This is a genomic window from Vandammella animalimorsus, from assembly GCF_002285265.1.
Lineage (GTDB): Bacteria > Pseudomonadota > Gammaproteobacteria > Burkholderiales > Burkholderiaceae_C > Lampropedia.
This window is the reverse complement of record NZ_NSJB01000006.1, coordinates 57,074-113,665: the sequence shown is the minus strand read 5'-3', so window position 1 is coordinate 113,665 and position 56,592 is coordinate 57,074. Positions and strand designations below refer to the sequence as shown.

43 protein-coding genes and 1 tRNA gene (2 of these 44 only partly in view) are annotated in these 56,592 nt (G+C 67.3%); 20 read left to right on the top strand and 24 right to left on the bottom strand.

What is annotated here, in order from left to right; all coding sequences use genetic code 11:
• Positions 1-690, bottom strand: partial view of a type II secretion system protein GspL gene (gene gspL / locus CK625_RS09345; protein WP_172425131.1) — the 5' portion only. 621 nt of this gene lie to the left of the window's left edge; 690 of the gene's 1,311 nt are visible here — the first part of the coding sequence; the start codon lies at positions 688-690; its stop codon lies off the left edge, out of view.
• 368 nt (positions 691-1,058) lie between these two features.
• On the opposite strand from gspL, the gene secA reads away from it, so the two are divergent.
• Both secA and pyrF read left to right on the top strand, forming a co-directional pair.
• Positions 1,059-3,785, top strand: a complete 2,727-nt coding sequence (gene secA, locus CK625_RS09340) for a preprotein translocase subunit SecA (protein WP_095540043.1) — start codon at positions 1,059-1,061, stop codon at positions 3,783-3,785.
• A gap of 222 nt (positions 3,786-4,007) precedes the next feature.
• Positions 4,008-4,835, top strand: a complete 828-nt coding sequence (gene pyrF, locus CK625_RS09335; RefSeq protein ID WP_095540042.1) for an orotidine-5'-phosphate decarboxylase — start codon at positions 4,008-4,010, stop codon at positions 4,833-4,835.
• A gap of 339 nt (positions 4,836-5,174) precedes the next feature.
• On the opposite strand, the gene ssb is transcribed toward pyrF, so the two are convergent.
• The 5 genes from ssb to CK625_RS09310 all read right to left on the bottom strand — a co-directional run bounded on the left by ssb (position 5,175) and on the right by CK625_RS09310 (position 10,663).
• Positions 5,175-5,708 carry a single-stranded DNA-binding protein gene (gene ssb / locus CK625_RS09330; RefSeq protein ID WP_095540041.1) on the bottom strand — a complete coding sequence of 178 codons (534 nt, stop codon included), beginning with the start codon at positions 5,706-5,708 and terminating at the stop codon, positions 5,175-5,177.
• 142 nt (positions 5,709-5,850) lie between these two features.
• The gene (locus tag CK625_RS09325; protein ID WP_095540040.1) at positions 5,851-6,717 is read right to left on the bottom strand and encodes a tetratricopeptide repeat protein; all 867 of its coding nucleotides are present in this window, start codon (positions 6,715-6,717) and stop codon (positions 5,851-5,853) included.
• A gap of 146 nt (positions 6,718-6,863) precedes the next feature.
• Positions 6,864-7,559, bottom strand: a complete 696-nt coding sequence (locus tag CK625_RS09320) for a DUF599 domain-containing protein (protein ID WP_095540039.1) — start codon at positions 7,557-7,559, stop codon at positions 6,864-6,866.
• 114 nt (positions 7,560-7,673) lie between these two features.
• The gene (locus tag CK625_RS09315; protein ID WP_095540059.1) at positions 7,674-8,090 is read right to left on the bottom strand and encodes a ribonuclease domain-containing protein; all 417 of its coding nucleotides are present in this window, start codon (positions 8,088-8,090) and stop codon (positions 7,674-7,676) included.
• 233 nt (positions 8,091-8,323) lie between these two features.
• Positions 8,324-10,663, bottom strand: coding sequence for an NADP-dependent malic enzyme (locus tag CK625_RS09310; RefSeq protein WP_095540038.1), 2,340 nt, complete (start codon positions 10,661-10,663; stop codon positions 8,324-8,326).
• Between the two features lie 257 nt (positions 10,664-10,920).
• Between CK625_RS09310 and ykgO the strand changes: the two genes are divergently transcribed.
• Complete coding sequence (gene ykgO, locus CK625_RS09305) at positions 10,921-11,070, top strand: type B 50S ribosomal protein L36 (RefSeq protein ID WP_095540037.1); 150 nt, start codon at positions 10,921-10,923, stop codon at positions 11,068-11,070.
• 158 nt (positions 11,071-11,228) lie between these two features.
• On the opposite strand, the gene CK625_RS09300 is transcribed toward ykgO, so the two are convergent.
• The 5 genes from CK625_RS09300 to CK625_RS14130 form a co-directional block, all read right to left on the bottom strand.
• Positions 11,229-14,015, bottom strand: a complete 2,787-nt coding sequence (locus tag CK625_RS09300) for a DEAD/DEAH box helicase family protein (protein WP_238945605.1) — start codon at positions 14,013-14,015, stop codon at positions 11,229-11,231.
• Between the two features lie 11 nt (positions 14,016-14,026).
• The gene (locus CK625_RS09295) at positions 14,027-15,973 is read right to left on the bottom strand and encodes a site-specific DNA-methyltransferase (protein ID WP_095540036.1); all 1,947 of its coding nucleotides are present in this window, start codon (positions 15,971-15,973) and stop codon (positions 14,027-14,029) included.
• A gap of 165 nt (positions 15,974-16,138) precedes the next feature.
• The gene (gene alaS / locus CK625_RS13925) at positions 16,139-19,159 is read right to left on the bottom strand and encodes an alanine--tRNA ligase (RefSeq protein ID WP_172425130.1); all 3,021 of its coding nucleotides are present in this window, start codon (positions 19,157-19,159) and stop codon (positions 16,139-16,141) included.
• Positions 19,160-19,216: 57 nt separating this feature from the next.
• On the bottom strand, positions 19,217-19,642 hold the full coding sequence (locus CK625_RS09285; protein ID WP_095540035.1) for a TA system VapC family ribonuclease toxin: 426 nt from the start codon (positions 19,640-19,642) through the stop codon (positions 19,217-19,219).
• Positions 19,629-19,940: a type II toxin-antitoxin system Phd/YefM family antitoxin gene (locus CK625_RS14130; RefSeq protein ID WP_095540034.1), complete on the bottom strand. Its 312-nt coding sequence runs from the start codon at positions 19,938-19,940 to the stop codon at positions 19,629-19,631. Before CK625_RS14130 ends, CK625_RS09285 begins: the two co-directional genes overlap by 14 nt.
• A 310-nt stretch (positions 19,941-20,250) precedes the next feature.
• On the opposite strand from CK625_RS14130, the gene CK625_RS09275 reads away from it, so the two are divergent.
• A tRNA-Gly gene (locus CK625_RS09275) sits at positions 20,251-20,324 on the top strand.
• A gap of 128 nt (positions 20,325-20,452) precedes the next feature.
• On the opposite strand, the gene CK625_RS13735 is transcribed toward CK625_RS09275, so the two are convergent.
• Together CK625_RS13735 and CK625_RS09270 are read right to left on the bottom strand one after the other, a co-directional pair.
• Entirely contained in the window at positions 20,453-20,773 is a 321-nt protein-coding gene (locus CK625_RS13735) for a hypothetical protein (RefSeq protein ID WP_143326246.1), read from the bottom strand.
• Between the two features lie 33 nt (positions 20,774-20,806).
• Positions 20,807-23,788, bottom strand: a complete 2,982-nt coding sequence (locus CK625_RS09270; protein ID WP_095540033.1) for a DNA topoisomerase III — start codon at positions 23,786-23,788, stop codon at positions 20,807-20,809.
• Positions 23,789-24,053: 265 nt separating this feature from the next.
• Between CK625_RS09270 and CK625_RS09265 the strand changes: the two genes are divergently transcribed.
• Genes CK625_RS09265 through CK625_RS09255 form a run of 3 tightly spaced genes read left to right on the top strand, consistent with a single transcriptional unit; the run spans position 24,054 to position 26,462 of the window.
• The gene (locus CK625_RS09265) at positions 24,054-24,683 is read left to right on the top strand and encodes an SET domain-containing protein (protein WP_095540032.1); all 630 of its coding nucleotides are present in this window, start codon (positions 24,054-24,056) and stop codon (positions 24,681-24,683) included.
• Positions 24,680-25,645, top strand: coding sequence for a biotin--[acetyl-CoA-carboxylase] ligase (locus CK625_RS09260; RefSeq protein WP_095540031.1), 966 nt, complete (start codon positions 24,680-24,682; stop codon positions 25,643-25,645). The genes CK625_RS09265 and CK625_RS09260 overlap by 4 nt, the downstream gene beginning before the upstream one ends.
• 4 nt (positions 25,646-25,649) lie before the next feature.
• On the top strand, positions 25,650-26,462 hold the full coding sequence (locus CK625_RS09255) for a hypothetical protein (RefSeq protein WP_143326245.1): 813 nt from the start codon (positions 25,650-25,652) through the stop codon (positions 26,460-26,462).
• A gap of 156 nt (positions 26,463-26,618) precedes the next feature.
• Here the strand turns inward: CK625_RS09255 and fur are convergent, their stop codons facing one another.
• Entirely contained in the window at positions 26,619-27,044 is a 426-nt protein-coding gene (gene fur, locus CK625_RS09250; protein WP_095540029.1) for a ferric iron uptake transcriptional regulator, read from the bottom strand.
• 329 nt (positions 27,045-27,373) lie between these two features.
• On the opposite strand from fur, the gene CK625_RS09245 reads away from it, so the two are divergent.
• Entirely contained in the window at positions 27,374-27,976 is a 603-nt protein-coding gene (locus tag CK625_RS09245) for an outer membrane protein assembly factor BamE (RefSeq protein WP_095540028.1), read from the top strand.
• 101 nt (positions 27,977-28,077) lie between these two features.
• Positions 28,078-28,893 (top strand): 4-hydroxy-tetrahydrodipicolinate reductase, encoded by an 816-nt coding sequence (dapB, locus tag CK625_RS09240; protein ID WP_095540027.1) that lies wholly within the window; start codon positions 28,078-28,080, stop codon positions 28,891-28,893.
• A 21-nt stretch (positions 28,894-28,914) separates the two neighbouring features.
• Here the strand turns inward: dapB and CK625_RS09235 are convergent, their stop codons facing one another.
• Positions 28,915-29,727, bottom strand: coding sequence for an HAD family hydrolase (locus tag CK625_RS09235; protein WP_095540056.1), 813 nt, complete (start codon positions 29,725-29,727; stop codon positions 28,915-28,917).
• 35 nt (positions 29,728-29,762) lie between these two features.
• Entirely contained in the window at positions 29,763-31,187 is a 1,425-nt protein-coding gene (locus CK625_RS09230; protein WP_095540026.1) for an FAD-binding oxidoreductase, read from the bottom strand.
• 311 nt (positions 31,188-31,498) lie between these two features.
• On the opposite strand from CK625_RS09230, the gene CK625_RS09225 reads away from it, so the two are divergent.
• A complete protein-coding gene (locus tag CK625_RS09225) occupies positions 31,499-32,167 on the top strand; it encodes a thiol:disulfide interchange protein DsbA/DsbL (protein ID WP_095540025.1) in 669 nt (222 codons plus the stop codon).
• Complete coding sequence (locus CK625_RS14125) at positions 32,167-32,316, top strand: hypothetical protein (protein WP_238945604.1); 150 nt, start codon at positions 32,167-32,169, stop codon at positions 32,314-32,316. Before CK625_RS09225 ends, CK625_RS14125 begins: the two co-directional genes overlap by 1 nt.
• A gap of 32 nt (positions 32,317-32,348) precedes the next feature.
• On the opposite strand, the gene CK625_RS09220 is transcribed toward CK625_RS14125, so the two are convergent.
• Complete coding sequence (locus tag CK625_RS09220) at positions 32,349-33,773, bottom strand: DEAD/DEAH box helicase (protein ID WP_095540024.1); 1,425 nt, start codon at positions 33,771-33,773, stop codon at positions 32,349-32,351.
• A 205-nt stretch (positions 33,774-33,978) separates the two neighbouring features.
• Positions 33,979-35,100 carry a sel1 repeat family protein gene (locus CK625_RS09215; RefSeq protein ID WP_143326244.1) on the bottom strand — a complete coding sequence of 374 codons (1,122 nt, stop codon included), beginning with the start codon at positions 35,098-35,100 and terminating at the stop codon, positions 33,979-33,981.
• A 219-nt stretch (positions 35,101-35,319) separates the two neighbouring features.
• On the opposite strand from CK625_RS09215, the gene CK625_RS09210 reads away from it, so the two are divergent.
• The gene (locus CK625_RS09210; RefSeq protein ID WP_095540022.1) at positions 35,320-36,249 is read left to right on the top strand and encodes a Tim44 domain-containing protein; all 930 of its coding nucleotides are present in this window, start codon (positions 35,320-35,322) and stop codon (positions 36,247-36,249) included.
• A 361-nt stretch (positions 36,250-36,610) separates the two neighbouring features.
• Here CK625_RS09210 and glnE read toward each other — a convergent pair whose 3' ends face one another.
• A complete protein-coding gene (gene glnE / locus CK625_RS09205; protein WP_095540021.1) occupies positions 36,611-39,454 on the bottom strand; it encodes a bifunctional [glutamate--ammonia ligase]-adenylyl-L-tyrosine phosphorylase/[glutamate--ammonia-ligase] adenylyltransferase in 2,844 nt (947 codons plus the stop codon).
• A gap of 112 nt (positions 39,455-39,566) precedes the next feature.
• On the opposite strand from glnE, the gene CK625_RS09200 reads away from it, so the two are divergent.
• Positions 39,567-44,255 (top strand): YhdP family protein, encoded by a 4,689-nt coding sequence (locus CK625_RS09200; RefSeq protein WP_095540020.1) that lies wholly within the window; start codon positions 39,567-39,569, stop codon positions 44,253-44,255.
• 100 nt (positions 44,256-44,355) lie between these two features.
• Here the strand turns inward: CK625_RS09200 and CK625_RS09195 are convergent, their stop codons facing one another.
• The gene (locus tag CK625_RS09195) at positions 44,356-45,147 is read right to left on the bottom strand and encodes an OmpA family protein (RefSeq protein ID WP_095540019.1); all 792 of its coding nucleotides are present in this window, start codon (positions 45,145-45,147) and stop codon (positions 44,356-44,358) included.
• A 337-nt stretch (positions 45,148-45,484) separates the two neighbouring features.
• Between CK625_RS09195 and mltA the strand changes: the two genes are divergently transcribed.
• Positions 45,485-46,660 (top strand): murein transglycosylase A, encoded by a 1,176-nt coding sequence (gene mltA, locus CK625_RS09190; protein WP_095540018.1) that lies wholly within the window; start codon positions 45,485-45,487, stop codon positions 46,658-46,660.
• Positions 46,661-46,702: 42 nt separating this feature from the next.
• Here the strand turns inward: mltA and CK625_RS09185 are convergent, their stop codons facing one another.
• Positions 46,703-47,749 (bottom strand): LysR family transcriptional regulator, encoded by a 1,047-nt coding sequence (locus CK625_RS09185; protein ID WP_095540017.1) that lies wholly within the window; start codon positions 47,747-47,749, stop codon positions 46,703-46,705.
• Positions 47,750-47,968: 219 nt separating this feature from the next.
• Here CK625_RS09185 and CK625_RS09180 point away from each other — a divergent pair, with 219 nt between their 5' ends.
• Positions 47,969-48,628 (top strand): LysE family translocator, encoded by a 660-nt coding sequence (locus CK625_RS09180; RefSeq protein WP_095540055.1) that lies wholly within the window; start codon positions 47,969-47,971, stop codon positions 48,626-48,628.
• A 16-nt stretch (positions 48,629-48,644) separates the two neighbouring features.
• On the opposite strand, the gene ccsB is transcribed toward CK625_RS09180, so the two are convergent.
• Both ccsB and CK625_RS09170 read right to left on the bottom strand, forming a co-directional pair.
• Positions 48,645-49,970, bottom strand: a complete 1,326-nt coding sequence (gene ccsB / locus CK625_RS09175; RefSeq protein ID WP_143326243.1) for a c-type cytochrome biogenesis protein CcsB — start codon at positions 49,968-49,970, stop codon at positions 48,645-48,647.
• Positions 49,967-52,216, bottom strand: coding sequence for a cytochrome c biogenesis protein ResB (locus CK625_RS09170; protein ID WP_172425129.1), 2,250 nt, complete (start codon positions 52,214-52,216; stop codon positions 49,967-49,969). Before CK625_RS09170 ends, ccsB begins: the two co-directional genes overlap by 4 nt.
• Before the next feature lie 124 nt (positions 52,217-52,340).
• On the opposite strand from CK625_RS09170, the gene yihA reads away from it, so the two are divergent.
• Entirely contained in the window at positions 52,341-53,045 is a 705-nt protein-coding gene (yihA, locus tag CK625_RS09165; protein ID WP_095540015.1) for a ribosome biogenesis GTP-binding protein YihA/YsxC, read from the top strand.
• Positions 53,046-53,201: 156 nt separating this feature from the next.
• A complete protein-coding gene (locus tag CK625_RS09160) occupies positions 53,202-54,146 on the top strand; it encodes a hypothetical protein (protein ID WP_095540014.1) in 945 nt (314 codons plus the stop codon).
• 112 nt (positions 54,147-54,258) lie between these two features.
• Here the strand turns inward: CK625_RS09160 and CK625_RS09155 are convergent, their stop codons facing one another.
• Complete coding sequence (locus CK625_RS09155; protein WP_095540013.1) at positions 54,259-54,816, bottom strand: bactofilin family protein; 558 nt, start codon at positions 54,814-54,816, stop codon at positions 54,259-54,261.
• A gap of 528 nt (positions 54,817-55,344) precedes the next feature.
• Here CK625_RS09155 and CK625_RS09150 point away from each other — a divergent pair.
• The 3 genes in view from CK625_RS09150 to CK625_RS09140 are tightly spaced (at most 36 nt apart) and all read left to right on the top strand, a layout consistent with a single transcriptional unit that may run on beyond the window.
• Entirely contained in the window at positions 55,345-55,731 is a 387-nt protein-coding gene (locus CK625_RS09150) for a response regulator (RefSeq protein WP_095540012.1), read from the top strand.
• A 36-nt stretch (positions 55,732-55,767) separates the two neighbouring features.
• A complete protein-coding gene (locus CK625_RS09145; protein WP_095540053.1) occupies positions 55,768-56,145 on the top strand; it encodes a response regulator in 378 nt (125 codons plus the stop codon).
• Positions 56,142-56,592 carry the 5' portion of a chemotaxis protein CheW gene (locus CK625_RS09140; RefSeq protein WP_095540011.1) on the top strand. Its footprint extends 122 nt past the window's final position, so 451 of the gene's 573 nt are visible here — the first part of the coding sequence; it begins with the start codon at positions 56,142-56,144; the stop codon falls past the right edge of the window. The genes CK625_RS09145 and CK625_RS09140 overlap by 4 nt, the downstream gene beginning before the upstream one ends.

The window sequence follows — 56,592 nt, the reverse complement described above, 5'->3', positions numbered from 1 at the left end:
CTGGGCCAGCTGGTACAGGGCCGGCTCGGCCTGCACGCTGGCGCCGGGCTGGGCCACGCAGTCCAGCGCAGCGGCGCTGGCTGTCAGCGGCAGGGCCAGCACGCCGCCGGCCTGTGGCGCGGGCGCGCTGCCGCCCTGGCTGGCGCCCACGGCCACCAGCCAGGGGTCGTCCTCGGTGCCGATGGCGTACAAGGCGGCCGCCGCCGGCGCGGCGTCGCTGGCATCGGCTGTGTCTGCGGCACCGGCGGCATCGTGCGGCGGCGGGGCGAAGGCCGGCACGATGCGCTGCACCTGCAGGCCTTGCTGGGCCAGGGCCGTCACATGGGCTTGCAGGCGCTCGGCCTGGCACACCGCCACCCAGCAGGGCGCACCGGCGCGCGCCTGTGGCTCCAGCGCAAAGTGCAGCTGTTCGGGCTCGTCGAGCAGTTGGTCTTCCAGCAGGCCTTGCAGCACGGCGCGCAGCCGCGCGCGATCCCTGAGGGCGATCTGCGGCAGCCGCACCCAGTGCCAGGAGACGTCCTGCACCGGCAGCACCAGCACCACCTCCGTGCCCTTGCCTGGCACGGGCAGCAGGCCCACGGGGCTGTGCCCGCTGTCGCTGACGGTCTGGCCATCGGCGCTGCGCACGAAGGCCCACGGGCTTGGCGCGGGCAGCAGGTGCGAGGGGGCTTCGAGAATCAGGGCGGGCATGTCACTTCCAATCGGCGGGCTATTGTAGTGAGAGCCTGCACAGCCCAATCCCAAGGGCAGGGCGGCACGAATCGAGCGGCCCAGCGCGCGTGGCGGCGGCGCAACCGCGCTTTGGCTGCCCCGGCTTGGGGCGCGGCGCGAGTGGGCTTGAAATGACCGCCGCCGGCCCCAGATGCCAGCATTGCCAGCGGGCATGGCGCCGGCTGGCCGCGCGGTAGAATGCGCGGCGGTTTTCACCGCGAGCCCGTGCAAGCGCTGGCTTGGCTTTTTGGCCTCAGGCGCGTGGCGGGCTTTTGATTTGCAATTTGATATTTAGAAGGCCCCTCGGCCTGGGCTGCGCCCCAGGTGTTGCGAGGCGGTGATTTTTCATGGCCACCAATTTCCTCACCAAGCTGTTTGGCAGCCGCAACGACCGCCTGCTCAAGCAATACCGCAAGACGGTCAACCGCATCAACGCGATGGAGCCCGAGCTGGAAAAGCTCAGCGATGAGGAGTTGGCGGGCAAGACCGCACAGTTCAAGCAGCGCCTGGCGCAAGGCGAAAGCCTCGATCAACTGCTGCCCGAGGCCTTTGCCGTGGTGCGCGAGGCCTCCAAGCGCGTGATGAAAATGCGCCACTTCGACGTGCAGCTCATCGGCGGCATGGCCTTGCACTACGGCAAGATCGCCGAGATGCGCACCGGCGAGGGCAAGACGCTGACCTCGACGCTGCCGGTGTACCTCAATGCGCTGCAGGGCAAGGGCGTGCACGTGGTCACGGTCAACGACTACCTGGCGCGCCGCGATGCCGAATGGATGGGGCGGCTGTACCGCTTCCTGGGCCTGACGGTGGGCATCAACCTGGCCATGCTGCCCAAGGAGGCCAAGCAGGCCGCCTACAACGCCGACATCACCTACGGCACGAACAACGAATACGGCTTCGACTACTTGCGCGACAACATGGTCTACGAGGCCGGCGAGCGCGTGCAGCGCAGCCTGCACTTTGCCATCGTCGATGAGGTGGACTCCATCCTGATTGACGAGGCGCGCACGCCGCTGATCATCAGCGGCCCGGCCGAGGACAACACCAAGGTCTACCAGGTGATGAACACCATCGCGCCGCAACTGGTGCGCCAGGAGGGCGAGGCCGACCCGCGCACCGGCGAGGGCGTGATCACCCCGGGCGACTACACGGTGGACGAGAAATCGCGCCAGGTGCACCTGACCGACCAGGGCTATGAGAGCGCCGAGCGCATTCTGGCCGAGCAAGGCCTGCTGGCCGAGGGCGGCTCGCTCTACGACCCCAGCAACATCATGCTGGTGCACCACCTGTACGCGGCGCTGCGCGCGCACACGCTCTTCAACCGCGACGAGCATTACGTGGTGCAGAACGACGAGGTCATCATCGTCGATGAGTTCACCGGCCGCCTGATGGCCGGGCGCCGCTGGAGCGATGGCCTGCACCAGGCCGTCGAGGCCAAGGAAGGCGTGCGCGTGCAGGCCGAGAACACCACCATGGCCTCGATCACCTTCCAGAACTACTTCCGCATGTACGGCAAGCTCGCTGGCATGACGGGCACGGCCGACACCGAGGCCTATGAGTTCCAGGAAATCTACGGGCTGGAGACCGTCATCATCCCGCCCAACCGCAAGAGCCAGCGCGAGGACCAGCTCGACCGCGTCTACAAGACCACCAAGGAAAAATACCAGGCGGCCATCGCCGACATCCGCGAGTGCCACGAGCGCGGCCAGCCGGTGCTGGTGGGCACCAGCTCGATCGAGAACTCCGAGATCATCTCCGGCCTGCTGGAGCAGGCCGGCCTGCCGCACCAGGTGCTCAACGCCAAGCAGCACGAGCGGGAGGCCGACATCATTGCCCAGGCCGGGCGCGAGGGCATGATCACCATCGCCACCAACATGGCCGGGCGCGGCACCGACATCGTGCTGGGCGGCAACATCGAAAAACAAGTGGCCGCGCTGGAGGCCGACGAGGCGCTGGACGAGGCCGCGCGCCAGCAGCAAATCGAGGCCCTGCGCGAGCAGTGGAAGGCCGACAACGCCAAGATCAAGGAGCTGGGCGGGCTGCGCATCATCGCCACCGAGCGCCACGAATCGCGCCGCATCGACAACCAGCTGCGCGGCCGCTCGGGCCGCCAGGGCGATCCGGGCTCCTCGCGCTTTTACCTGGGGCTGGACGACCCGCTGATGCGCATCTTCGCCGGCGACCGCGTGCGCGCCATCATGGAGCGCCTGAAGATGCCCGAGGGCGAGGCCATCGAGGCCGGCTTGGTCACGCGCAGCATCGAATCGGCCCAGCGCAAGGTCGAGGCGCGCAACTTCGACATCCGCAAGCAACTGCTGGACTACGACGACGTCTCCAACGAGCAGCGCAAGGTCATCTACGCGCAGCGCAACGAAATCCTCGACGCCGAGCACGTGGGCGAGCTCATCGCCAACATGCGCCAGGACACCTTCACCGAGCTGGTGCAGCGCCATGTACCGCCCGATTCGATGGAGGAGCAGTGGGATCTGCCCGCGCTGCAGGCCGAGCTGGCCCAGGAGTGGGATCTGCACCTGAACCTGGTCGAAAAGGCCCAGGCGGCCGACACCATCGCCGCCGAGGACATCCTGGAGCAGGTGCTGCAGGCGGCCAATGCAGCCTACGCCGAGAAGGTCGAGCGCGTGGGCGCGGACCAGTTCGGGCACTTCGAGCGCGTGGTGCTGCTGCAGACCTTCGACACCGCCTGGCGCGACCACCTCAGCGCGCTGGACTATCTGCGCCAGGGCATCCACCTGCGCGGCTTTGCGCAAAAGCAGCCCAAGCAGGAATACAAGCGCGAGGCCTTCGAGCTGTTTCGCCTGATGCTGAGCAACTCCAGCGCCGAAGTCACGCGCATCATCATGCGCGTGCGCATCCAGGATCCGCAGCAGGTCGAGCAGGCCGCCGAGCACATGGAGCAGGCCGCCGAGGACATCGCCCAGCGCGCCATCGACCAGACCAATGCCCAGGCCGCCTTTGCGGGCGACGGCCAGCCCCTGCCGCGCGTGGGCCGCAACGACCCCTGCCCCTGCGGCAGCGGCAAGAAGTACAAGCACTGCCACGGCCAGCTCAGTTGACTTGAATGGTGCGCTGCAGCGGCGTGAATGAGCGCCGCCGCAGCGCCCGGTGCTCAACGCTCAACGCTCAACGCTCAACGCTCAACGCTCAACGCTCAACGCTCAACGCTCAACGCTCAACGCTCAACGCTCAACGCTCAACGCTCAACGCTCAACGCCAGCGGCCCCCGGGCCGCTGGCTCTGCATTGGGCCCGGCAGGCGCTGTGCCACAATCTCGCGCCATGCGTTTTACCGACCAACTGACGGCTGCAGCGCGCAGCCAGCACACCATGCTGTGCGTCGGGCTGGACCCCGAGCCGGCCCGCTTGCCCTCCCACCTGCCCCAGGGCGCGGCAGGCATTTACGATTTTTGCGCGGCCATCGTCGATGCCACGGCCGATCTGGCCTGCGCCTTCAAGCCGCAGATTGCCTACTTTGCCGCGCAGGGCGCCGAGGCGCAGCTCGAGCGCCTGATCGCCCACATCCGCCAGGCCGCGCCCGGCGTGCCGGTCATCCTCGACGCCAAGCGCGGCGACATTGGCGCCACCGCCGTGCAGTACGCGCGCGAAGCCTTCGAGCGCTATGGGGCCGATGCCGTCACGGTCTCGCCCTTCATGGGGCAAGACACGGTGCAGCCCTATCTGCAATATCCGGACAAGGGCGTGTTCCTGCTGTGCCGCACCTCCAACCCTGGCGGCAATGACTTTCAGGCCCAGCGCCTGGCCGACGTGCCGGGCCAGCCGCGCCTGTTCGAGCACCTGGCCACCCAGGCCCAGGGGGCATGGAACAGCAATGGCCAGCTGGGCCTGGTGGTGGGCGCGACCTACCCCGAGGACGTAGCGGCCGTGCGCCGCTGCGCCCCCAGCCTGCCGCTGCTGATCCCGGGCGTGGGCGCGCAGGGCGGCGATGCCGTGGCCACGGTGCGCGCCGCCTATACCGGCCCGGGCAGCGTGGCCATCAACTCCTCACGCGCCATCCTCTACGCCAGCCAGGGGGCCGATTTTGCCCAGGCCGCGCGCGCCCAGGCATTGCGCACGCGCGACGAGCTCAACGCGGCAGTGCCGGCGTAAGAGCGTTCAAAGTCTTGGAGAGATTGGCCCGGCTGTTGCCGCCCATGTGGGAGGCAAGGGCCGGGGCCGGGATGTGCGTCCGGGTCCGGCGGCGCAGTCACTTTCTTCTTTTCGCAAAAAGAAAGTGACCAGAGGTTGTTGAGATTGGGTTGGCGAAGCGTTTTTTGACCGAAAACACCGCCGCAACACGCCATCTCAACAGCCCCTCAGAAAAGCGACCCTGCTGCTTGCGCCCCTTCGCTGCGCATCGGGGCGGCTTGTGCCGCTGCTGGCCCAGGGCGGGCCGCAAGGGGCATTGCCTGGGCCAGCGCTTTGCTCGGCCCGGGTTGGCGGCTGTTCTCAGAACGGAATGTCGTCGTCCTCGAACTGGTCGAAGTTCTGTGCCGGTGGCGGCGGTGGGGCTGCGGGGCGCTGGGCTGCGGGGGCGGCCTGGGGCGCTCGCTCGGGTTGCTGGCGGGCCGGGGCGCCGCCGCCATAGCCGCCGCTGCTGTAGCCGCCACCGTCGTAGCCGCCGTCCCTGCCGTCCGCGCCGCCGCTGCCGCGGCCGCCGAGCATTTGCATGACGTCGGCGCGGATTTCAGTGGTGTAGCGGTCCTGACCGGATTGGTCCTGCCATTTGCGGGTGCGGATGCGCCCTTCGATGTAGACGGACGAGCCCTTGCGCAGGTACTGCGCGGCGATTTCGGCCAGGCGGTCATTGAAGACCACGTTGTGCCATTCGGTCAGCTCGCGCCGCTCGCCGGTTTGCTTGTCGCGCCATTGTTCGGTCGTGGCCACGCTGACGTTGGCCACCTGGCCGCCGCTGGGGAACATGCGCAACTCGGGGTCGCGTCCGAGGTTGCCGACGAGGATGACTTTGTTGACTGAGGCCATGGTGCGTTTTCTTTCAGTACGGGACAAATGGCTGGCAGCGCTTGTCGGCGCTGGCCCTGTCCGTCGTTCGTGGCGGCCCGCGCAAAGCGCGCCTGGGGGTACGGATCAGGCCCGGGCAGCCGTTGGTGCCAGCAAGGGCAGGCTATTGTGCCGCAGCTTGTGCGCTGCCTGGGGCCTTGGCCATGCCGTGATCGGGCGTGCCGGCAGCGGTGGCTGCGGCAGCGGCCGCGGCCGCATCGGTGGGCCCGGCCTCTGGCTGGGGGCGCTGCAGGGCCTGCTGGCGCAGCAGTTGCAGCGCGGCATGCCGCGGGTCGCCAGGGGGCAGGCGCGCCAGCATGCGGTCGAAATGCCCCAGGGCCTCTTGCTGGCGGCCCAGGCGCAGCAGGATGTGCGCGGCGCGGATGTCGGCTTTTTCATGGTGGCGGCGGTCGGCCACGTATTGCAGATCGGCCAGCGCCGCCTCCAGCTTGCTGCGGTCCAGGCCCACGCCCAGGGCGTCGGTGTGCAGCTGGGCGTCTTGGGGCAGCTGCTCGGGGTCTTCGCTTTGCGCGATCAGCAAGTCGGCGCGGCGCAGCCGCGCCTTGAACAGATCCGGGGACAGGGCGATGCTTTGGTCGAGCAGTTGCAGGGCTTCGCGCTGGTGCTCGGGGCCGCGCTGCAGCAGCGTATCGGCCAGCCAGTACATGGCGCGGGCGCGCTCGGGTTCGAGCAGCAAAATGCGCTGCAGCAGCGGCTCGACGTCGAAGTCCTCGGCATCATCGCGCGCGAGCTTGACACGGATCATCAGCGCCGGCACGAAGTTGGGCCGCGCGCGCAGCACCGCCGTCAGCGCAATGCGGGCCTTGTCGCGCTGGCCCAGGCGCACCAGGCAGCGGCTGCGGTACCAGTGCAAGGCCACGACGTTGGGGTGCCTGGGCAGCAGGAACTCCAGGATGGCCAGCGCCCCCTGGTAATCGCCCGCGCGCATCAGCTGCTCCGCCCGCGCCAGCACTTGCCGGTACTCTTGCATGGTTGTGGTGGTTGTATTGGTTGAGCCAGCCCCTGCCGCGGCCTTGCCGGGGGGGCGTCTTCAGTCGCCAGGCGCCTGACCGGGCGGCAGCGTGTCATTCTGCAACACATTGCAGGCCAATGTGTCGGCTTTTGCGCGGGGGCTGGCTACTCGGCCAGGATCTTGAGCACGTCGGAGTGGAACTCGCGCGAGTACAGGATGAACACCACCAGCGCCGTGGCGGCCATCAGCGCCAGGGGCGAGAAGAACCAGGCCAGCGCGGCAAAGGAGAAGTAGTAGGCGCGCAGCCCGTCGTTGAATGCCTCGGCGGCGCGGCCCACCAGCTTGCCGGCGCGCTCGGCGTAGTAATTGGGGTCAAAGCGCCCGGCCTTGAACTCATCGACGGGCGGCATGCCGCCAATGGCCAGCGCCACGAAGGTGTACTGCCGCATGGACCACGAAAAGCGGAAGAACGCGTACACGAAGATGGAGATCAGCAGCAGGATCTTCAGCTCGAACACCTCCGGCGGCGCGGGCTGGGCGAAGGGGAAGGCGCGCATCAGCTCGGCGGCCTTGTCGGTCGTGCCCAGCAGCGCGAACAGGCCGCCGATGACGATGATGGTGGTCGAGCTGAAGAAGGTCGGCGTGCTGGAGAGGTTTTGCGTGATCAGGCCATCGAGCATGCGCGGGTCGCGCATCGTGGCCTGCTTCATCCAGTAGCGGCGGTAGCGGTTGGTGGTGGCCAGCAGCGAGCGGTGGCGCATCCGGCTGTACTTGGTCATGCCCATGTAGCCCCACCACACGCCCAGAAAGCAGGCCAGGGCCAGCCAGTCGTAGCCCGAGAGCATCGAGAGAGTCTTCATGGCGCGCAATGGTAGCGGCACGCTGGCGGCCTGGCGCACGGCGGCGCTTCAGCGCCTGCGGATGCGGGGCGGCGACGCGCCAAGGGCCGCCGAGGGTTTGCGGCCAGCGCTGCCCTACGGCAACAGCATGCGGCGGAAGCTGGCGTAGTGGTCGGCCGTGTAATAGCAGTGCTCGGGCGCGGTGGCCTGCCGGCCGCCGCAGACGATGCGCCGCGCGCCGCGGTGGCGCACGCCGGGCGTGGGCACGGTGTATTCGCGGTAGTAGCCGCGCGCCTGCACGGGCAGCAGGCGCTCGCGGTTGCCGAAGACGCTGCCGTCCTTGTCGTAGGGGAAGGGGCCGCCCTGCAGGATCAGCGCATAGGTGTCGCGCGCCTTTTGCGGCAGCTGGCGCCAGCCGATGGTGGCCATGTGCGGCGCATCGGTGGCCCCGGCCTGGCGGCTGGCGCGGGCGGGCGGCGCAGGCGATGGAGCCGCTTGGGTTTGCCGGGTGGGCGCGTCGTGCGCCGGGGCCGTGTCGGCGGGCGAGAGCATCACGCCCATGGCCATGGCGCCGGCGGCCCAGGCCGTCAGCAGTGCGGCGCTGGCGGCCTGCGCTGCGCGCCGGGCCTGGCGGCGCAGCCGCTGCGTTGCGGCCGTGCCTTCTGCCGGGGCGGCCTGCCCGGCAGGGGCGCGCAGGCCCTGCCGGGCTTGCCAGGCTTGGTGGGCTTGCTGGGCTTGCTGGGCTTGCTGAGCTTGGCTGTTGTGGCCTGTGCCGGGCGCTGGCCTCATGGTTGCGCGGCCTCGCCGTGGCGGGAGTTGGCATCGACCACGGCCAGCGCCGTCATGTTGACGATGCGGCGCACCGTGGTGCTGGGTGTGAGCACGTGCACCGCCTTGGCCGCGCCCAGCAGCATGGGGCCGATGGCGATGTTGTGGCCGGCGGCGGTCTTGAGCAGGTTGTAGGCGATGTTGGCCGCGTCGATGCCCGGCAGCACCAGCAGGTTGGCGTCGCCTTGCAGCGTGGTGTTGGGCATCAGCGCGCGGCGCGCCTGCTCATCGAGCGCCACGTCGCCGTGCATTTCGCCGTCTACGTCCAGCCAGGGCGCCTGCTCGCGCAGCAGCGCCAGCGTCTGGCGCATCTTCACGGCGCTGGGCGTGTCGCTGCTGCCAAAGCTCGAATGCGACAGCAGCGCCACCCTGGGCTGGATGCCAAAGCGCTGCATCTCGGCGGCGGCGGCGATGGTGATTTCGGCCAGCTGCTCGGCGCTGGGGTCGTAGTTCACGTGCGTGTCCACCAGAAAGACCTGCCGCCCAGGCAGGATCAGCGCGTTCATGGCCGCATAGGTGCGCGCCTGGGGCTGCTTGCCGATGACCTGGTCGATGTAGTGCAGGTGGTTGTGGTAGCCGCCCCAGGTGCCGCAGATCAGCCCCTCGACGTGGCCTTTGTGCAGCAGCATGCTGCCGATCAGCGACAGGCGCCGGCGCATCTCGATCTTGGCCACGGGGGCGGTGACGCCCTTGCGCTCGGTCATGCGGTGGTAGCTGGTCCAGAAATCCTGGTAGCGCTCATCCTGCTCGACGTTGACCACGTCGTAGTCGCGCCCCTGCTGCAGGCGCAGGCCGAATTTCTCGATGCGCTGGGCGATCACTGCCGGGCGGCCGATCAGCGTGGGGCGGGCGATGCGCTCGTCCACCACGATTTGCGCCGCGCGCAGCACGCGCTCTTCCTCGCCCTCGCTGTAGGCAATGCGCTTTTTCTGCGCTGCCTTGGCCGCCAGGATGATGGGCTTCATCATCGTGCCCGAGGTGTAGACGAAGTTCTGCAGCCGCTGCACGTAGGCGTCCATGTCCTCGATCGGGCGCGAGGCCACGCCGCTGGCCTGGGCCGCGCGCGCCACGGCCGGCGCGATCTTGATCATCAGGCGCGGATCGAACGGCTTGGGGATGACGTATTCCGGCCCGAACATCAGCTTCTCGCCCACATAGGCGCGCGCCACCTCCTCGCTTTGTTCGGCCTGAGCCAGCTCGACAATGGCGTGCACGGCCGCCACCTCCATCTCATCGGTGATGGCCGTGGCGCCGCAGTCCAGCGCGCCACGAAACAGGTACGGAAAGCACAGCACGTTGTTGACCTGGTTGGGGTAGTCGCTGCGCCCCGTGGCAATGACCGCATCGCTGCGCACGGCCTTGACCTCATCGGGCAGGATCTCCGGCGTCGGGTTGGCCAGCGCCAGCACCAGCGGCTTGTCGGCCATGCGCGCCACCATCTCGGGCTTGAGCACGCCGCCGGCGGACAGGCCCAGGAACACGTCCGCGCCCTCGATGGCCTCGGCCAGCGTGCGCTGCTCGGTCTGCTGCGCGTACTGGGCCTTGATCTCGTCCATCAGCGCCGTGCGGCCTGCATAGACCAGGCCCTCAATATCGGTGACCCAGACGTTTTCTTTCTTCAGACCCAGCTTGAGCAGCAGGCCCAGGCAGGCCAGCGCCGCCGCGCCCGCGCCCGAAGTCACCAGCTTGACCTCCTCGATGCGCTTGCCCAGCACCTTCAGCCCGCCGATCACGGCCGCGCCCACCACAATGGCCGTGCCGTGCTGGTCGTCATGAAACACCGGGATCTTCATGCGCTTGCGCAGCTCGCGCTCGACGAAAAAGCACTCCGGCGCCTTGATGTCCTCCAGATTGATGCCGCCAAAGGTCGGCTCCAGCGCGGCGATGATGTCCACCAGCTTTTGCGGGTCCTTCTCGTCGATCTCGATGTCGAACACGTCGATGCCCGAGAACTTCTTGAACAGCACCCCCTTGCCTTCCATCACCGGCTTGGAGGCCAGCGCGCCAATGTCGCCCAGGCCCAGCACCGCCGTGCCATTGCTGATGACGCCCACCAAATTGGCGCGGCTGGTGTAGCGCGCAGCGGCGGCCGGGTCTTTCTGGATCTCCTCACAGGGCGCGGCCACGCCGGGCGAATAGGCCAGCGACAGCTCGTACTGGTTCATCAGCTGCTTGGTCGGCGTGACGGAAATCTTGCCCGGCACGGGCTTCTCGTGGTATTCGAGCGCCGCCTCGCGCAGCAGCGCGCGCTTGTCGGCAGGGGCCCCAGCGGGCGGGGCAACAGGGTGGTCAGGCATCAAAGCTCCAGGAATCCAGCAATCCAACAATCGCGCCGCAGGCCGCCGCATGGCAGCGCGCGCCTGCGGCGCAGAAACAACGGCCAAGCATTGTAGGTGCAGCCCTGGCGCCTCGCGGCTGGCCCCAGCGCCGCAGGCCGCAGTCTTTTCAATAAGCAAATATCATCTAGAATGATTCTCGTCTCGGTTTCGAGCGCAGCGGGCCGAAAGCCCTGGCCGCTGCTTCGGGCCGCTTTTTCACACTACCAGGAAACACCATGCAAGTACTGTCATCGCTCAAGGAAGCCAAAAAGCGCAGCCGCGACTGCCAGGTCGTGCGCCGCCGTGGCCGCATCTACGTCATCTGCAAGAGCAACCCGCGCTTCAAGGCCCGCCAAGGCGGCGCCAAGAACCGCCGCAAGGGTTGAGCCCAAGCCCCGCGCGGGCGGCTTGAAAACCCAACAGCCCATGGCCTGCATTCGCTGCAGGCCATGGGCTGTTTGCTGTGATCTGCGCAGATGCGGCCTGTGCTGGCAAGGCGGTTGTTGATCTTGCGCAGCGCCATGCCAAGCTGTGCGCTGGCTTTTCAACCAAGCAATTTGCTCAAACCATCCACCGCCTTGAACATCACCTGCCCGTCATCGCCACGCGCAGCAAAGTGCTTCTTGCCGCATTCGATTTTCAAGGTTTCATTGCGGCGCAATGCGCCATCCACCAGGCTGGACTTGGTTTCCGCCACGAAATACACCCGCCGGTCATCTTCAAACACCACGGCCCAATCGGGGTTGTAGCGGCCCAGCGGCGTGTCGATCTTGAACGCGCCGGGCAGTTTGAAGAAAAAGCGCACGCGCGCATCCAGCGCGCAATCGCGGGCAAAGCGGCTTTCCACCTCGCTGTCGCTGGGCACGCAGTCAAACGCCGGAGCCTTGCCGGGCGCTTGCAGCGGCTGGGCCTGCATCAGCGTTTTGTGCAAAGGCGGCGTGCGCGCATCCGGCCCGGGCGGATACACGCTGCTCAAATAGGTTTCCACCGGCTCAAACAGCGTCATTTCATAACGGCGGCCATTGATTTCGCGGTATTCAATGCCCTCCACCTGCAAAGCCTGCAAGGTGTTGCGCATGGCCTGCACGGCCATATCGAGAAAGGCCTGCGGGTTCACTGTCAATTCAGCCATGCGCCCGCAGCCATCCAGAATGGCAAACACGCTGGCGCGGCTGATGTGCACGCGGCTTTGGATATAGGCATACACATCCGGCACCACAGCGGGCAGGCGCACTTCATGCTGCCCCGTGCCGCTCAATACGCCGCTGATGCCTTGGGCATCCATCACAATTTTTGCCTTGCTGGCCTGTACCTGCGGGCGCTGTACGGGCGGGTATTGCTGGCTATCGCCCAGGGCTTTGATGCAATCGGCAATCAGCCGCTTGCTATCGAGCTTGACGCTGTAGCGCGTCTGGTAATTGATTTTTTGCCAAATCGCCTCAAACAGCGCCTGCTCCTCGGGATTCAACTCCTTGCGCGCCACCCGCACCTTGGCGCGGGCATTTTTGGTGCGGCCTGCAAACGATGCGCCCGTGTCTTCCTCAATTTCAGCCTGCAATTGGCGGGCAAAACTCTCGTAGCTTTCATTGGCCACCACCGTGAGCACATTGATGGCTTTATCGTGCACGCGCTCGCCCTGCGCGTTCACGCACAGGCGCAGGCCGCGGCCGATTTCCTGGCGCTTTTTCAGCGTGCTTTGCGTGTCGTTGAGCGTGCAAATCTGGAACACGTTCGGGTTGTCCCAGCCTTCGCGCAGCGCCGAGTGGCTGAAGATGAATTGCAGCGGCTCATCCAAGCTCAGCAGCCGCTCCTTGTCGCGCATGATGAGGGCGTAGGTGTCGTCGTCCTTGGCGGTATGGCCGCCGGTGTCTTTCCAGATGGTTTGCGCCTTGCTGCCTTTGCCCTTGCGGTCGCCAGAGAAATAGCCGTTATGCACCTGGCTGGCCGGGTGCGCAATCAAATCCGGATATTTGCGGGCATATTGCGTGAATATGTCTTCAAACCACTGGGCGAACTTGCCAGGCTGCGGTTGGCCGTCGGCATCGTATTGGCGGTAATGGGCCACTTTGTCGATGAAAAACAGGCTCAAGACCTTGATACCCAGCGGCTGCAATTGTTTCAGCTTGGCGAAATGCGCCGCTATGGTGCGCTCCATCTGGTAGCGCTGCACCGCGTCTTGCATGGCATCTTGCCGCTGGCCCACGCGCAGCACGCGCCCGCCAGAAAATTCAATCTCATCGCCGCGAATATCGTTGAGCACATAGCCCTGCTGGTAAACATCACGCCCTTTGCTTTTTTCGTGCAAATCATCGCCAGGCTTGATGGAAACTTCCTTGCGCAGCACGCCGTTTGCGCCATTGACATCCATGCGCACCCGCGCCGTCATGCTTTTGGCTTTGGGCTCAATTCTCACCAATTCCACAAAGGCTTGATTGTGGCCATCCTGCCCCTCAATGCCATCCACCTCGATTTGCTTGACCAGCCCCAGGTCATAGGCCTGCACCGGGTTGAGTGAATACAGCCGGTTATAGGCATTCTTGTGCGTGGCCGAATAGCGCAGCGTGCACAGCGGGTTCAAGTCGCGCAGGGCTTTTTGGCGGATTTCCGTTTCAAATTTCTGCGGCTCATCCACAATCACAATCGGATTGATGGCGCGGATGTACTCAATGGGTGCAAACGCTCGCTCGCCCTGCTGGTTGATTTTGTTGCCATCCTTGGCAAAGCTGTCGATGTTGATGACCAGCACACTCAAGGCATCGCTTTGCGCAAAATGGCGTAAATCATTCAGGCGGGCGCTGTCGTACAAAATGGGCACGCAAGGCACATTGTCATAATCCTGCGCAAAATGCTGGCGGGTAATGGCCAGGTTTTTCATCGTGCCTTCGCGTATCGCCACGCTGGGCACGACGATGACGAATTTCTTGAAACCATACACCTTGTTCAGCTCATACATGGTTTTGATGAAGGTGTAGGTCTTGCCCGTGCCGGTTTCCATCTCCAGCGTGAAATGCGGGCAAAAAACCCCGGGGCTTTCTCCGTTTTCCGCGTGGTCTGCGACCAACTCGGCCGCGGGTTCAATGCCATTGGCCGCTTGCACCTTGCGCACGTTTTGCAGCATCTGCGCCTCGGCAATCCAGAGGCGGTTGGCAATGCTGCCATCGGTTGCGTACTCAACGCTGCCGGGGCTTTGTTGCAGGCTGAAAGCCGTGCTGGCCATGGGCTGGCCGTCAAACGCCTGCACCACGGCCTGCACGGCGCGGGTCTGATAGTCTTGGTGCGTGAATTGCAGGCGCACGCCGGGCGCGCTGGGGCGGGTTTGCTCGCTGCTCATGCCGGCCTCCCTCAAATCACCGTCAGGCCAATGTCCAACCCCTGCAATTCCAGTTGCAGGTTGGCCAATTGCTCGTCGGCCTTGTCGCCCGCAAAGCAGGAATTGAGCATCACCACTTGCGCCGGGTGCGCCTGGGCAATTTCGTCTTTCAGCGCCTCGTGATAAGGCTCGAAGCACAGCCAAAGTTGGCGGCCGTTTTCCAGTAAAACGCGGTGCACGGTCACGCCCGCCACGGTTTTGGCTTTGCTGATGGCCTGCACGCCCAAAGCGCCCAGGCCCATTTTCAATAGCAGCTCGGCCAGCATGGCGGTTTGTGCATCGGGCGCTTGTGGCGTGGTTTTTTCGGCCTGCTGGAACATCTCCAACTGTTCGCGCAAGGCTTGGGCATCCACATCGCTGCGCCATTGCTTGAAATGGCTGGGCGCCAATGTGAACTGCGCACAGGCTAGGTCTTGCGTTTTCTCTGGCTGCTCGGCTTTCAGCTTTTCAATCACCTTGTCGATGCGCGCGCGGGTGATGTCGGCAATGGTGCGGTAGCCCGCCTTCCAGGCTTCGGTGTTTTCTTCCAGCTTTTCCGGGATTTGCACGCAAATGCACTGGCGGTTGCCACCGTCTTCCAGATTCAGCTCCATCACCGCCTGCATGGTGGTACCGGAACCGGCGAAGAAGTCGAGGATTAAGCCATTGTCGCCACAGCCAATTGAAGCAATTCTTTTTATTAGCCTTATTGGTTTTGGCGTTGAGAATATTTTTTGCGAAATCAATTTCGCCGTTTCTTTTTGAGCTTCATCATTGTGCCCGCAGTCACTAAATGCCCACCAAGTAGAAGGAACGACTCCATTTTGGACTTCGCTTAAATACCTCTTAAGTCGGGGTTTTTTGTAATCAAAATTTGGCCCCCAATAAAGCCTTCCATCCTTCTCAATTTGATCGTGTTTATCTTTTGAATACCTCCAGACAGCATGAGGGTCTGGCCAGACAGCCTCCCCACTAATTGGATGCTTTATTGAGTACCACAGTGTAGGGCGCTCTTCTTTTGATTTATTGCTTACATAATTATCCGACGCCCAGTCGCCCCTAGGGTCGTTATCAGGATTGGAGTAACGAGAGTTTTGCTGCTCTGTTCTTGGAAGTAAATTTCTTTGAAAGGAATGGCTTTTTTGATACACAAGTATGTGGTCGTGCATTGATCCTATGCCGGGATCATCATTTGATACCGCATACTTTTTCTGCCAAACCACATTGGCAACAAAATTTTCTTCTCCAAAAATCTCATCACACACCAGCTTGAGATTCGCCGCCTCGTTGTCGTCGATGCTGATAAAGATCACCCCGTCATCGCGCAACAAATTGCGCGCCAGATAAAGGCGCGGATACATCATGGACAGCCAGGCGCTGTGGTAATGGCCGTTTTCCTTGCTGTTTTTCTTCCACAGGCTTTGCTTGTTCAAAAACCCGGATGCATCACGCTCGCCGGTGCGGCGCTGGTAGCCCTCCAGCGTTTCGGTGTAGTCGTCGGGGTAGACAAAGCTGTCGTTACCGGTGTTGTACGGCGGGTCGATGTAAATCATCTTGACCTTGCCGTAATAGCTTTTCTGCAAGACGCGCAGCACCTCCAGGTTTTCGCCCTCGATCAGCATGTGCGGGGCGTGCGCGGGGTTGCCGGGGGCGGGGAGCAGGGTGGTGCTGGTGGTTTTCTGAATCTCGCGCCGGGCGGCGGCTTTGCCGGCCCAGCTGAGTTCGTAGTGCTCTTGTTCCGGGGCAATGCGCTCTTGCCCGAGAAGGGTTTTCAGCCGGTCGAAATCGATTTGCTGGTCGCTGGCGACTTCGGGCGCGATTTGGCGAATGGCGGCCAGCAATGCTTGCTGGCGCTGGGTGTGTGTGTCGGGGCTATGGCTTAGCTCAGCCCCGGCGCAAGGCGGGCTGCTGGGCTGCTGGGCTGCTGGGCTGCTGGGCATAATTATACCTTAAACTATTGATTTAAAAAGGATTTTTCATGTTTTGACCCTGGATTTGCGTGGCTTTTTTCAGCGTGTTGGCGCGCGCCAGGCCTGAGGCCAAAAAAAGCGGTGCGCTGGTTTGCCGGCGCACCGCTTAGGTTTCATGGGGCAGGGGCCATGTGTTTACGCGAGCTTCTCGGCCACCCAGCCCTGCACGCTTTGCAGCGCGGCGGGCAGGGCGGCGGCGTCGGTGCCGCCGGCCATGGCCATGTCGGGCTTGCCGCCGCCTTTGCCGCCCACTTGTTGGGCGACGAAGTTGACGAGCTCGCCGGCCTTGAGCTGGCCCACGCTGTCCTTGGTCACGCCTGCGGCCAGTTGCACTTTGGCGCCCCCTTCCGTGCGTTCTACGGCGGCGAGCACGATGGCGGCGCTCTTGAGCTTGTCTTTGAGCTTGTCCAGCGTGTCGCGCAGGGTTTTGGCGTCAGCGCCGTCGAGCTGGGCGGCCAGCACTTTCAGGCCGCCCACGTCGATGGCCTGGGCAGCGAGCTCGTCGCCTTGAGATGAGGCGAGCTTGCCCTTGAGGGCGGCGATTTCCTTTTCCAGCGCCTTGGCATGTTCAAGCTGCTGCTCCAGCTTGGCTTGCAACTCGTGCAGCGGGGCTTTGAGGGTGCGGGCGGCCTGGGCCACGGTGGTTTCGAGCTGCTGCACATAGGCCAGGGCCTTGGCGCCGGTGATGGCTTCGACGCGGCGCACGCCAGCGGCCACGCCGCCTTCCATGACGAGCTTGAACAGGCCGATTTCCCCGGCGCGCTGCACGTGGGTGCCGCCGCAGAGTTCGCGGCTCTCGCCAATGTCCACCACGCGCACCACGTCGCCGTATTTCTCGCCAAACAGCATCATGGCGCCGCTAGCCTTGGCGTCCTCAATGCCCATTTCGCGGATGACGGTGGGCGCATCGGCCACGATTTCGGCGTTGACCAATTGCTCGATGCGGTGCAATTGCTCTTGCGTGACGGGGGCGTTTTGCACGAAGTCGAAGCGGGTTTTGTCCTCATCGACCAGCGAGCCTTTTTGCTGCACGTGTTCGCCCAGGGTTTCGCGCAGGGCCTTGTGCATCAGGTGCGTCACGCTGTGGTTGCGTGTGGTGGCGGCGCGCAGCTCGGCATTGACCGCGGCCTGCACCGCATCGCCCACTTTGAGGCTGCCGCTTGCCAAAACACCGTGCTGGCCGAAGACGTCGGCCTTGATTTTTTGCGTGTCCTGCACGTCAAACAGCGCGCCGCTGGCGGTGGTGATTTGCCCGCGGTCGCCCACCTGGCCGCCGCTTTCGGCGTAGAAGGGCGTCACATCCAGCACGACCACGCCGTGCTGCCCGGCTTGCAGTTGCTGCACGGGCGCGCCATCGGCATAGAGCGCGAGCACGGTGGCGCTTTCATTCAGGCTGGTGTAGCCCGTGAAGCGGCTGGGCGCGCCGTCGTAGGCGAGCTGCTTGTCCATCTTGAACTTGCCGGCGGCGCGGGCCGTGTCTTTCTGGTGCTGCATGGCGGCGTCGAAGCCCGCCACATCCACCGTCACGCCGCGCTCGCGGCACACGTCTTGAGTGAGATCAAGCGGAAAGCCGTGGGTGTCGTGCAGCTTAAAGGCGACCTCACCATGCAACACTTTAGATTGATTAAACACCGAATCAGGTAACTCTTTAAGCTGAACCTTCTCTGAGTTAGATGCTTGAAATTTTGCAAATAGATTTCTTACGTTTGACTCAATTTTGGAACCTGTTATAACGAGCAAATCTTTTCTCAAAGGGAGGAGCGTTTCATATTGCCCCCATCGAGAAAATGATTCTTTCGCTAGACCATTTTCACCAAATAGGGAAAGCGCACGTTCTTCATCCACATCGCTAGTCAAAAAGAGGGCTAGTTGCGTGTAGCCATCCTTTTCAAAAGCCTCATACCAAATACCACCTAAAACATCGTGGCCTGGCTGGAAATTTACTTTTTTATATCCCTCGGAATGCAACCAGTTTTCTATGGTTTTTGCCTCTGAAGTTTCCCAATCCAGAATCTCCATGCCGTTGGCCAGCGTTTCAAAGAAGCGCTCTTCCTCGGTCTTGAGCGCTTCGGTGATGCGCGCTTCCTGCTCGGCCAGGCGCGGGTAGGCCGCGCCCATTTGCTGCACCAGATCGCGCACCAGCTTGTGGAAGAAGGGCTTTTTCTGCCCCAGCTTGTAGCCGTGGCGGATGGCGCGGCGGATGATGCGGCGCTGCACGTAGCCGCGGCCTTCGTTCGATGGGATCACGCCGTCGCTGACCAGAAACGCGGTGGCGCGGATGTGGTCGGCAATGACTTTGAGCGAGGGGTTGTCCAGATCGGTGCAGCCGGTTTCGCGCGCGGCCGCCTTGATGAGCGCCTGGAACAAATCAATCTCGTAGTTGCTGTGCACGCCTTGCAAGATGGCGGCCAGGCGCTCCAGGCCCATGCCGGTATCGACGCAGGGCGCGGGCAGGCGGGTGACGCTGCCGTCCTCGTGCATCTCGAACTGCATGAACACGTGGTTCCAGATTTCGATGAAACGGTCGCCGTCCTCATCGGGGCTGCCCGGGGGGCCGCCGGGGATGTGCGGGCCGTGGTCGTAGAAGATTTCCGAGCAGGGGCCGCAGGGGCCGGTGTCGGCCATCATCCAGAAGTTGTCGCTCTTGTACTTGCCGCCCTTGTTGTCGCCAATGCGGATCACGCGCTCGGGCGGCAGGCCGATGACTTGCGTCCAGATGTCGTAGGCCTCGTCGTCTTCGTGATAGACGGTGGCGAGCAGTTTTTCGGGCGGCAGGCCATAGACCTTGGTCAGCAAATCCCAGCCCCACTGGATGGATTCTTTCTTGAAGTAGTCACCAAAGCTCCAGTTGCCCAGCATCTCGAAGAAGGTGTGGTGGCGCGCGGTGTAGCCCACGTTTTCCAGATCGTTGTGCTTGCCGCCGGCGCGCAGGCTGGCCTGCACGCTGGTGGCGCGCACGTAGGGGCGCTTGTCGGTGCCCAGAAACACGTCCTTGAACTGCACCATGCCGCTGTTGGTGAACATCAGCGTGGGGTCGTTGGCGGGCACGAGCGAGGACGAGGGCACGATGGTGTGGCCCTTGGCGGCGAAGAAGTCCAGAAAGCTCTGGCGGATTTCGGCGACGGAGGTGGGGGTGGAGGGTTTGTCGGTGGTCATGGTGTGAAAAGCAGGCGCGGCCCGGAGGCCGGCGCGGTCGGTGTCATGCAAGCCGTTTCATGCAAGCAGTTGATAGCGCAGCCCGCTGAAGCGGGCGAAATCCTTGTCGAAAGTCAGCACCTCGGCCTGGTGCTCGATGGCCAGGGCGGCGATGTGGGCGTCGTTGGTGAGGTTGCCCGCCGTGCCAGCCGAGAGCAGCAGGCGGCCGAAGATGCCCGCGTGCAGCGGCCCGGGCTCCAGCACGCGGGTGCGCGGGTGGGCCAGCCAGTCATCGACCACGCCCAGCGCATCGGCCACGTCCAGCGGCGCAGGCAGGATGCCGCGCTTGGTGGACAGGCGCACAAAGCCGATCAGCACCACCCAGGCCAGCGCCATGCCGCGCGTGTCCAGCATCGCGGCCTCCAGCGCCTGCTTGGCCGGTGCGTGCTGGGGGCTGTCGGCATGAACGGCGTTGAGCAGCACATTGGTGTCAGGAAGCAGCATGGCGCTCCTGGTATGCCTGCTCGATGCGGCGCATTTTTTCGATCAGCTCCTCGTCCTCCAGCTCGCCAGCGAGCTGGTTGGCCTTGGTCAGATCCACCAGCGGCACGCCGGTGTGAAAGGTGCGCTGCACGAAGGGCGGCACCTCGGGCGCGGCGGCCTGCGCCGGGGCGTGCAGCGGCACCAGCTTGGCCACGGGCTTGTTGTGGCGGGTAATGATGACTTCCTCGCCCCGCTCGGCGCGGGCAACGTATTCGCTCAGGTGGGTCTTGGCCTCGAACAGGCCAACGGCGGCGGTCATGGCAAAGCTCCTGAAGACTGGTTGAACCGACCAGATTCTAGCCTGTGGCGCCCAGGGCAGCCCTGCACGAATTCAGCACAGCCCAGGCGGCCCACAGTGCGTGCGCTGCGGCCCGTGCAGCCTGCCCCCAAGCCATGGCCTGAAGGCAGCGTCCGCGGCATCTGCAAGATTGGCCTGCTTGGCAGCGCACTCTATCTATAATGCGCGCCGTGCTGGCCGCTGCCACGGCGGCCAGATCGCTTTGGGCCCCAAGCCGCTTGGGGCCGCATGGTAAAGCGCAAGTCTTCGCCGCCCGCCCAGGGCGGCTCATGCGGGCGTCGTTCAATGGCAGGACCTGAGCTTCCCAAGCTCAAGACGTGGGTTCGATTCCCATCGCCCGCTCCATTTCTCATCTTCACCAAGACATTTCGGCCTGATGGCGCTGTGCCCATGCGCCAAGTTCGGTGGTGGCACCAGTTCTGCGAATGCCTTTGCATGCCAGTCTGGCTGCGGCCGGTGGTTTCTGGTTGCGCTCAGGCAGAAGGGGGTATGGGCTCGATCGGCGCAAGGCATGCTTCCAGCAGCAGTGCTGCGCCGATCAACAGATTGCCAGCCATGAAGATCCCCAGCCCTTGAAGAAGGTGACCGCTCAGGGCCGTCAATGCCGCCATCGCCAGTGCGGCCAAATACACGGGGATCAACAAGAGTTGCTGCAGTAGTTCAAAAGCCGTGCTGTGGGTGATGCGCACTGCGCCGCGGCAGTGTCTGCACACGAAGGGCCGGCGGCGGCTGTGCAGCAAGATGTGCTTCAGCGGGATGCCTGGGTGCTGGCAGCACGGGCAGCGGCGTTGCATGGCGGGCTGATGGAGATGCGGCGTCAGTGCGCTTCAGCCCAAATGCGCCCCCAGCTTGCCGGTGAGCTCGAACATGCCGATGCGGTCTTGGCCGAGCACGGCGCGCAGTTTGTCGTCGGCGACGATGGTGCGCTTGTCCTGCGGGTCTTGCAGGTTGTGGGCTTTGATGTAGTCCCAGAGTTTTTTCAGCGCCTCGGGGCGGGAGACGGGCTCGGGGCCGATGAGGGCGGCCAGGGCGGGGCTGGGCGGCTTGCCTGCGGCGGTTTTGCGCGGGGTTTTGGTTGCCGCTTTTTGGGCCGTGGTTTTTGTGGCGGTTTTTGTGGCGGTTTTTGTGGCGGTTTTTGTGGCGGTTTTTACGCCCGCCCTGGCCGCTGCGCCGCGTGGGGCGCCGCCGCCCTTGCCGCCTTCGCGCGGCTCGAAGGCGAAGCCGACTTTGCCTGCGGCCCCGTCCCACACCAGGCGGGCTTTGAAGGGGCGGCGCGTGCGGTTGGAGATGAATTTGTCCAGCACGTCGGTTTGGCCCTCATGCAGCAGCTTGCGCATTTGCTCGGGCTCGATGGGCTGTTGCAGGATGATCTTGCCGACTTTGAAGCGGCTGCTGGGCTTGGGGTTTTGCGCCGTGGGCACGGCCAGTTCGCTGACGTATTGGTTGCCCCATTCATAGACCTGGCCAGCGTCGGCGGGCGAGGGGCCCAGGGGCTGCTGGCCGCTGAAGTCGGCCAGTTCGCCCTCGGCTTGGTCCTGGGCGTCGTTGCCGAAGTCGAATTCCAGCTTGAGGGTGTTGCGCTCGGTGTCGGGCACCAGGGCCAGTTCGGCGGTGAAGGGCCAGCCTGCCTTGGAGCGAAAGCCCTCCAGCGGGCCGATGCGGCGCTCGCGCAGCAGTTGCTCGGCTTCGGCCAGCTCGAAGGTGCGCCCGCCGGGCGATTTGCCAAAGGAGAAGCCGCAGCCTTCGCCCTGGCCGCCGGCACCAGTGCAGGCGAAGCGGCGGTAGTTTTCCTTGACCACGCCGCCGCAGTGCGGGCAGGGCGCGCTGAGGGTGGCGTAGTCGCCGGGGATGGTGTCGCGGTCGTATTCCTTGGCTTTTTTGACGATGCGCTCGGTCATGGCGGCGATGTCGGCCATGAACTGGGCGCGCGAGAGTTCGCCTTTTTCGATCTGGCTGAGCTTGTATTCCCAATCGCCGGTGAGTTCGGCGCGCGAGAGTTCCTGCACTTGCAGGCCGCGCAGCAGGGTCATGAGCTGGAAGGCTTTGGCGGTGGGGATGAGCTCGCGCCCTTCGCGCAGCATGTATTTCTCGGTCAGCAGGCCTTCGATGATGGCCGCGCGCGTGGCGGGCGTGCCCAGGCCTTTTTCCTGCATGGCGGCGCGCAGTTCTTCGTCCTCGACTTGCTTGCCCGCGCTTTCCATGGCCGAGAGCAGCGTGGCTTCGCTGTAGCGCGCGGGGGGCTTGGTTTTGAGGGCTTTGATGTCGGCTTCGTCGGCGCGCACGACCTCGCCCGGTTGCACGGGAGCGAGGGATTTGCTCTCGCCGCCTTTGCTTTCGTCCTTGCCGTCTTTTTTGCCCTCTGCGCTCAGCTCGCTGTCGGCCTCTTTGCCGTAGATGGCCAGCCAGCCGGGGTTGACCAGCACGCGGCCTTCGGATTTGAAGTGCTGCGCCGGCTCGGGCAGCGCGGGGGTGGCCACTGTGCTGATGCGGGTGGTCACCAGGTATTCGGCGCTGGGGTAGAACACGGCCATGAAGCGGCGCGCCACGAGGTCGTAGATTTTCTGCTCGGCTTCGGACAGGCCCGAGGGTGGCTGCGTGGTGGGGATGATGGCGAAGTGGTCGCTGACCTTGCTGTCGTCAAAAACGCGGCGGCTGGGCTTGACGTAGCCCTGCTCCAGCGCGTGCGCGGCGTGCGGCGCCAGGTGCGCCAGGCGGCTGCCGGCCAGCGCCTGGAAGGTGTCGCGCGCCACGTTCAGGTAGTCCTGCGGCAGGTAGCGCGAGTCGGTACGCGGGTAGGTCAGCGCCTTGTGGCGCTCGTACAGGGCCTGGGCCAGCGCCAGCGTGGTCTTGGCCGAGAAGCCGAATTTGCCGTTGGCCTCGCGTTGCAGGCTGGTGAGGTCAAACAGCAGCGGGCTGGCCTGGGTGGTGGGCTTGCTTTGCTCCTGCACCGTGGCGCTTTGGCCGCGCACGGCATCGGCGATGGCGCGCGCGCGCGCTTCGTCCCACAGGCGGTCGGCGCGGGCGTGCTCGTCGGCGCTTTTCTTGAATTGCGGGTCGAACCATTTGCCCAGGTAGTGCCCGGCCTGGGCGGCGAAGTCGCCGTGGATTTCCCAATAGTCGCGGCTGATGAATTTGCGGATTTGCTCCTCGCGCTCGACCACCAGCGACAGCGTGGGCGTTTGCACCCGGCCCACGGTGGTGAGGAAGAAACCACCATCGCGCGAGTTGAAGGCCGTCATGGCGCGCGTGCCGTTGATGCCCACCAGCCAATCGGCCTCGGAGCGGCTGCGCGCCGCATCGGCCAGGCCGCGCATTTGCGCGTCGCTGCGCAGGTTCTGAAAGCCGTCGCGGATGGCTTGCGGCGTCATCGATTGCAGCCACAGGCGCTGCACCGGCTTGCCCAGGCTTTGGCGCTGCCCGCCCTTGACGGGGCCGGCGTACTGCTCGATGAGGCGAAAGATCAGCTCGCCCTCGCGGCCCGCGTCGCAGGCGTTGATCAGCTCGCTCACGTCGGCGCGCTTGGCCAGGCGGGTGACGGCGTTCAGGCGGGCCTTGGTTTTTTCCACCGGCTTGAGGTCAAAGTGCGGCGGGATCACCGGCAGGTGGGCAAAGCTCCATTTGCCGCGCTTGACGTCGTACTCCTCGGGCGCCTGGATTTCCACCAGATGGCCCACGGCGCTGGTGACGATGTAGCGATCGTTCTCGAAATAGTCCTCGTGCTTGGCAAAAGCGCCCGCCACCGGGGTGAGGGCGCGCACGATGTCTTGGGCGACGGAAGGTTTCTCGGCAATGACCAGGGATTTGGACATTTGGTCTCTTGTGATCGGTGGGCAGGCGGCAAGGGTGGGCGACGGCGCGCACGGCGGCTAGGCGCGGTGCCAATGGCGGCATAGAGCTTGGCGCGGCGGGGCCGGGCCTGCGCCTTGGCAGGCACGGGCCCGGCCCCCTCTACAATCGCGCGTCGGAGTCGGCGGGCAATGGCTGCGGCGGCGCGCGCCGTGACGTGCGGCCAAGCCGCGCAATGCGGCTGCACCGCCCGAGCTTTTTTATACGGTAACAGAGTTTTTACGCACCATGGCCCAATCCGCGCCAGGCCCGGCGCCCCATGCCCCACAGGCGCGCGCGCCGCGCCGCGCCCGCGCTGGCGCCGCAGCCGCTGCCAGTGCTGCGGCCGCCGCTGGCGCGCCCCGCCACAGCGGGCGCAAAACTCAGGTGCGCCGCTCGGGCATTCACGGCAAGGGCGTGTACGCACTGCGCGATCTGGAGCCGGGCGAGCGCATCCTGGAATACAAAGGCGAGCGCATCAGCTGGCGCGAAGCCCAGCGCCGCCATGCCCGCAAGGATGGCGACCCCTGCCACACCTTTTACTTTCAGACCGAGCAAGGCCCGGTCATCGACGGCGGCGTGCAGGGCAACTCGGCGCGCTGGATCAACCACTCCTGTGAGCCCAACTGCGAGACCGAGGAGGACGAGCAGGGCCGGGTGTTCATCGTCGCCATCGTGCCCATCGAGGCCGGGCAGGAGCTGTTCTACGACTACGCGCTGGAGATCGACGAGCCGCTCACGGCCGAGCTCAAGCGCGACTACGCCTGCCTGTGCGGCAGCGCCCAGTGCCGGGGCACGCTGCTCAAGACGCGCCGCCCGCGCGCCAAGGCAAAGGCCAAGCCGCAGCGCCAGCGCCGCAGCACGGAGGGCCGCGCATGAGCCAGAGCAGTACCGCCGCATTGCGCGATTGGGATGCCCGCAGCCTGGCCCATGCCCGCAGCGTGGCCCAGGCCGCCTGGCCTGGGCTGCAGCTGCAATGGCTGCCCAGCATCGACTCCACCAACTCCGAGCTGATGCGCCGCGCCGCGCAAGGCCAGCACGCGCCCTGCGTGCTGGTGGCCGGGCAGCAAACCGCCGGGCGCGGCCGCATGGGCAAACGCTGGCACACCCCGCAGGATGGGGCGCAGGCCAGCGCCGCGCTGACTTTCAGCCTGGGCCTGCCGCTGGCGCCGCGCGATTGGTCGGGCCTGTCGCTGGCCGTGGGCATTGCCGTGGTCTCGGCCCTGAGCGACTGGGCACGCCAGCACGGCGCGCCGCCAGCGCCCCACCCGCCCCAGCCGCGCCTGGGCTTGAAGTGGCCCAACGACGTCTGGCTGCTCGATGCCGCAGGCCAGGGCCGCAAGATGGCCGGCATCCTGATCGAAACCGCCGCCCAGGCTGGCGCGGCCCCGCCCGGCGCGCGCTACGCCGTGATCGGCATCGGCCTGAATCTGCAGGCGCCGCCCGTGCCCGAGGCCGCCGTGCCCCCCGTGGGCGTGGCGCAATGGCTGCCTGGGCTGGGCCCGATTGCGCATGGCCCGGCGCTGCTGTGCCAGCTGCTGCCGGCGCTGCTGGCGGCGGTGCAGCAATTCAACCAGCAGGGCTTTGGCGCTTTTTGGCAGGCCTTTGGCGCCTGGGATTTGCTGGCCGGGCGGCAGGTGGCGCTCAGCGATGGCCGCAGCGGCGCCTGCCTGGGCGTGAGCGCCACCGGCGAGCTGCTGCTCGATTGCCAGGGCCAGGTGCTCGAAGTGGGCAGCGGCGAAGTCAGCGTGCGCCCCGTGCCGGCACAGGCCCCGGCCCTGTCTGCAGCCCCCGTCCCCAACCCCATCGCTACCACGGCCCCGCCCTGCGCAGGCCGCTGAAACCATGTTGCGCGCACTGATCGTTTTTTTGCTTGTGGCCAACCTGACCTACTTTGGCTGGGTGCAACTGCATCGGGCCAGGCCGGTGGCAGAGGATGGCGCCGCCGGGCCCGCCGCCACAGTCCGGGCCGATGCGGTGGCGTTGCTGCAGGCGCCGCCGCCGAAGAAGCCGGCCGTTGCGCCACAATCAGCGCCGACCCTGACTGTGGCCCAGGCCGAGCCGCAGCCCGCCGCTGCCGAGCCGGCAGCGCAGGCAGACGCCCCCGCCACCCCTGCGCAAAGCCCCGAGCCGCCCGCCGAGCCCGCCCAGGACAGGCCGCCAGAGAAACCGCCGGAGCGGCCCCAGGAGAAACCGGCCGAGCCCCCGCCGCCCAAGCAGTGCATGGCGCTGGGGCCGTTCAGCAGCGAACAGCTCGAGCCCGTGCGCGGCGTGCTGGCGCGCTGGCCGCAGAGCTATTGGCGGCTGACGCAAAGCACGCAAAGCGGGCGCTGGATGGTGTTCTGGGGCGGCGTCAATGACGAGCTGGTGCTCAGCGCGCGCCGCAGCGAGCTGCAAAACAAGGGCGTCTCCTACGAGCGCCTGCGCAGCACGTCTGCCGGGCCGGGCTTTTCGTTGGGGCGCTTTTCCACCGAGGGCGCTGCCGAGCAGCAAAAGCGCAATCTGGAGCAGCGCGGCATTGGCGGCACGCAGGTGCTGGTCGAGCGCCAGCCGGCCACGGTCTACACCATCGAGTTCCCGGACTACAACGCCATCCGCGAAGTCGTGCGCCGCGACATGGGCCGCCACATGGGCGGGCGCAGCCTGCAGCCCTGCTGATGCGGATGCCGGCACTGTGCCGGCCGGGGCCATGGGCGCTGTGCAGATGGCGCAGACAAAAAAACGGCCGGTGGCATCACATCCACCAGCCGTTGGCATATGGGCAATATGTAGGCCAATTGCGCTGCCGGGCGATGGGCAGCGCGGGCCTGGGGTTTATTTATGACCTTGGCCGGCTGCCGGGCTCAGGCCATAGACCGTGATGGCATGGTCGTGAATCGTCCAGCCGCGCTCGGCGGCGATCTTTTTGAGGCGCTTTTCGATCTCGGCGTCGTAGAACTCCTCGACCTTGCCGGTGGCCGTGCACACCATGTGGTCGTGCGGCTGGCCTTCGTTGAGCTCATAGACGGCCTTGCCACTCTCGAAATTGCGGCGATCCAGAATGCCGGCCTGCTCGAACTGGGTCAGCACGCGGTACACCGTGGCCAGACCGATGTCCGAGCGCTCGTCCAGCAGGACGCGATAGACGTCCTCGGCGGTCATGTGGCGCTCCTTGGCCTTTTGGAAGATCTCCAGGATCTTCAGACGCGGCAGGGTGGCCTTGAGGCCAGTGCTTTTGAGTTCTTCGATGTTGTTGGTCATGGTTTGTCCGTCCTCAAGAAAGCAGGGGCTGTTGAGATTGGGTTTGCGAAGCGGTTTTTTCGAGGCAAAAGCCGCAGATGCAAGGCGAAAATGCGCGCAAGGTTTTACACCTTGCAAGCATTTTCAACGCGGCAGTTGCGGAGTTTTGACCGAAAACACCGCCGCAACACTCCATCTCAACAACCCCTAGGCAAGGTCTGCATGAATCCATAGAGACATGCGACGCCGCCATTCGTGCAGAGCGCGCCCAGGCGGCCCAATCTGGCTGCATGCACTGCCGCTATACAATGCGCCGATCATAACTTTTTATCGCGGCGATGACCCGAGCAATGTACCAAAGTCCCCCCCCCGCGCTGCCGCTGCGCGGCCTGCTGCTGCTGGGTGTGGTTGCGGCCGTGGTGTTGGGCGGCTGCAGCAGCATCAATCGCACCAGCCATCGCATGGTGGAGGCGATCACCCCCTACCGCATCGAGGTGGTGCAGGGCAATTTCGTCTCGCGCGAGCAGGTGCAGGCGCTGCGCCCGGGCATGTCGCGCGAGCAGGTGCGCGACATCCTGGGCTCGCCCTTGCTGGCCAGCGTGTTCCACGCCGACCGTTGGGACTACGTGTTCAGCATCAAGCGCCGGGGCCTGGCGTTCGAGGAAAAAAAGCTGACGGTGTACTTCAGCGGCTTTGTGCTCGAGCGCGTCGAGGGCGATGAGATGCCCAGCGAGAACGAGTTCGTCGCCATGCTGGCCCAGGGCAACCGCAAGCCGCGCGTGCCCAAGCTGGAGGCAACGCCCGAGCAGCTCGAACGCTACGCCCCCAAGCGCCCGGCTGCTGCCGGGCAGGCCGATGCGGCGCAAAGCGCCGACGATGGGGCGCAAGAAGGCACTGGCGATGCGCAGCCGCAACCCCGGCCGCGCGGCAGCTACCCTGCCCTGGAGCAATAAATACAGGGCAGGGGCCACAGGCGCTTGGCTGACCCTGGCCCGCAACCCTGGCCTGCCTTTGGCAGGCCGCTTTCATTCCTCTTTGCTGTCTGGACTTTTGCATGTCTGCCCAACAAGCTCTTCACATTGCCGTGGCCGGCGCCGGTGGGCGCATGGGCCAGATGCTGATTGACGCCATCGTGCGCGATGGGCGCCACCGCCTCAGTGGCGCTTTTGATCGGCCGGGCAGTGCCGGCATTGGCCAGGACGCCGGCGCGTTTGCCGGCCATGCCACCGGCGTGCGCATCACCGACAGCGTGGCCCAGGGCCTGCAGGGCGCCGATGTGCTCATCGACTTCACCCGCCCGGAGGGCACGCTGGCGCACCTGGCCGAATGCGATGCCCGTGGCGTGAAGACGGTGATCGGCACCACGGGCTTCGATGCGGCGCAGAAGGCCCAGCTGGCGCAGTACGCCAGCCGCCATGCGATGGTGTTCTCGCCCAACATGAGCGTGGGCGTGAACGTGACCTTCAAGCTGCTGGAGATGGCCGCCAAGGCGCTGGCCACGGGCTACGACATCGAGATCATTGAGGCGCACCACCGCCACAAGGTCGATGCTCCCAGCGGCACGGCGCTGAAGATGGGCGAGGTCGTGGCCCAGGCGCTGGGGCGCGAGCTGGCTGATTGCGCCGTCTATGCGCGCGAGGGCCACACCGGCGAGCGCGATCCGTCCAGCATCGGCTTTGCCACGGTGCGCGGCGGCGACATCGTGGGCGAGCACACGGTGCTGTTTGCCGGCACGGGCGAGCGCATCGAGATCAGCCACCGCGCCACCAGCCGCGCCGGCTATGCCCAGGGCAGCCTGCGGGCGGCCGAGTTCCTGGCTGGCCGGCAAACGGGCCTGTTCGACATGTTCGACGTGCTGGGCCTGCGCTGAGCGCAGGCCCTTTGGGCACGCTCAGGCCCTGCTGGCGCGCTGCGGCGCTGCAGCCAGCAGGGCCTGCGCCATTTCTGCAAAGCCCGCGCCGCGCTCGCGCTCGGCCACGTACTGCGGCAAATGCTTGAGCTGCGGGGCAAAGCGGGCGATGTTGGCCACGCCCACGGAGTGCCAAAAGTGCTGGAACATGCGCTCGTCGTTGGTCGAATCGCCCACGTAGACCCACTGGTCGAGCTCGTCTTGCAGATTGCGCTGCAGCAGCGTGCGCACGATCCAGTTGGCCCCTTGCCACTTGTCGTGCTCGCCATACCAGCCATTGATGTGTATGGAGCTGACCGTGGCCTGCATGCCGGCCTGGCGCATGCAGGCCACCACCTGGGCGATTTCGGCCGCGTCGAGCTGGTGGTGCTCGCTGTGGTCGATGGCGATGTCGCACTCGCGTCCGGCCGAATCGCTGGCCAGCCGCGCGCGCGGCACGGTCTGCAGGATGTGCCGGGCCACGGCCTGCATCTTCTGGTAGTTGGCCTCACGCTGCGCCTGTGGCTGCTGGTACAGGCGCGCGGGCGGGGCATCGCCGCCCTGGCGCACGAAGGCCATGGCGCCGTTTTCGGCCACGATGGCATCGACCGGCCAGTGCGCCGCGTAGGGCGCGCACCAGCCAGCGGGCCGGCCGGTGATGGCGATGAGCCGGTAGCCCTGGGCGTGCAGCGCATGCAGGGCCTGCAGGGCGGCGGGTACGATTTGCCCATCGGCGGTGAGCGTGTCGTCGATGTCGGTCATGACGCCGCGGATGCCGCAGCGCGCCGGCTGTGGCCAGTCGGCCAGCGGGCGCATGGCGGCGACGCCAGCCGTTGCGGGGGCGCTCTGCATCACGCTTGCCATGGGAAGATCTTGCCGGGGTTGAGGATGTTCTTTGGATCCAGCGCCTGCTTGATGCTGCGCATCACGGCCACGGCGCCGGCGCCGGTTTCCTCGCCCAGAAAGCCCATCTTGTGGATGCCGATGCCGTGCTCGCCGGTGCAGGTGCCGTCCATGGACAGGGCGCGCGCCACCAGCTTGTGGTTCAGGGCCTCGCCGCGGGCGCGCTCCTCGGGGTCGTTGGGGTCGATCAGGTAGCCGAAGTGGAAGTTGCCATCGCCCACGTGGCCGACCAGGAAGTAGCGCATGCCCGACTCCTGCGCCTCCTGCACCGAGGCCAGCAGGCAATCGGCCAGGCGGCTGATGGGCACGCAGGCATCGGTGGTGATGACGCGGCAGCCCGGGCGCGATTGCACGCCGGCGAAGTAGGCGTTGTGCCGCGCAGTCCACAGCCGGGTGCGCTCCTCGGGGGTGTGGGCCCATTCAAAGGCCTGGCCGCCGTATTCCTGGGCGATCTCCTGCACCGTCTGCGCCTGCTCCTGCACGCTGCTGGGCGAGCCGTGGAACTCCATCAGCAGCATGGGCTCCTCGCGCAGCGTCAGCTTGCTGTGCTGGTTGACCAGGGCCACGGTGGGGCCGTCGAGCAGCTCCACGCGCGCGATCGGCACGCCCAGCTGGATGGTGCTGATGACGGTGCGCACGGCCTGCTCGATGCCCGGGAAGGAGCAGATGGCGGCGGAGACCGCCTCGGGCAGCGGGTAGAGCTTGAGCGTGACCTCGGTGAAGATGCCCAGCGTGCCTTCGCTGCCGACGAACAGCCGCGTGAGGTCGTAGCCGGCGCTGGACTTCTTGGCGCGCGTGCCGGTGCGGATGATCTCGCCGTTGGCCAGCACCACCTCCAGCGCCAGCACGTTCTCGCGCAGCGTGCCGTAGCGCACCGCATTCGTGCCCGAGGCGCGCGTGGCGGCCATGCCGCCGATGCTGGCATCGGCGCCGGGGTCGATCGGGAAGAACAGCCCGGTGTGCTTGATGGCCTCGTTGAGCTGCTTGCGCGTGATGCCCGGCTGCACGGTGACGGTCAGGTCCTCGGCGTCGATGGAGACGATCTGGTTCATGCGGCTCACATCAATGCTGATGCCGCCTTGCACGGCCAGCAAATGGCCCTCCAGCGAAGAGCCCGCGCCATAGGCGATCACGGGCGTGTCGTGCGCATGGGCCAGGCGCACGGCGTCGGCCACGTCCTGACGGCTTTGCGCGAACACCACCGCGTCGGGCGGCGGCGCCTGGATCGAGCCTTCGTCGCGGCCGTGCTGCTCGCGCACGGCGCTGGCCGTGCTCAATTGCTCGCCAAAGCGCTGGTGCAAGGCATCGAGCAAGGCGGCGCTGGCATTGCGCGCGGCCGGGGTGTCGTGGTGGGGTGTCGGGGTGCTGTTCATGGGCGTACAGGCATGCGCGGGCGGGAAGTCCTCGTGTGGGGCGTGGCCGCTTTGGGGCCGCGAGGCCGCGATGGTAAATCAGCCAGGGACTTTGAACAGGCTCTGCACGCCTGCCAACACGCCAGCACAGGGGCGGCGCAGGCATTTGGTGGGACAATGGCGCGCCGCTTGGGACGCAGCACACGAGCGGGAACTTTCCCCGCCGGCCCAGCTCACAGACGCGCTGATGCATCCCCCATGTTGCCCCGTCAGGGGCGGCGGGAGTGAACCCGTTTTGATTTGTCCATTGAATGAGGAGCCACAAGGTGTCCATGAATCGCCGTGATTTTTCCCTGACCACCGCACTGCTGGGCACAGCCGGTGCACTGGGCGGCCTGCCCGCCTGGGCGCAGCAGGCCAAGACGCCGCCCCAGGAGGGCAAGGACTACGTGAAGCTGGGCACGCCGGTGAATCTGGACACCCCGCCGGGCAAGGTGGAGGTGCTGGAGTTCTTCTGGTATTCCTGCCCGCACTGCTTTACCTTCGAGCCGATGTTTGCCAACTGGGTCAAGGCCCAGCCCGAGCACGTGCTGGTGCGCCGCGTGCCCATTGCCTTCCAGCAAAGCGGCAACTTCGTGCCGCAGCAAAAGCTGTTCTACGCCCTGGAGGGCATGAAGCTGCTGGACAAGCTGCACGTGGCGGTGTTTGGCGCCATCCAGAATGAGCGCCGCCGCCTGACCTCGGACGAGGCCGTGTTCGAGTGGGTCAAGACGCAATCGGGCGTCGATCTGGAGGAGTTCAAGAAGCTCTACGGCTCCTTCTCGGTGGCCAGCGCCGTGCGCCGGGCCACGCAGCTGCAAAACGACTTTGGCGTCGAAGGCGTGCCTTCGCTGGGCGTGGCCGGCAAGTACTACACCGATGGCACCATGTCCAGCAGCCTGCCGCGCGCGCTGGAAGTGGTCGATTACCTGGTCGAGCAAGAGCGCAAGCGCATGGGCTGATGCCCGCCCCCAAAAAGCGGCTGCCGCCTTTGGCAGCCGCAAGTGCCCAGAGCCTGTGCGCGATCGCCTTCATGGTGATCGCGCACAGGCTCTGGGTGTTTGTGGCCCTGAGGATTTGTCTCTTGATGGAAGTCCTCGCGCCGCGCTGACCTGACCGAGCATCGGATGGGCGCGGCGATCGCTATTCGCGCGGGCTTTGCGGGCTGGCCCTGAGCAGCGCGGCGACCTTGGCCTTGGGCTTGATGTTGGCCGAGCGGCGGTGGCCGCTGGCGGCCTTGGCGCTGGGCTCCCAGGCCGGGCGCGCATCGCCTTCGGGCGGCAGATAGGGCGCGTCGAACAGCGGGTCCTGCGCCGCAGCGGGCCTGCTGCCGTGGCGGGCCGGGCGGTCCTCGCGGGCTTCGCGCGCGCTGCGCCGCTCCAGCGCCTCGTCGCGGCGGTTGCGCCGCTCGCTGCGTTCCATGCCGCGCGGCAGGGGCAGGGGCTCGGCGCTGATTTTCTTGCCGATGAGCTTGCCGATCTCGGCCAGCTGGCGATCCTGCTCGGGCGTGACCAGCGTCATGGCCAGGCCCGAGGCGCCGCCGCGGCCGGTGCGGCCGATGCGGTGCACGTAGTCCTCGGCGTGGAAGGGCACGTCGAAGTTGAACACCGCCGGCACGTTTTTGATGTCCAGCCCGCGTGCGGCCACGTCGGTGCAGACCAGCAGATCGACCTGGCCGGCCTTGAAGGCGTCCAGCGCCTTGAGGCGCTCGTCCTGGCTTTTGTCGCCGTGCAGCGCGGCGGTGCGCACGCCGTCGCGCTCCAGCGCGCGCGCCAGCCGCGCGCAGCCCAGGCGGCTGTTGACGAACACGAAGGCCTGCTGCTTGCCGTTCTCACGAAACAGCTGCAGCAGCGCGCGGCGCTTGTCGGCCTCGGCCAGGCGGAAGAACTGCTGCTCAATGCTCGAAGCCGTGGCATTGGGGCGCGCGACCTCGATCAGCACCGGGTTGTGCAGGTAGCTCTCGGCCAGGCGCTTGATTTCCGGCGAGAAGGTGGCCGAGAACAGCAAGGTGGTGCGCTTGGGCGGCAGGTGCGAGAGGATGCGCTGCAGATCGGGCAGAAAGCCGATGTCCAGCATGCGGTCGGCCTCGTCGAGCACCACGTACTCGACCTGGCCCAGCGAGACCGAGCGTGCCTCCAGATGGTCCAGCAGGCGCCCGGGGGTGGCCACCAGGATTTCCACGCCTTTTTTCAGCTCGGCAACCTGGGGCTTCATGTCCATGCCGCCAAAGACCACGGCGCTGCGCAGCTGGGTGTGCTGGGCAAACTGGGCGATCTGGCTGGCCACCTGGTCGGCCAACTCGCGCGTGGGCAGCAGCACCAGCGCGCGGGTCGGGTGGCGCGCGGGCGAGGCCGAGCTGTTCTCATGCCGCAGCATGCGCTGCAGCAGCGGCAGCGAGAAGGCGGCGGTCTTGCCGGTGCCGGTCTGCGCCGCGCCCATGACGTCCTGGCCGGCCAGCACCACGGGGATGGCCTGCTCCTGGATGGGCGTCATGTCCTGGTAGCCCATCTGCGCGATGGCGCGCTGGATCGGCTCGGCCAGCATCAGGGTGGAAAAAGGTTTGCTCATGGATGCAGTGTCAGGGCGCGGTGGCAGGCCGCGCCGGAATCGAAACGGCCAATTATCGGCCAACTGCCTGCCAGGGCAGGCCTGCGCGAATCCAGAGGCCTTTGCAGCAGTCTTTCAGCGGCCCATCCATGGGCTTATCCAATGGGCCCAGCGTGTGCTGGTGGCGTGTGCGTGCTGTGCGTGCCTGCCCCAGCCAGGGGTGATCTCACTGCCAGCGCCCTTGCAGGTCCAGCAGCTCGTGCCTGGCCAGCACATGCCCTGCTTGTGCGGCCTGCTTGAGCAACTCCATGGCCTGGGGCATGTCCACGCGCACGCCACTGTGGCCATTGATCAGGCGCTGCGCTTGCAGATAGTGCATCTCCACACGGGCATCGGCATTGCTGGCTGCGGCCTGCTCCAGCTCGGCCAGCAGGGCGTCGGCCTGCTCATTGCGGCCCAGCCGGTACAGCGCCCGGGCATACAGGCTGCGGGCCATGCCAATGTCCAGCTGCGCAGCCTTGGCCAATGTCTGCAGGTATTTTTCGCCATCCTGGCCCTTGTTGGGCTGCTGGTAGCTGCTGGCCAGGGCCAGCAAAGCCTGGGGCAGGCCCAGGTCGATGGCCTGCTGGTAATGCTGGCGGGACTGGGCCAGGTGCTCCTGGGCCTGTGGCTTGTCCTGCACCTCAAGGAATTGGTGGCTGTGCCAGCGGCCTTGCAGCACATGGGCCAGCGCCGGGGCCTTGGCCTGCAGGGCCTGGTGGTGCTCCTGCAGAGCCGGCCATGGCACTGGCTGCAGCTCGCGCAGCTGCATGAGCGCCAGCCCGTAGTACCCGGCCAGATAGCCCGCATCGGCGGCGCGGCGGTATTGCTGGCGCGCGCCGCTGGCCAGGGCCTTGAGTTGCCATGCCTTGGCCATGTCACGGCGCGATGCGCCCTGGCCTTTGTGGTTGAACAGGTTTTGCAGTTCGTACTCCTGCAATTGCAGGAGGTAGGCGTTGCCCAGCTGGTAGGCATAGCGCGCCTGCTGCGGGTGCTTTTTGATGGCCTTGAGGCAGGCGGCGATCGTCTCCTGCAGTTCCTGCCCGGCTGTGAACGTCCGGGGCTTGACCTCGGGCGGGCGCTGCGGGTCCAGCGGCGAGGCGGTGGTGTCGCACAGCTGCTCCGGGCTGGCCGCGCTGGTCGGGCTGGTAGGGTTCTGGGCCATGGTCCAGCCGGCAGCGCCCAGCAATGCCCCTGCGGCCAGTGCCGGGCTTAATGTGCGGGTTAATGCGCGGCTCAATACCCGGCTCAATGCCTTGATCAGCGGGCGCTGCAGGCCAGGCGCTGGGTGAAGCGGGGAATGCGGCATGGGAAGACTCCTTTCTGTTGACCCAAGCCGGGCCTGCAATGGGCCTGGTCTGCGACTTGGCTGCGCGGGCATTATCGCCAGGGCATGTTTCATGCAGTGCTGGCAGGAAACCGAAAACCGGAAAGGGTATTCGCAATTTGGAAGAATCGCGCCCAGGCAAATCCAACGGCGGCCATGCGCCTGCCATTCAATGATTCAGGAGAAACAATGACCTTGACGATGAAAAAGCTCGGCTCCGTGCTGGCAGCCTTTTTTCTCGCCCTGCTGATGCTGGTGCACGCCGATGCCGAAGCGCGCCGCATGGGCGGTGGCAGCTCCATCGGGCGCCAGTCCAGCAACGTGACGCAGCGCCAGCAGGCCACCACGCCGCCAGCGGCGCAGCGCGGCGCTGCGGCCAATGCCCAGGCGCGCCCGCGCAGCCCCATGATGGGCCTGCTCGGCGGTCTGGCCGCTGGCCTGGGCCTGGCCTGGCTGGCCAGCGCGCTGGGTCTGGGTGAGGAATTCGGCACGGTGCTGATGCTGTTGCTGCTGGGCCTGCTGGCCATGGCGGTGATTGGCGCCATCATGCGCTCGCGCAACCGCCCGGCCATGCAGGGCGCGGCCGCCGGCGGCAACCCCTTTGCCGGCATGGCTGGCAATGCCAGCCAGCGCAGCGCCCAGCCCTACAACCCGCGCAACGTCGGCAACGACGCCTCGGCCCGCCCGTTTGAGCAAGGCGGCTCGATGATCGGCTCGGCGCTGGCCGGCTCGCAGAGCTGGGGCATTCCGCAGGGTTTTGACACCGAGGGCTTTCTCAGCGCGGCCAAGCGCAATTTCGTCAGCCTGCAAAAGGCCTGGGACGACAGCGACCTGCTGGCGCTGCGCGCCATGATGACCGACGAGATGCTGGCCGAGATCCGCCAGCAACTGGCCGAGCGCGACGCCCACAGCGGCGGCAAGCCCAACCACACCGAGGTCATCACCCTCGATGCCCAGCTGCTGGGCATCGAAGAGCTCGACGATGTTTACATGGCCAGCGTGGAGTTCTCCGGCATGATCCGCGAGGACGCGGCCGCAGGCCCGAACCCGTTCCGTGAGGTCTGGAACATGACCAAGCCCAAGAACGGCGGCTCGGGCTGGCTGGTCGCTGGCCTGCAGGCGCTGCAATAAATTATCGACTGGCAGTCGCCAGTTCAAATAAAGAAGGCGGCCATGGGCAAACCCCATGGCCGCTCTCTTTTTTGTCCGCCGGGCGGAGATTGGAACAACCCCCAGAGCGTGTTCTGCTCGAACGCCTACAAATCCAAGACCTGGCCGCTGACTGGCATCGCCATCTCGCAAGCAGCTCTCGTCATGCCCGCAAAGGCGGGCATCCAGCGCCACCCTTGTGCACGAGAGGGGGATTGGCCAACAGCAGCGCCGCCCCGTCAGCGCCGCCCCTGTCAGCGTCGCAACTGGACACCCGCCTGCGCGGGTGTGACGAGAACCAGCCGGGCTTGCAGGAAATGTCTTTATAAGAATCGAAACCGCCCTAATGCAGGCGCGTGGCCTGCGCTTGCGCCTGTTCATCCGCGCCGAACAGGTGCTGCCACAGCGCCAGGCCGGCCTGCTGCATGGCCTGGGCCTGCGGCAGCGGCAGCTGGCCGTGTTCTTCGTTGAGGCGGGCTATGTGCTGGCTGCGCCGCATGGTGCGGTAGGCGTCGGCGGCGGCCTGGCCCATGGGGGCGGGCAGCAGGCCTTGCTCCTGGGCGATTTGCAGCAGGGCGATGTTGCCGGCATTGCGCACCAGCTCGGGGTGCTGGCCGGAGTGCGCCAGCACCAGGTACTGGGTGGCGAATTCGATGTCGATCATGCCGCCGGGGCTGTGCTTGAGGTCGAAGCTGCCGCTGGCGATGGGGTGGGCCTGGCGCATTTTTTCGCGCATGGCCAGGATTTGCGCGCGCAGCGCGGCGTGCTCGCGCGGGGCCTGGATGACGGCGCGGCGCACTTCGTCAAAGCGCGCGCGCAGCGTCGGTGAGCCGAGCACGAAGCGCGCGCGCGTCATGGCCTGGTGCTCCCAGGTCCAGGCGGTGTTGCTGCCGCGCTGCTGCTGGTAGTCGGCGTAGGCCTGGAAGCTGGTGACCAGCAGGCCGGAGTTGCCGTTGGGGCGCAGCGCGGTGTCGATGGCGTAGAGGTCGCCTTCGGCGGTCTTGCTGCTGAGCCAAGCGATGAGCTTGCGCACCAGGTTGGCGTAGACCAGCGGGGCGTCCTCGTGCTCGTCGTCGTAGACGAAGACGATGTCCAGGTCGCTGCCGTAGCCCAGCTCCTTGCCGCCGAGCTTGCCGTAGCCAATGATGGCAAATTGCGGCGTGTCGCGGTGCTTTTTGCGCAGCCGCTGCCAGCACCAGTCGGTGGTGACTTGCAAGATGGTGTCGGCCAGCGCGCTGAGGTCGTCGGCCACGGCCTCGACCGAGATGCGCTGCTCCACGTCGCGCGCCAGCGTGCGGAAGGTCTCGGCGTGCATGCCGCGGCGCAGCACGTCCATCAGGGCTTCGTCGTCGTCCTCGCCGGTGCTGCGCAGCGCATCGTGGCGCCATTGCAGCTCCTTGGCGAAGTACTCGGCGTCAAAGCGTTCGCTGAGCATGGTGCCGCTGGCCAGCTCGTCGACCACGCCGGGGTGGCGCAGCATGTAGCGCAGCGGCCATTTGGTTGAGCCCAGCAGCTGCAGCAGGCGGCTGTGGATGCCCGGGCATTCGATCAGCAGCGCGAAGTAGCTGTCGCGCCCGAGCAGCGATTCCATCCAGTCGCAAAAGCGCAGCGCCGCATCCTGCGTGATGGCGCCGCTGGCCAGTTGCTCGCCCGTGGCGTGCAGCAGCGTCAGCACCCGCGCCATGGAGCCATGGCGCAGCGCCTCAAAGCGCGGCAGCTCGGGCCAGGCTGCCAGGTGCTCGGCCATGGCCGGGGGCAGCTGGCGCAGCAGCTGGGGCCAGGAGCTGGGCGCGGCGCTGGCATGGCTGGCATCCGGTGGTGGCTGGTCGCTGGCGGCATCGGGCGCTGGGCTGGCCTGCGCGCTGCTGGCCGGGCCGGGCCGGCGGCGCGATTTCTTGTTCGTGCCCAGCAGCGCGTCGAACTCCTGCGCCACGCATTCGCGGTGCGCGGCCAGCGCCTGCAGGTAGCTGTCGGTGCCTGCAAAGCCCATGCTGTGGGCAATCCATTGCAGGTCCACCGCATCGGTGGGCAGCACATGGGTTTGCTGGTCGTCCAGGTACTGGATGCGGTGCTCGCTCTGGCGCAGAAAGACATAGGCATCGTGCAGCCGCTGGGCTGTCTGCGGCGCCATCAGCTCGGCGCGGCTGAGGCGCTGCAGCGCCTCCAGCGTGGGGCGGCAGCGCAGCTCGGGGAAGCTGCCGCCGCGCACCACCTGCAGCAGCTGCACGGTGAACTCGATCTCGCGGATGCCGCCGCGCGCGATCTTCACGTCGTTGGCGCGCTCGGGCCGCCCGGCGCAGCGCGCGCTGGCGTGTTCGCGGATCTGGCGGTGCAAGTCGCGCAGCGCGTCGAACACCGGGTAGTCCAGGTAGCGGCGGAACACGAACGGCAGCACCGCCTCGCGCAGTTTGCGCACGTTGGGCGAGCGCACCGCGGCGGCAGGCGCGACGACGCGGCTCTTGAGCCAGGCAAAGCGCTCCCACTCGCGGCCGTGGGTCAGGAAGTACTGGTGCAGCGCCGGCAGCGAGTTCACCGGCGCGCCGGACTTGCCGTGCGGGCGCAGCGCCAGGTCCATGCGAAAGACCAGGCCGTGCTCGGTGGTCTCGCCCACCAGGGCCTGCAGCTGGCGTGCCAGCCGGCTGAAGTACTCGTGGTTGCTGATGACGCCGCGCCCGCTGGCGTTGCCGCTGGTCTGGCCATCGCGCTCGTAGACGTAGATCAGGTCGATGTCGCTGGAGACGTTGAGCTCGCGCGCGCCGAGCTTGCCCATGCCCACGATCCAGAACTGCACCGCCTGGCCCTGCGCGTCCAGCGGCTGGCCGTGGCGCTGCTGCAGCTGCGCCTGGGCGTGGCCGAAGGCCTGGTCCAGCGCCAGCTCGGCCAGCTCCGTCATGGCCTGGGTGATCTCCTGCATCGGCGCGGCCTGCTCCACATCGCGCTCGACCAGCCGCAGCAGCACCAGCTGGCGCAGGATGCGCAGCGCCGCGCCCAGCGGCTGGGTGTGCAGCAGCGCCTGCAGGGCCTGCTGCATGCCCGCGCGCGTGAGCGCGCCGGGCGGCAGGCAGGGCAGCTCCTGCGCGTAGCGACGCCGGATGCGCTGCACAAAGCGCGAATGGCCCGCCCCGCCGGGCAGGCCTTGCCAGGCGGGGCGGCTGGGTGGGGGCGGCGGCGTAGTGCAGGGGTTCATGGCAATCGTGCGGATGGGGGCCGAAGATGGCCCGTATTGTCGGCCAGCGTACTGGTGTGCTGATGCACTGGCGCACCGCCGCGCCCAGGCCCCGGGCCGATAATCGCCCCCCATGAATCGACCCCTCTTGGATGCGGCCAGCCCTGGCGCGCCCGCCCCGGCCCCCCGGGCCGGGCGCATGCTCTGGCGCCGGGGCCTGCGCTGGATCCGCTGGGCCTTGCTGGGGCTGCTGTTGAGCCTGGCGCTGACGCTGGCCTTGCTGCACTGGTGGTTGCTGCCGCGCATCGACCAATGGCGCCCGGCGCTGGAGCGCTATGCCAGCCAGGCCACCGGCCTGCAGCTGCAGCTGGGCCGTTTGCAGGCCCAGGCCGCCGGGCTGCTGCCCAGCCTGGTGGTGTGGGATGTGCAGGCCCGCGCGCGGGATGGCCGCATGGCGCTGCATGTGCCCCAGGCCCGGGTGGAGCTGTCCTGGCAGATGCTGTGGCGCCAGGGCGTGGCGGCGCTGGTGCTGCACCGCCCGACGCTGTACCTGAGCGCGACCGCCAGCCCGGCCAGCGCGGCGGCCCCGGCGCTGGCCCCTGATGACGCCGCTACGGCGGCGCAGCCCGCACCCGCCTCCTCTGCCGGGGCGGCCGGGGCGGCCGTGTGGCGCTGGCTGCAGCGCCAGCCCGAATTGCGCGTGGAGCAGGGCAGCCTGATCTGGCAGCAACAGCCCGCAGGCCAGGCAGGCCCGGCCCAGGTGCACTGGGCGCTGCACCACATCGACTGGCAGCTGCGCCACACCGTGCTGGGCGCGCACCAGCTGCAGCTGTCGCTGTCGCCGTCGCCGCCCGCAGGGCCTGGCACTGCCGAAGCTGCGCCAGCGGCGGCCGTGCGCGTCGAGGGCCAGTGGCGCGGCAGTTGGGGCGGCGCGCAGTCCGGCCTGCCCGATGGGCGCTGGCAGCTGCAGCTGCAGGCCGTGCCGGTGCAGCAGCTGCAGCCCATCTTGCAGACTGCCCAGCAATGGGCCGAACAATGGACCGAACAATGGGCCCAGCAAACGGGCAGGCCGTGGCCGCAGGCCTGGGCGGCCCTGGCGCAGCCGCAGGCCGTCAGCGGCCAGGTCGATGCGCAGCTGCAGCTGCGCCTGCGCCAGGGCCAACTGGCGCGCGCCGATGCCAGCGTGCAGCTGGGCCAATGGCAGCTGCGCGATGCCGGCGTGCAGGCCGCGCCGCCTTGGCTGCATTGGGAGCAGGTCCAGGCCAGGCTGACGCTGCTGCGCCAGGAGGGTGGGCCGGGCACGCAATGGCATCTGACGCTGGAGCCCATGCAGCTGGCGCGCGGCCGCTGGCAATGGCGCAGCGGCCCCATGCAGCTGTCACTGCAGCTGGCGCCCGGGCAGCACTGGTCGCACTGGCGCAGCGCCCAGGGCCAGCTGCAATGGTCTGATGTGGAGCTGGCGCCGCTGGCTGCCCTGCTGCAGCCGCCGCAGCCCACAGCCGCGCGCGCCGCGCCGGCCTGGCGGCAGCGCTGGCAGGCCGTGCAGCACGAGCTGGCGCGCTGGCAACCCGCAGGCCGGCTGCAAGCGCTGGAGTTGAGCTGGCACGGCGCCGCGGCGCAACCCGCATCCCAGCAGCCATCCCAGCAGCCATCCCCGCCAGCAGCACCAGCCTGGCTGGCCAATGCGCCACAGCACTGGCAGCTGCGCGCGCAATGGCAGCAACTGCGGCTGGGCATGCAGGACGAGCGCCTGCCGGCCGCAGTGGCCGGCCTGAGCGGCACGCTGCAGGCCGATGCCCGGCAGGGCCAGGCCACCTTGAGCATGGCCGAGGGCGCCGTGCGCCTGCCCAGGCTGTTCGAGCCGCCCCACATCCCCATCGAGCAACTGCAGGCGCAGCTGCACTGGCAGCGCGACGCGCAGGGCCTGTGGCAGCTGCAACTGCAGGCGCCGCAGCTGGCCAATGCCCATGCCCGCGGCCAGCTGCGCCTGCACTGGCGCAACTCCACGGCGCAGGAGGTGGCGCGCATGACACCGCGCAAAGGCCGCCAGCCCGGGCCCTGGCCTGGGCACCTGGACTTGCGCGCCAGCCTCAGCCAGGCCGACGCCACGGCCGTGTGGCGTTACCTGCCGCGCAGCATCGCGCAGCCCGTGCGCCACTACGTGCGCGATGCCGTGCGCCAGGGCCGCTCGCGCCAGGTGCAGTTCGAGGTGCGCGGCCCGCTGCACGAATTCCCCTTCGCGCCCGCCGCCACGCCGGGGCGGGTCGCCGCCGGGGCCAGGGCTGGGGCTGGCGAGGCGCTGTTTCGCATCCAGGCCGAGCTGGAAGACGTGGGCCTGCGCTACCTGCCCCACGCGCTGCTGCCGCCGGGCACGCTGCCGCTGGCCTGGCCCGATCTGCAGGCCCTGGCCGGCACGCTGGTGTTCGAAGGCCAGCAAATGCGCCTGCAGGTGCGGCAAGGCCAGCTGCAGGCCGCGCCGCAGGTGCGCCTGCTCGAAGGCCAGGCGCGCATCGACGACCTGACCCATGCCCATCTGCAAGTGCAGGCGCAGGCTCAGGGGCCGCTGCAGGCCCAGCTCGATGTGCTGGCCAGCACCCCGGCAGCGCGCATGACCGGCCATGTGCTCGACACGCTGCAAGGCGATGGCGCGGCGCGCCTGGAGCTGCAGCTGGACATCCCGCTGGAGGCCGCGGCCACGCGGGCCGGGGCGCAGCCCAGCGTGCAAGGCCGTGTGCACCTGCAGGGCAACCAGCTGCGCTGGTGGCCCCAGGTGCCGCAGCTGCAACAGGTGCAGGGCAGCGTGCAGTTCACCCACCAGGGCTTTGCGGCGCAGGATCTGCAGGCCCAGGCGCTGGGCGGGCCGCTGCGGCTGACGTTGGCCTCACAGCCGCTGCAGCCGGGCCAGCCCTTTCGCACCCGCATCGAGGCACAGGGCCAGCTCAGCGCCGACGGCCTGCGCCAGTACGCCGACCAGGCGCTGGGCCAGGGCGCAGCCCAGGCCTGGCTGGCGCCGCTGCACGGCCAGAGCAGCTACCAGCTGCAGGTGCAAACCGTGGGCGAGCGTGCCTACATCGACCTGAGCAGCGACCTGCAAGGCCTGGGCAGCCATTTGCCCGCGCCGCTGGACAAGCCCGCCGCCAGCGCCGAGCCGCTGCGCCTGTGGCATGCGCCAGCGGCGCAGGCGCAGGGCGAGGAAAGCCTGCAACTGCAATGGGGCCAGCGCCTGTACGCCCGCTACCGCCTGGCGGCCCCGGCCAGTGCGGCCGATGCCGCCAGCGCGCCAGTGGGCAACAGCGCGCCCCAGCCAGCCAGCGCCAATGCAGCCAGCGCCTGGCGCGTGCTGGGCGGCGAGGTGCTGATCGGCGCCTTCAGTGCCGATGAGCGCCGCCTGGCGGCCTTCATCCCCAACAGCTTCGCGCCCGCGCCCATCACCCCGCGGGTGCGCGCCACCATTGCCTGGCCGCAGTGGAATGCCTCGGCCTGGCTGCCCTGGCTGCATGCGCTGGCGCAGCCGCAGCCTGGCCCTGCAGCCGCTGCGCCATCCGCAGCAGGCACGCCCTCTGTGCCCTCTGCGTCATCCGCGCCGCCGGCCTGGCAGGCCTTCTTGCCCGATGTCTGGTATGCCAAGCTGGCGCGGCTGCAGCTGGGGGCGGTGGGCTTTGACGCCGTGCAGGCGCAGATCTACCGCAGCGAGGGCGAGCGTCGCCATTGGGTGGCCAGACTCAAGGCGCGCCAGGCCCAGGGCACGCTGGAATACCACCCGGACTACCTCGACGGCACCGGCCTGCTGCGCGGCAAGGTGGCCTATCTGGAGCTGCCCGCCACGCTGGCCGAGCAGGGCGATGGCGAGCCCGCCACGCCCAAGGCCTCTCAATCTTCGCAGGCCGGCCAGCACGGCGGCGTGGCGCCTGCCTGGGCCGATGTGACGCACCTGCCGACCGTGGATCTGGAAATCGAACGCCTGCTGCTGGCCCGGCGCGACTGGGGCCGCGTGGCCCTGCAGGCCGTCAACCAGGTGCAGGCCGGCGCGCCCAGCGAATGGCGCATCAACTACCTGACCATGACCACCCCCCAGGCGCGGCTGACGGCCAAGGGCAGCTGGCGCGATGCTGTGCGCCAGGGCCAGCCCAGCGCCTTGCTCAGCGGCCGCAAGCGAATGGACATGCGCTTCACGCTGGAGGTGTTCGACGCCGGCGGCCTGCTGGCGCGCCTGGGCATGCCCGGCGTGCTGCAGGGCGGGCAGGGCCAGCTCGACGGGCGGCTGTCCTGGAGCGGCTCGCCGCTCAAGCTCGATCTGCCCAGCCTGGGCGGCGCGCTGCACCTGCAGGTGCGCCGTGGGCAATTCCTGCAGGCCAGCGCCGGCGCGGCGCGGCTGCTGGGCGTGCTCAGCCTGCAGGCCTTGCCGCGGCGGCTGAGCCTGGATTTCCGCGACGTGTTCAGCAGCGGCTTTGCCTTCGACTTCATCCAGGGCGACGTGCGGCTGGAAGGCGGCCAGGCGCGCACCAACAATTTGCAGATGAAGGGCGTCAATGCCGGCGTGCTGCTCGAAGGCGTGGCCGACCTCGTGGCCGAAACGCAGGACATCCAGGTCGTGGTCGTGCCCGAGCTCGACGCCATGACCGCCTCGCTCGTGGCCACGGCCATCAACCCGGCCGTGGGCGCAGGCACCTTCCTGGCGCAGTTCTTCCTGAGCAAGCCGCTGGCCGAATCGGCCGCACGGCAATTCCACATCCACGGCACCTGGAGCGAGCCCCAGGTCGAGCGCCTGGCCCGCCAGCCCACTGCCCAGCAGCCGCAGCCCGAGTCGGGCGATGCGCCCTGAGGGCGGCAGGTGCTCGCCGTGGCCCGCGCGCCGTGCCGCGCGGCCATGAAAAAGCCCGCCAGGCGGCTCTGGCGGGCTTTGGGGTGTGGCTGCAGGCCTATCAGCGGCGGTACTGCGGGTACGGCTGTGGTTGGTACTGCGGGTACTGCTGGGGCGGCTGCTGGTACTGCGGCTGTTGCGGGTAGGGCTGCGGCTGGTATTGCGGCGGCTGTGGTTGCTGAGGTTGGGCCTGGGCCGGCTCGCCAACGTAGATTTCCACGCGGCGGTTGCGCGAGCGGCCTTCGGCCGTGGCGTTGGTGGCCACGGGCTCGTGCGAGCCGCGGCCATCGATCTGGATGCGCTGGGCCGCCACGCCGCGCGCAATCAGGTATTGCCGGGTGCTTTCGGCGCGGTTGAACGACAGCGGGTTGTTGATGGCGTCGTTGCCGGTGCTGTCGGTGTGGCCGACGATGACGATGTCCGTGCCCGGGTTGTTCTGCAGGCTGATGGCGAACTGGTCCAGCAGCGGGGCGAACTGTGGCTTGATCTCGGCGCGGTTGGTGTCAAACGAGATGTCGCTGGGGATGTTGAGCTTGAGCCGGTTGTCCTGCGTCTGGGTGACGACCACGCCAGAGTCGGCCATGGCGCGGTCCATTTCGGCGCGCTGGCGTTCCATGCGCTGCGACCAGACATAGCCGCCCAGGCCGCCCAGCGTGGCGCCGATGGCTGCGCCGCGGCCATCGCCCGCAATGCCGCCGACGACGGCGCCCGCCGCGGTGCCGATGCCGACGCTGGTGGCGGTGTAGCGCTGGTTGTCGCTCATGTTGGCGCAGCCGGCCAGCAGCACGCTGGTGGCTGCGGCAGCGGCCAGCAGGGGGCGGGTGGCGCGCAGTGCGGTGGTGGTTTGGGTCATGGTTTTCCCTCCAAGAGAAAGTGATGCCGGATCGGCGTTTGGTTGAATCGTTTGGGCGTGCAGAGATCGCGAACCGGTTCCGGGCGGTTTTTTCGGCTGGGGCCGAAATCCTCAACGGGCTCTTATGGATAATCCGCCTGCCGTTTGACAAGCCCGCGCCATGGCGCGGAGCGCATTGCATGCCCTCAACGCGCCAGTATCGCCAATGGTTGTCACGGCGGGGTCAATGGCCTTGGATGGGATGCAGTCTTTGTGTGGGGGCGTGTTGCGCCATGGCGTTGGCGGTGTGCGCAGCCCATGCGTTGTTTGAGGGCCATGATGGCCCAGGTTGTTGTTCATGTCTGTACGTTTTCTTTGCGGCATTGTGGCGATGGGGCTGGCGGCCTGGCTGGCAGGCTGCGCCGCCCCCAAGCCGACGCCGGCCCCGGCTGCGCCGGCCCAATCTGGCGCGCAGGCCCAGCCCAGTGCGCTGCCGGTGCTGATGCCCCACCCGATGGGCCCCAGCGTGCATCGCCCCGCCGCGCTGTGGACGCCGGTGCCCTGGGGCGATTTGCCCGGTTTCGAGCAGGATGCGCTGGAGCAGGCCTGGGCGGCCTGGCTGCACAGCTGCAGTGCGCCTGCGCCCAGTTGGCGCCAGGCCTGCAGCGAGGTGCAGGCCCTGCGCACGGCCGATGATGCGCTGCGCCGCGCCTGGATGCGGCGCAGCCTGCAGCCCTATCTGGTGCGCACGCCCGATGGCCGCGACCGGGGCATGCTCACGGCCTATTACGAGCCTGTGATGCGCGCGCGGCGCATGGCCGGCGGCGGCTTTGGCGTGCCGCTGTATGCCCTGCCATCGGGCTATGCCAACCAAGGGCCGTGGTTCAGCCGCCAGCAGATCGAGACGGGCCACCCGGGCGCGGCCACGGCCCTGGCCGGGCGCGAAATCGCCTGGCTGGAAGACCCGGTGGATGCGCTGGTGCTGCACATCCAGGGCTCGGGCCGCCTGATCCTGCAAGAGCCCGACGGGGCCATCCGCCATGTGCGCCTGGCCTATGCGGGCACGAACAACCATCCGTACAAGAGCGTGGGCCGCTGGCTGCTCGAGCGCCGCCTGATCAGCGATGCCAGCTGGCCGGGCATCAAGGCCTGGGTGCAGGCCAACCCGCATCGGGTGCAGGAGATGCTGTGGAGCAACCCGCGCTACGTGTTCTTCAAGGAAGAGCAGCTGCCGCCCGAGGCGCAGGAGCTGGGCCCGCGCGGCGCCCAGGGCGTGCCGCTGACGCCGGGGCGCTCCATCGCCGTGGACAAGCGCAGCATCCCCTATGGCACGCCGGTCTGGCTGATGACGGCCGGGCCGGTGCTCAACGAAAAGCGCCTGGTGCTGGCGCAGGACACGGGCAGCGCCATTGTCGGCGCGGTGCGCGCCGATTACTTCGCCGGCCGGGGCCCTGAGGCTGGCGAGCTGGCCGGGCGTGTCAAGCAGGATCTGTACCTCTGGGCCTTGTGGCCCAAGGGCGTGCCCTTGCCGTGAAGGGCGGCAGGCCCTGCCTTCTCCTTCTCTTTGAACAGGGGCTTATGTGCGCTTGCGCTGCCTGTCCGTTGCATCGCAGGCAGGCGGCTGCGGGCAGCAGGCGGCGGCCTCGGCCTGCAGCCACTGCCGCAATTGCAGGCAGGCGGCGCTGGCCTCGGCCCAGGGCACGCGGCTGAGCAGGTGGTAGCTGGAGCCATCGCGCACAAACCCCTGCGGCGCATGCAATTGCCCGCTGGCCAGCGCGTCGTGCACCATCAGCACCGAGGCCATGGCCACCCCCAGGCCCGCTGCCGCGGCCTGGATGCTCAGGTAGAAGTGTTCGTAGTGCTGCGCCTGACTTGCCGCCGCCTGGGCCGCTTGGTTTGAGGCCTGGCGCGGAGCGCGGCGCGTGCCGGGCGCACTCCCTGTCGCTGACGCGGCTTTTGCCGCGTGGCCGCCGCTGGCGTGCAGGCGTTGCGGATGCTGCAGACGCTGCCAGTTGGCCCAGGCATCGGGGCGCGTGGCCGTGTGCAGGCGCCGCGCCTGGGCCAGGCCGCCGCGCGGCCATTGGCGGTTGCGGCAGACCGGGCCAATCCACTCATCGCAGATTTTGCTGGCATGTACGCTGGCGCTGTCCCACACGAAGTCGTTGCGGCGCAGCGCCAGATCGACCCCGCTGCGCTGCAGGTCGATGGGCCCGCCAGCGGCCAGCAAATGCAGCGAGATGTCCGGGTATTGGCGCTGAAACGATGGCAGCCTGGGGATGAGCCAGTTCATGGCCAGCGTGGGCTCGCAGGAGAGCACCAGACGCTGGCTGTCCGGGCGCTGGCGCAGCTGCTGTAAGGCGCCGTCCAGCTGCGCGAAGGCCGCTGAGGTCGTGGCCTGCAACAAGCGCCCCTGGGCGGTGAGAAACACCGCCCGATTGCGCCGCTCGAACAGCGCCACGCCCAGGGCCTGCTCCAGCTGGCGGATCTGCCGGCTGACGGCGCTGTGGGTGACGTGCAGCCGCTGGGCGGCCTGGGCAAAGCTGCCCGTTTGCGCGGCGACGTCGAAATAGCGCAGCGCCGCCAGGGGGATGCGCGAGAGCGAGGAATCTGCAGGGCCAAGCACGATGAAAACGCACGGATCAAGGGGCGGAAAAATCGCTTTTCCTCCGCGCCCGGGCTGCAGATACTGCGCGCCTTCGCATCACTGGAGGAATCGCCATGCAGGCAAGCTGTTTACGGTCTCGGCCCGATGGGCAAAAAGAGCGGATGGGGGCGCTGCCCGGGCGGCGATTGTGCCAGCCGCTGCACGCTGCGCCGCGCTGCGGCGGGCAGGGGGCGGGCCATGCATGAATGGTTGGCCGTGATCGGCATCACGGTGCTGGCGGTGATCAGCCCGGGGCCGGACTTCGCCATGATTGCGCGCACCAGCTATCTTTTTGGCCCGCGCGCCGGCGTGATCGGGGCGCTGGGCATTGGCGCTGGCGTGCAGGTGCACGTGTGCTACACGGTGCTGGGCGTGGCGCTGCTGGTGCTGCGCTCGCCCTGGCTGTTTGCACTGCTGAAGCTGCTGGGCGCGGCCTATCTGGTGTTCATGGGGCTGCAGGCGCTTGTCAGCAGCTGGCGCGCTGCAGCGCCGCAGCCGCAGCCGCAGACGGACGAAGCCACGCCCCAGGCCCCGGCTGGGCAGACCTTGAGCGCGGCCGCAGCGTGGCGCATGGGCTTTTTCACCAATGCTCTGAACCCCAAGACCATGCTGTTCGTCGTGGCGGTCTACACCCAGGTGGTGCATGCCGATACGCCGCTGGCGCGCAGCCTGGGCTATGGGCTGTTCATGTCGCTGGCGCACATCGTCTGGTTCAGCGTGGTGGCGCGGTTTTTCTCCGCCCCGGCCATGCGCCGCGCGCTGCTGGCGCGCCAGCGCTGGGTCGATGGCGTGATCGGCGCGCTGCTGTTGCTGCTGGGGGGCTCGCTGCTGTTCGTGGCGCGCGGCCAGCCGGGGTAGCGCCGCCAGATGACCGCTACAGCCGCCCGTAGCTGTGCAGCCCGCCCATGAGCAGGTTGACGCCCAGAAAGGCAAAGCCCGTCAGCGCCAGGCTCAGCAGCGCCCACCAGGCCAGCCAGGGGCCGCGCCAGCCTTTGAGCATGCGGCTGTGCAGCCAGCTGGCGTAGTTGAGCCAGACGATCAGCGCCCAGGTTTCCTTGGGGTCCCAGCTCCAGTAGCGCCCCCAGGCCTGGTCGGCCCAGATCGCGCCCAGCACGGTGGCCAGCGTGAAGAAGGCAAAGCCCAGGGCAATGCTTTGGTAGAGCAGCGCGTCGAGCAGCGCCAGGCTGGGCAGGCGCTGCGCCACGGGGCCGCGCCAGGCCATGATGGCGCTGACCGGCACGATGGCCAGGCCCAGGCACAGCAGCCAGAAGTGGGGCTGGCCAAAGCCGATGGAGCGCATGCTGCCCAGCAGCAGGGGCACCAGGCACAGGGCCAGGCCCAGCAGCCACAGCAGCCCTTGCGCGGCGCGGCTGGGGCGGTGCTGGGCATGGTGCTTGAGCAGCCAGGCAAAGGCCAGCGCAGCGGCCAGCGTGAAGCAGCCATAGCCGATGAAGTTGGCGGGCACGTGCAAGGCCATCCAATGGCTTTGCAGGGCTGGCACCAGCGGGCCGATGGCATGGCCCTGATGGGCCGCGCCATGCCACAGCAGCAAGCCGGCGGCGGCGCAGACCAGGCCCAGCGCCAGGGCCCCGATCTGGCGCAGGCTGCGGCAGCGGCTTTCGCCATAGAGGTACAGCGCCGTGGTCAGCCAGCAAAACAGCAGCAGCACGTCGTAGAGGTTGCCGATGGGCAGATGGCCCATGCCGGGGCCCAGGCCGTGGCTTTCATGCCAGCGCAGCAGGCTGGCGCTCATGCCCAGGGCGCATGCGCCCCAGGCCAGGCGCGAGCCCCAGCGCTGCAGGGCGGCGCTGCTGCGCCGCGCCCACAGGGCCAGCCAGTGCAGCAGCGTGGCCAGGCCCAGCAGCAGGCACATGCCGGCCACGTAGCGCTGGTTGCCCGCCAGCTGGTGCAGCAGCGGATCGTCGCTGCGCAGCAAGGCCATGGCCGGCAGGGCCAGCACGGCCACGGCCAGCGCCAGGGCCTGCAAGCCGCGCCAGTGCTGGCCCAGGGCCACGAGCAGCGCCGCCAGGCCCAGCAGCAGGGCGTGCCCGGCCAGCGCCATCTGGCGGCCGTGTTGCAGCCAGATGGCCGCGCAGGCTGCGGCCACGCACAGCGCGAACAGGGCGAACAGGGCGCTGTGCCAGCGGGCCTGCGCCACCCGCTCGGGGGGGCGATTGGGGGTGGGGTCGGCAGGGGTCATTGGGGTTCGGTCGTGGTCGGGCCGGCAGGGGGCTGCAGCAGCAGGCGGCGCAACTGGGCGAAGCCCTGCGCGGTGCGTGGGCCGGCGCGCTGGCAGCTCAGCCCCAAGGTGGCCTGGCTGCGCCCTGCGGGCGCGGCCTGCAGCCAGACCCACAGCCGCCGCTCCTGCACGAACAGCAGCAGGCCCAGGCCCAGCACCAGCAGCAGGCAGCCGGTGTAGACCAGGCTGCGGCCTGGCGCCTGGCTCACCTGCAGGATGCTGGCGTAGCGGGGCGTGAAGTCCTCCAGCATGAAGAACAGCGGCGCGGGGTAGTCCTGGGCGGCATCCAGGGCCAGCATGGCGCTGCGCAAAAAGGCGTCGGTGTAGGGGGTGCCCGGCGGCATGGGCGGCAGCCCGGCATCTTGGCGCTGCTGTTGCAGCATGCTCAGCAGCAGTTGCGAGAGCAGTTGCAGCAGGCCCTGGCTGGCGGCCTCTTGCTGCGCGGCCCCGGCCTGGCGCTGCACCAGCTGGGCCAGCGCGGCCAGGCCGGCTGGGCTGGCCGTGCCGATGGCCTCGCCCGCGCCGCCAGCGGCCTGGCCGGCAAACAAGGCCAGCAGGTGACTGGCCGAGTGCTGCAGCTCGGCGCGCGCCTGGGCGCTGGCCTGGGGCAGGCTGTGCTGGGCATGGCGCTGCACGGCGCGCTGGCGTTGCTCGGGGTCGCGCAGGCCGTGCAACAGGCCCAGCATGCTGTCTATGCGGCCCAGTTCATCTTGCGGCAGGCGCAGGAAGGCAAAGGGCTGGCCTGGCGCGCGGCGCACGCCCAGCAGATACACCGGCACGCCATCGTCCAGTTCAATGGCCTGCATGGTGTTGTGCCCTTCGATGGCCTGGCCCGCGGCATTGCGCAGGCGGTACTGGATGGCCGGGCCGGGGGGCGTCTGGGGCGGCGGATCGTCCTCCAGGCCGGTGTGCAGTCGCAGTTGCTCCAGGCGATAGCCGGCCAGCCCAGGCCAGGCCGGCAGCGCCAGGGTGCTGCCGCTGTGGGCGCTGAGCGTGGCGGCGGGCACGGGCTGCTGCAGGCCCAGCGGGCGCAGGCGCAACTCGGAGCGGTGTTCTTCAAAGCCTGTTTGGTAGATGTCGATGCCCTGCAGGCGCAAGGGCTGGTTCACGGCAATGCGATGTTGGCTGCTGGCTGCGCCGCCGGGCTGGTGGATGCGCACCTGGCTGCTGAACATGCTGGGCTGGCCGCTGGCATGGCGCGCGATCTCGAAATGCTCCAGCTCGATGGCAAAGGGCAGTTGCTGCACGAAATGGCCGGCGGCCTGCCTTTCGAGCAGGGCCAGCGCGCTGCGCTCGCCCTGGGCCAGGCGCAGATGGCCGCGAAAGGCATGGCCGGCCGCGCTGAGGCGGTGCTGGCCGGCAATGGCCTGCAGCTGACCGGGTTGCAGGCCCACCGGGCCGGGCCAGGGGCTTTGGCCCTGCCACCAGGCGCGGGCGCGCAGCGCCAGGCTGCTGTCCTGCAGCGCCCCCAGGCAGATCAGCACGATGGCGCAGTGCGTGGCCAGATAGCCCAGCCGGTGGCCGGCCGCGCCCTGCTTGGCCGCCAGCAGCCAGCCGGTGCCAGCCGGGGCGCTGGCCTGATGCGGGTGTGGCTGGGCCGGGCGCTGTTGCACTTGCACCTGCCAGCCCCGCTGGCGCAGGCCGGTGCGCATGCGCTGCGCCAGCGCATCGGGCTGGCCGGCGCACAGGGCCTGGGCGCTCCAGGGCATGCTGCGCAGTGCTTGCGGGCCCTGCGGCAGCCGGTAGTCGCCGATGGCGGCCAGGTAAGGCCGGGCGTTGCGCAGCACGCAGGCGCCGGTGCTCAGCAGCAGCAGGCCCAGCAAGCCCATGAACCACCAGGCGCCGTACACGTCGTGCCATTGCAGGCGCATCAGCAGCGCCCCCCAGAAGGGGCCCCAGCTGTGCAGGTAATGTTCTGCCGATTCGCGTTGTGGCAGCAGCGTGCCCAGCAGCGCGGCCAAGCCGATGAAAGGCAACAGCGCAACGGCAAAGCGCATCGAGGTCAGCTCGGCCCAGAGGCGCTGGCGCAGCGTGCGCAGGGGCTGTGGCAGCCACCTGTCCAGCAAAGCAGCGATGCCGATCAATGGCAGCAGCACCGCGCCCAGCAGCAGCCAGGCCAGCACTTGCAGCAGCGGCGCAGGGCTGGGGCGTGGCGTGGCGGGAGGCGGGGAAGGCGCAGACTGCAGGGCAGGAGGGAGCGTTGGCATGGCTTGCCAGTGAAAGCATGTGATGCACTTTGCGCTCTCGCTGAGGCGCACAGTGCATACACAAATATTAGTGTATCGGCGCGCTGCTGGCAGGGCATACTGCGCCACCATGACTTCTGATTCCATGCATTCTTCCGGTCGCGGCGCTCGGCCTTCCGGCCAGAGCGAAGCCGCTGCCCAGCAGGCCTTGCGCTGGTGGCACACGGCCCGTTTCTTGAGCACGGCCGCGCAGCTCGATCAGCTGCCGCAAACGGGCCTGCCGGAGGTGGCCTTCGTCGGGCGCTCCAATGCGGGCAAGTCCACCTGCATCAATACCTTGACGCAGCAGCGCCAGCTGGCCTTTGCCTCCAAGACGCCGGGCCGCACCCAGCACATCAACTTGTTCGTGCTGGGCCCCAAGCAAAGCCCGCAGGCGGTGCTGGCCGATTTGCCCGGCTATGGCTATGCCGCCGTGCCGCAGCAGGACAAGCTGCGCTGGCAGCGCGTCATGGCCAATTACCTGCTCAGCCGCGATACGCTGCGCGCCGTGGTGCTGCTGTGCGATGCGCGCCTGGGCCTGACGCCGCTCGATGAGGCGCTGCTGGAGATGCTGCGCCCGCGCGTGGAGCAGGGCCTGGACTTTCTGATCCTGCTGACCAAGGCCGACAAGCTCAACCGCGCCGAGCAGCAAAAGGCCTTGCAAATCATGCGCCTGAATGCCGGCGGCGGGCAGGTGCAACTGTTCTCGGCCTTGAAAAAGCAAGGCGTGGGGGCTACGGCGGCGCTGTTGCAGCAATGGCTGCTGGCCGGGGGGCAGCCGCCTGAGCAGGCGTTGCCGCCAGCGCCTTGATGCGCGCTGCGCTTCGTACACAAGGGCGCGGCCGCCGCGAGGCGGCTGTTCTTCCTTTATCCTTGCAGCCTCTTTGAAATTCTGTTTTTGATGGCTGCGTATATGTTGTTTGCTTCTGCTTTGAAGGCCGGTGCGGTTGGGCGCCCGTGCCGTGCCGTGTGGCTGGGCGCACTGTGCCTGGGTGGGGCCCTGGCGCATGCCCAGCAGCAGCAGCCGGCCCCGGCGGGCGGGCGCGCCTTGCAGGATGAGCGCCGCATCGCCTGGCTCGATGGCACGCGCGATTACACCTACCGCGCCTCGCACTGGCTGGCGCACACCGTCGATGGCTGGTTTGGCGATGAGCCGTTCGAGAACAGCGGCAAGGTCTCGGGCTACGTGCGTATCAATACGCTGTGGGAGCAGCATGCGGGCACGCAGGCCAATGTGCGCTTTCGGCTGCGCGCCGACCTGCCCAATCTGGAGCGGCGCGCCTACGCCTTCTTCGGCCAGGACAACCGCGAGGAAGTGGTCAGCGACGTGCCCGCGGGCTTCACGCGCGAGGAGTTGTTGCTGCGCGAAAACCGCCGCGAGGACCAGTCCTTCTTTGCCGGCCTGGGCTATGACTTCATGGACGATGTGGATTTCCGCATCGGCTTTCGCGGCGGCCTGAGCCCCTATGCGCAGGTGCGCTACAAGACGCAGTGGGCCTTGTCGCCGCGCGATGTGGTGTATTTCCGCGAAAGCCTGTATTGGTCTTCCGAGGACAGCCTGGGCTCGACCACGGTGCTCGATTACGAGCACGCCCTGAGCCGCAGCCTGATGCTGCGCTGGGGCAATGTGGGCAAGATCACGCGCCGCAGCGACGGCTTTGAATGGCAAAGCTCCGTGGGCCTGATCAAGGAGTTGCCGGGCGTGCGCACCGCCAGCGTCGAGGCCTTGCTGCAAGGGCGCACCAGCTCGGTCAAGCTCTCGAACTATGGCGTCAGGACTTCGTGGCGCCAGCCCATCTACAAGGATTGGCTGTTTGGCAAGGTGACGCTGGGGCACTTCTGGCCCAAGGAGGAGCGGCGCTCGCGTGAGCGCTCCTGGGCCATTGGCGCCAGCGTGGAAATGCACTTCTGATGCGCGCCTCGGGCGCTGGGCATGGCCCCGCATGTGCCCGAAAGCAAAAAACGCTGCCCAATGGCAGCGTTTTTCGTTGGGCAACGCCCCGTGTGGATGCTGGGCGTGGCTTTCAGGACGAGGCAGCGATGGACTGGATCTCGCCGCTGATGTTGGCGCCTTCCTCGACCACCAGCTTGCCGTAGCGGATCTTGCCGGTGACTTTGCCCGTGGCGAAGACGGTGAGCTTGTTGCGCACGGTCAGGTCGCCGTCGAAGGTGCCGCGGATTTCGGCCACGTCGATGTTGGCCGTGCCATTGAACGAGCCCTGCTCTGAGATCTGGATGAGCTTGGAGTCCAGCGTGGCCTCGACCACGCCGTCGATGAACAGCACATCACAGTCGGTGATCTCCACGCCCTTGAGCTTGATGTTGGGGCCCACCGTCAGCTTGCTTTCCTTGGCATCGCCCGTGCTGCTCTGGCCCTCGCTGCTGGCAAAGGATGGCGCTGCGCCCACGGCCGGGCTGGCGCCGCCGGGGGCGCTGCCGAAAAAGCCTGCCGGGCGCGCCGCAGGCGTGGCGGCCGGGGTGCTGGCTGCTGGCGCAGCAGGCGTGCTGGCCGGCGCGGCGGCGGGGGATTCGGTCTTGCTGGAGTCGCTGTTGCGTTTGCCGAAGAAGCTCGATTGGGCCATGGTGGAATTCCTGTCAGTGGTGAAAAAATCGCTACGATGCAGAATTTACGTGAAATCCGAAATACAACTTGTTGGCATTGATGGCGCAAGGGGCCATTTTTCGTTTTTTTTCACGATTTTCACGTGGCAACACCTGTGTGGAGGCCTGGTGCAGTGGGGGATTTTGGGTGCTGGCCTGTCGGCCGCGCACTGCCTGGAGTGCGGCAAGGCGCGGCAAAAAAGGCACATCCGGTGATGCGAAGGAAACAAAAAGGGGTCTGCGCCTGTCGCGCTTGATACAAATGAATACAATCGGGCCCAATGAAAAGGCGGCCCACCATGGGGCGCCAACCCCTGCGCCGGTGCCGCGGCGAAATTGTGGTGCGTGCGGCCCAGAAGTGCGGTGCATTCAAGGAGAAAAGGGAGTGCTGCCATGAGGGCAGGCGCCCGATCGGAAGGCTGCAAACACGCATGCGCGGCTGGGCCGGGCATGCCTCCCGCATGACGCCGGCAGCGTGCCGCGGGCAACAGACAAACAATGGTGAACCTATGAGCGATCAAGCAAGTGTGACCAAGGTGCTGGTCGTCGATGACAGCAACACGATTCGACGCAGCGCCGAGATTTTTCTCAAGCAGGGCGGCCATGAAGTGCTGCTGGCCGAGGACGGCTTCGATGCGCTGGCCAAGGTCAACGACTACGAGCCGGACCTGATTTTCTGCGACATCATGATGCCCAAGCTCGATGGCTACCAGACCTGCGCCATCATCAAGCGCAACCCCAAGTTCACGGCCACGCCCGTCATCATGCTCTCTTCCAAGGACGGCTTTTTCGACAAAGCGCGCGGGCGCATGGTGGGCAGTGAGGACTATCTGACCAAGCCCTTCACGAAGGACCAGCTGCTCAAGGCCGTGCGGGATTTCAGCGCCGCAAATTAATCAATACAAAGCAAAACAAAACAAGAGGTAGTGATCATGTTGATTCAAAAAGTGCTGGTGGTGGACGATTCGCGCACGGAGCAGGTCTATTTGTCCGATCTGCTGCAAAAGCAAGGCATTGCCGTGCGCACCGCCAGCAACGCCGATGAAGCATTGCAGAAAATGGCCGAGGAGCGCCCCGACCTGATCCTGATGGACGTGGTCATGCCCGGCAAGAACGGCTTTCAGCTCACCCGCAGCATCACCAAGGACCCGGCCTACGCCAACCTGCCGATCATTTTGTGCACCAGCAAGGGCCAGAGCACCGACAAGGTCTGGGGTCTGCGCCAGGGTGCGCGGGCCTATCTGGTCAAACCCGTCGATCCCAAGGAGCTGGAAGAGGCCATCGATGCCTTGCGCAAGGAGGCTTCATGAGCGCCGCACAAGAGCAGGCCGCGCCGCCTGCCCAGGATGCCGGCCAGGACAAGGACTTGCAGGCCCGTCTGGCGCGGCGCCTGCGTCAGGTCGATGCCGGCGAGCGCGCGGTCTCGGCGTGGATGGCCGTGCAGATCGGCGAGCGGTTTTTCCTGATCCCGCTCAGCCATGCCTTCGAGATCCTGCCCTGGCAGAGGCCGGCGCCCGTGCCCTATACCAAGCCCTGGTTTCTCGGGGTGATCAACTGGCGCGGCTCCCTCTCCGGGGTAGTGGATGTGGCTGCCTACCTGGACGCGGGGGCTGCGCTGCGCAGCGAGCAGGCCCTGGCGCAATGCATGCTGCTGACGCTCAACCCGGTGCTGGAAGTCAATACCGCCTTGTTGATTGACCACATGGCGGGCCTGAAAAGCCTGACGGACTTCACGGCTGCCTACGCGCCCGCACCGG

What these genes read in the sequence shown, in the direction of transcription:
- secA (WP_095540043.1), top strand. Translation starts at nt 1,059, where the DNA reads ATGGCCACCAATTTCCTCACCAAGCTGTTTGGCAGCCGCAACGACCGC.
- pyrF (WP_095540042.1), top strand. Translation starts at nt 4,008, where the DNA reads ATGCGTTTTACCGACCAACTGACGGCTGCAGCGCGCAGCCAGCACACC.
- ssb (WP_095540041.1), bottom strand. Translation starts at nt 5,708, where the DNA reads ATGGCCTCAGTCAACAAAGTCATCCTCGTCGGCAACCTCGGACGCGAC.
- CK625_RS09325 (WP_095540040.1), bottom strand. Translation starts at nt 6,717, where the DNA reads ATGCAAGAGTACCGGCAAGTGCTGGCGCGGGCGGAGCAGCTGATGCGC.
- CK625_RS09320 (WP_095540039.1), bottom strand. Translation starts at nt 7,559, where the DNA reads ATGAAGACTCTCTCGATGCTCTCGGGCTACGACTGGCTGGCCCTGGCC.
- CK625_RS09315 (WP_095540059.1), bottom strand. Translation starts at nt 8,090, where the DNA reads ATGCTCTCGCCCGCCGACACGGCCCCGGCGCACGACGCGCCCACCCGG.
- CK625_RS09310 (WP_095540038.1), bottom strand. Translation starts at nt 10,663, where the DNA reads ATGCCTGACCACCCTGTTGCCCCGCCCGCTGGGGCCCCTGCCGACAAG.
- ykgO (WP_095540037.1), top strand. Translation starts at nt 10,921, where the DNA reads ATGCAAGTACTGTCATCGCTCAAGGAAGCCAAAAAGCGCAGCCGCGAC.
- CK625_RS09300 (WP_238945605.1), bottom strand. Translation starts at nt 14,015, where the DNA reads ATGAGCAGCGAGCAAACCCGCCCCAGCGCGCCCGGCGTGCGCCTGCAA.
- CK625_RS09295 (WP_095540036.1), bottom strand. Translation starts at nt 15,973, where the DNA reads ATGCCCAGCAGCCCAGCAGCCCAGCAGCCCAGCAGCCCGCCTTGCGCC.
- alaS (WP_172425130.1), bottom strand. Translation starts at nt 19,159, where the DNA reads ATGACCACCGACAAACCCTCCACCCCCACCTCCGTCGCCGAAATCCGC.
- CK625_RS09285 (WP_095540035.1), bottom strand. Translation starts at nt 19,642, where the DNA reads ATGCTGCTTCCTGACACCAATGTGCTGCTCAACGCCGTTCATGCCGAC.
- CK625_RS14130 (WP_095540034.1), bottom strand. Translation starts at nt 19,940, where the DNA reads ATGACCGCCGCCGTTGGCCTGTTCGAGGCCAAGACCCACCTGAGCGAA.
- CK625_RS13735 (WP_143326246.1), bottom strand. Translation starts at nt 20,773, where the DNA reads ATGCAACGCCGCTGCCCGTGCTGCCAGCACCCAGGCATCCCGCTGAAG.
- CK625_RS09270 (WP_095540033.1), bottom strand. Translation starts at nt 23,788, where the DNA reads ATGTCCAAATCCCTGGTCATTGCCGAGAAACCTTCCGTCGCCCAAGAC.
- CK625_RS09265 (WP_095540032.1), top strand. Translation starts at nt 24,054, where the DNA reads ATGGCCCAATCCGCGCCAGGCCCGGCGCCCCATGCCCCACAGGCGCGC.
- CK625_RS09260 (WP_095540031.1), top strand. Translation starts at nt 24,680, where the DNA reads ATGAGCCAGAGCAGTACCGCCGCATTGCGCGATTGGGATGCCCGCAGC.
- CK625_RS09255 (WP_143326245.1), top strand. Translation starts at nt 25,650, where the DNA reads ATGTTGCGCGCACTGATCGTTTTTTTGCTTGTGGCCAACCTGACCTAC.
- fur (WP_095540029.1), bottom strand. Translation starts at nt 27,044, where the DNA reads ATGACCAACAACATCGAAGAACTCAAAAGCACTGGCCTCAAGGCCACC.
- CK625_RS09245 (WP_095540028.1), top strand. Translation starts at nt 27,374, where the DNA reads ATGTACCAAAGTCCCCCCCCCGCGCTGCCGCTGCGCGGCCTGCTGCTG.
- dapB (WP_095540027.1), top strand. Translation starts at nt 28,078, where the DNA reads ATGTCTGCCCAACAAGCTCTTCACATTGCCGTGGCCGGCGCCGGTGGG.
- CK625_RS09235 (WP_095540056.1), bottom strand. Translation starts at nt 29,727, where the DNA reads ATGCGCCCGCTGGCCGACTGGCCACAGCCGGCGCGCTGCGGCATCCGC.
- CK625_RS09230 (WP_095540026.1), bottom strand. Translation starts at nt 31,187, where the DNA reads ATGAACAGCACCCCGACACCCCACCACGACACCCCGGCCGCGCGCAAT.
- CK625_RS09225 (WP_095540025.1), top strand. Translation starts at nt 31,499, where the DNA reads ATGAATCGCCGTGATTTTTCCCTGACCACCGCACTGCTGGGCACAGCC.
- CK625_RS14125 (WP_238945604.1), top strand. Translation starts at nt 32,167, where the DNA reads ATGCCCGCCCCCAAAAAGCGGCTGCCGCCTTTGGCAGCCGCAAGTGCC.
- CK625_RS09220 (WP_095540024.1), bottom strand. Translation starts at nt 33,773, where the DNA reads ATGAGCAAACCTTTTTCCACCCTGATGCTGGCCGAGCCGATCCAGCGC.
- CK625_RS09215 (WP_143326244.1), bottom strand. Translation starts at nt 35,100, where the DNA reads ATGCCGCATTCCCCGCTTCACCCAGCGCCTGGCCTGCAGCGCCCGCTG.
- CK625_RS09210 (WP_095540022.1), top strand. Translation starts at nt 35,320, where the DNA reads ATGAAAAAGCTCGGCTCCGTGCTGGCAGCCTTTTTTCTCGCCCTGCTG.
- glnE (WP_095540021.1), bottom strand. Translation starts at nt 39,454, where the DNA reads ATGAACCCCTGCACTACGCCGCCGCCCCCACCCAGCCGCCCCGCCTGG.
- CK625_RS09200 (WP_095540020.1), top strand. Translation starts at nt 39,567, where the DNA reads ATGAATCGACCCCTCTTGGATGCGGCCAGCCCTGGCGCGCCCGCCCCG.
- CK625_RS09195 (WP_095540019.1), bottom strand. Translation starts at nt 45,147, where the DNA reads ATGACCCAAACCACCACCGCACTGCGCGCCACCCGCCCCCTGCTGGCC.
- mltA (WP_095540018.1), top strand. Translation starts at nt 45,485, where the DNA reads ATGTCTGTACGTTTTCTTTGCGGCATTGTGGCGATGGGGCTGGCGGCC.
- CK625_RS09180 (WP_095540055.1), top strand. Translation starts at nt 47,969, where the DNA reads ATGCATGAATGGTTGGCCGTGATCGGCATCACGGTGCTGGCGGTGATC.
- ccsB (WP_143326243.1), bottom strand. Translation starts at nt 49,970, where the DNA reads ATGACCCCTGCCGACCCCACCCCCAATCGCCCCCCCGAGCGGGTGGCG.
- CK625_RS09170 (WP_172425129.1), bottom strand. Translation starts at nt 52,216, where the DNA reads ATGCCAACGCTCCCTCCTGCCCTGCAGTCTGCGCCTTCCCCGCCTCCC.
- yihA (WP_095540015.1), top strand. Translation starts at nt 52,341, where the DNA reads ATGCATTCTTCCGGTCGCGGCGCTCGGCCTTCCGGCCAGAGCGAAGCC.
- CK625_RS09155 (WP_095540013.1), bottom strand. Translation starts at nt 54,816, where the DNA reads ATGGCCCAATCGAGCTTCTTCGGCAAACGCAACAGCGACTCCAGCAAG.
- CK625_RS09150 (WP_095540012.1), top strand. Translation starts at nt 55,345, where the DNA reads ATGAGCGATCAAGCAAGTGTGACCAAGGTGCTGGTCGTCGATGACAGC.
- CK625_RS09145 (WP_095540053.1), top strand. Translation starts at nt 55,768, where the DNA reads ATGTTGATTCAAAAAGTGCTGGTGGTGGACGATTCGCGCACGGAGCAG.